The 57,671-nt window shown below is 60.0% G+C and carries 53 protein-coding genes and 1 pseudogene (2 of these 54 cut by a window edge); 28 read left to right on the forward strand and 26 right to left on the reverse strand.

The features are described 5' to 3' along the window. From rsxB to AACY36_RS00850, 3 genes are all read left to right on the forward strand, one after another. Positions 1–393: the final stretch of an electron transport complex subunit RsxB gene (rsxB, locus tag AACY36_RS00840; RefSeq protein WP_339418283.1), read on the forward strand. It extends 627 nt beyond the left edge of the window; the window shows 393 of its 1,020 coding nt (coding positions 628–1,020); its start codon lies beyond the left edge, outside the window; the stop codon is at positions 391–393. Positions 394–459: 66 nt separating this feature from the next. Next, positions 460–1,098: an endonuclease III gene (gene nth, locus AACY36_RS00845; RefSeq protein ID WP_339418284.1), complete on the forward strand. Its 639-nt coding sequence runs from the start codon at positions 460–462 to the stop codon at positions 1,096–1,098. A 107-nt stretch (positions 1,099–1,205) separates the two neighbouring features. Further along, positions 1,206–1,388 carry a PA3496 family putative envelope integrity protein gene (locus AACY36_RS00850; RefSeq protein WP_049709748.1) on the forward strand — a complete coding sequence of 61 codons (183 nt, stop codon included), beginning with the start codon at positions 1,206–1,208 and terminating at the stop codon, positions 1,386–1,388. A gap of 84 nt (positions 1,389–1,472) precedes the next feature. Here the strand turns inward: AACY36_RS00850 and AACY36_RS00855 are convergent, their stop codons facing one another. From AACY36_RS00855 to AACY36_RS00865, 3 genes are all read right to left on the reverse strand, one after another. Then, complete coding sequence (locus AACY36_RS00855) at positions 1,473–2,105, reverse strand: response regulator transcription factor (RefSeq protein ID WP_010212736.1); 633 nt, start codon at positions 2,103–2,105, stop codon at positions 1,473–1,475. 625 nt (positions 2,106–2,730) lie between these two features. Next, a complete protein-coding gene (locus tag AACY36_RS00860) occupies positions 2,731–3,948 on the reverse strand; it encodes an argininosuccinate synthase (RefSeq protein WP_339418288.1) in 1,218 nt (405 codons plus the stop codon). 142 nt (positions 3,949–4,090) lie between these two features. Continuing rightward, positions 4,091–4,999: a flagellar protein MotY gene (locus tag AACY36_RS00865; RefSeq protein WP_339496679.1), complete on the reverse strand. Its 909-nt coding sequence runs from the start codon at positions 4,997–4,999 to the stop codon at positions 4,091–4,093. 156 nt (positions 5,000–5,155) lie between these two features. Here AACY36_RS00865 and pyrC point away from each other — a divergent pair, with 156 nt between their 5' ends. Beyond that, a complete protein-coding gene (pyrC, locus tag AACY36_RS00870) occupies positions 5,156–6,202 on the forward strand; it encodes a dihydroorotase (RefSeq protein ID WP_339418290.1) in 1,047 nt (348 codons plus the stop codon). Then, positions 6,199–6,870 (forward strand): ribonuclease T, encoded by a 672-nt coding sequence (gene rnt, locus AACY36_RS00875; protein WP_339418291.1) that lies wholly within the window; start codon positions 6,199–6,201, stop codon positions 6,868–6,870. Before pyrC ends, rnt begins: the two co-directional genes overlap by 4 nt. 75 nt (positions 6,871–6,945) lie before the next feature. Here rnt and AACY36_RS00880 read toward each other — a convergent pair whose 3' ends face one another. Further along, complete coding sequence (locus tag AACY36_RS00880; RefSeq protein ID WP_003172097.1) at positions 6,946–7,548, reverse strand: peroxiredoxin; 603 nt, start codon at positions 7,546–7,548, stop codon at positions 6,946–6,948. 243 nt (positions 7,549–7,791) lie between these two features. Here AACY36_RS00880 and AACY36_RS00885 point away from each other — a divergent pair, with 243 nt between their 5' ends. Further along, positions 7,792–8,010, forward strand: coding sequence for a bacterioferritin-associated ferredoxin (locus AACY36_RS00885; RefSeq protein ID WP_339418292.1), 219 nt, complete (start codon positions 7,792–7,794; stop codon positions 8,008–8,010). 201 nt (positions 8,011–8,211) lie between these two features. Beyond that, a complete protein-coding gene (gene bfr / locus AACY36_RS00890) occupies positions 8,212–8,682 on the forward strand; it encodes a bacterioferritin (RefSeq protein ID WP_065872518.1) in 471 nt (156 codons plus the stop codon). Positions 8,683–8,836: 154 nt separating this feature from the next. Here the strand turns inward: bfr and grxD are convergent, their stop codons facing one another. Continuing rightward, entirely contained in the window at positions 8,837–9,175 is a 339-nt protein-coding gene (gene grxD / locus AACY36_RS00895) for a Grx4 family monothiol glutaredoxin (protein WP_339417852.1), read from the reverse strand. A 77-nt stretch (positions 9,176–9,252) separates the two neighbouring features. Then, positions 9,253–11,361, reverse strand: coding sequence for a molybdopterin oxidoreductase family protein (locus AACY36_RS00900; RefSeq protein WP_339417851.1), 2,109 nt, complete (start codon positions 11,359–11,361; stop codon positions 9,253–9,255). Positions 11,362–11,795: 434 nt separating this feature from the next. On the opposite strand from AACY36_RS00900, the gene argF reads away from it, so the two are divergent. Continuing rightward, on the forward strand, positions 11,796–12,716 hold the full coding sequence (gene argF / locus AACY36_RS00905; protein ID WP_339496680.1) for an ornithine carbamoyltransferase: 921 nt from the start codon (positions 11,796–11,798) through the stop codon (positions 12,714–12,716). Next, complete coding sequence (locus AACY36_RS00910; protein ID WP_339496682.1) at positions 12,713–13,822, forward strand: ABC transporter ATP-binding protein; 1,110 nt, start codon at positions 12,713–12,715, stop codon at positions 13,820–13,822. The genes argF and AACY36_RS00910 overlap by 4 nt, the downstream gene beginning before the upstream one ends. 44 nt (positions 13,823–13,866) lie before the next feature. On the opposite strand, the gene ybaK is transcribed toward AACY36_RS00910, so the two are convergent. Beyond that, positions 13,867–14,337: a Cys-tRNA(Pro) deacylase gene (ybaK, locus tag AACY36_RS00915; protein ID WP_049709756.1), complete on the reverse strand. Its 471-nt coding sequence runs from the start codon at positions 14,335–14,337 to the stop codon at positions 13,867–13,869. A gap of 327 nt (positions 14,338–14,664) precedes the next feature. Between ybaK and AACY36_RS00920 the strand changes: the two genes are divergently transcribed. The 11 genes from AACY36_RS00920 to AACY36_RS00970 all read left to right on the forward strand — a co-directional run bounded on the left by AACY36_RS00920 (position 14,665) and on the right by AACY36_RS00970 (position 26,944). Next, positions 14,665–15,522 carry an MIP/aquaporin family protein gene (locus tag AACY36_RS00920; protein ID WP_049709757.1) on the forward strand — a complete coding sequence of 286 codons (858 nt, stop codon included), beginning with the start codon at positions 14,665–14,667 and terminating at the stop codon, positions 15,520–15,522. A 76-nt stretch (positions 15,523–15,598) separates the two neighbouring features. Beyond that, on the forward strand, positions 15,599–17,104 hold the full coding sequence (glpK, locus tag AACY36_RS00925) for a glycerol kinase GlpK (RefSeq protein WP_339417846.1): 1,506 nt from the start codon (positions 15,599–15,601) through the stop codon (positions 17,102–17,104). A 95-nt stretch (positions 17,105–17,199) separates the two neighbouring features. Then, complete coding sequence (locus tag AACY36_RS00930) at positions 17,200–17,955, forward strand: DeoR/GlpR family transcriptional regulator (protein ID WP_339417845.1); 756 nt, start codon at positions 17,200–17,202, stop codon at positions 17,953–17,955. 184 nt (positions 17,956–18,139) lie between these two features. Further along, positions 18,140–19,678 carry a glycerol-3-phosphate dehydrogenase gene (gene glpD, locus AACY36_RS00935; RefSeq protein WP_339427112.1) on the forward strand — a complete coding sequence of 513 codons (1,539 nt, stop codon included), beginning with the start codon at positions 18,140–18,142 and terminating at the stop codon, positions 19,676–19,678. Between the two features lie 304 nt (positions 19,679–19,982). After that, positions 19,983–20,909, forward strand: coding sequence for a glutamate/aspartate ABC transporter substrate-binding protein (locus AACY36_RS00940; RefSeq protein ID WP_339417842.1), 927 nt, complete (start codon positions 19,983–19,985; stop codon positions 20,907–20,909). A gap of 193 nt (positions 20,910–21,102) precedes the next feature. Then, on the forward strand, positions 21,103–21,849 hold the full coding sequence (locus tag AACY36_RS00945; RefSeq protein WP_065872525.1) for an amino acid ABC transporter permease: 747 nt from the start codon (positions 21,103–21,105) through the stop codon (positions 21,847–21,849). Further along, positions 21,849–22,520 (forward strand): amino acid ABC transporter permease, encoded by a 672-nt coding sequence (locus tag AACY36_RS00950; RefSeq protein WP_339417840.1) that lies wholly within the window; start codon positions 21,849–21,851, stop codon positions 22,518–22,520. The genes AACY36_RS00945 and AACY36_RS00950 overlap by 1 nt, the downstream gene beginning before the upstream one ends. Then, on the forward strand, positions 22,517–23,251 hold the full coding sequence (locus AACY36_RS00955; RefSeq protein ID WP_339417839.1) for an amino acid ABC transporter ATP-binding protein: 735 nt from the start codon (positions 22,517–22,519) through the stop codon (positions 23,249–23,251). The genes AACY36_RS00950 and AACY36_RS00955 overlap by 4 nt, the downstream gene beginning before the upstream one ends. A gap of 107 nt (positions 23,252–23,358) precedes the next feature. Beyond that, complete coding sequence (locus tag AACY36_RS00960; protein ID WP_339417838.1) at positions 23,359–25,260, forward strand: sensor histidine kinase; 1,902 nt, start codon at positions 23,359–23,361, stop codon at positions 25,258–25,260. Next, positions 25,257–26,606, forward strand: coding sequence for a sigma-54-dependent transcriptional regulator (locus tag AACY36_RS00965; protein ID WP_339417837.1), 1,350 nt, complete (start codon positions 25,257–25,259; stop codon positions 26,604–26,606). Before AACY36_RS00960 ends, AACY36_RS00965 begins: the two co-directional genes overlap by 4 nt. Continuing rightward, positions 26,606–26,944, forward strand: a complete 339-nt coding sequence (locus AACY36_RS00970; protein WP_339417835.1) for a GlpM family protein — start codon at positions 26,606–26,608, stop codon at positions 26,942–26,944. The genes AACY36_RS00965 and AACY36_RS00970 overlap by 1 nt, the downstream gene beginning before the upstream one ends. Positions 26,945–26,976: 32 nt before the next feature. Here the strand turns inward: AACY36_RS00970 and AACY36_RS00975 are convergent, their stop codons facing one another. From AACY36_RS00975 to AACY36_RS01000, 6 genes are all read right to left on the reverse strand, one after another. Further along, positions 26,977–28,374, reverse strand: coding sequence for a sigma-54-dependent transcriptional regulator (locus AACY36_RS00975; protein WP_339417834.1), 1,398 nt, complete (start codon positions 28,372–28,374; stop codon positions 26,977–26,979). Beyond that, on the reverse strand, positions 28,364–30,133 hold the full coding sequence (locus tag AACY36_RS00980) for a sensor histidine kinase (RefSeq protein ID WP_339437934.1): 1,770 nt from the start codon (positions 30,131–30,133) through the stop codon (positions 28,364–28,366). Before AACY36_RS00980 ends, AACY36_RS00975 begins: the two co-directional genes overlap by 11 nt. Further along, positions 30,133–31,257: a GNAT family N-acetyltransferase gene (locus AACY36_RS00985; protein ID WP_339427114.1), complete on the reverse strand. Its 1,125-nt coding sequence runs from the start codon at positions 31,255–31,257 to the stop codon at positions 30,133–30,135. Before AACY36_RS00985 ends, AACY36_RS00980 begins: the two co-directional genes overlap by 1 nt. An 85-nt stretch (positions 31,258–31,342) precedes the next feature. After that, the gene (locus AACY36_RS00990) at positions 31,343–32,251 is read right to left on the reverse strand and encodes an alpha/beta hydrolase (RefSeq protein WP_339427115.1); all 909 of its coding nucleotides are present in this window, start codon (positions 32,249–32,251) and stop codon (positions 31,343–31,345) included. Beyond that, the gene (locus AACY36_RS00995; RefSeq protein WP_049709772.1) at positions 32,248–33,642 is read right to left on the reverse strand and encodes an aspartate aminotransferase family protein; all 1,395 of its coding nucleotides are present in this window, start codon (positions 33,640–33,642) and stop codon (positions 32,248–32,250) included. Before AACY36_RS00995 ends, AACY36_RS00990 begins: the two co-directional genes overlap by 4 nt. Beyond that, positions 33,635–34,339, reverse strand: coding sequence for an MtnX-like HAD-IB family phosphatase (locus tag AACY36_RS01000; protein WP_339417825.1), 705 nt, complete (start codon positions 34,337–34,339; stop codon positions 33,635–33,637). The genes AACY36_RS00995 and AACY36_RS01000 overlap by 8 nt, the downstream gene beginning before the upstream one ends. Before the next feature lie 228 nt (positions 34,340–34,567). Here AACY36_RS01000 and AACY36_RS01005 point away from each other — a divergent pair, with 228 nt between their 5' ends. Next, a complete protein-coding gene (locus tag AACY36_RS01005; RefSeq protein WP_339417823.1) occupies positions 34,568–35,338 on the forward strand; it encodes a MipA/OmpV family protein in 771 nt (256 codons plus the stop codon). A 25-nt stretch (positions 35,339–35,363) separates the two neighbouring features. Here AACY36_RS01005 and AACY36_RS01010 read toward each other — a convergent pair whose 3' ends face one another. The 5 genes from AACY36_RS01010 to AACY36_RS01030 form a co-directional block, all read right to left on the reverse strand. Continuing rightward, on the reverse strand, positions 35,364–35,768 hold the full coding sequence (locus tag AACY36_RS01010; RefSeq protein WP_339417821.1) for an EamA family transporter: 405 nt from the start codon (positions 35,766–35,768) through the stop codon (positions 35,364–35,366). Next, the gene (locus AACY36_RS01015) at positions 35,765–36,145 is read right to left on the reverse strand and encodes a transporter (protein ID WP_339417819.1); all 381 of its coding nucleotides are present in this window, start codon (positions 36,143–36,145) and stop codon (positions 35,765–35,767) included. Before AACY36_RS01015 ends, AACY36_RS01010 begins: the two co-directional genes overlap by 4 nt. Further along, on the reverse strand, positions 36,142–37,062 hold the full coding sequence (locus tag AACY36_RS01020; RefSeq protein ID WP_339427117.1) for an arginase: 921 nt from the start codon (positions 37,060–37,062) through the stop codon (positions 36,142–36,144). The genes AACY36_RS01015 and AACY36_RS01020 overlap by 4 nt, the downstream gene beginning before the upstream one ends. Positions 37,063–37,187: 125 nt before the next feature. Next, complete coding sequence (locus AACY36_RS01025) at positions 37,188–37,841, reverse strand: DsbA family oxidoreductase (protein ID WP_339417816.1); 654 nt, start codon at positions 37,839–37,841, stop codon at positions 37,188–37,190. A gap of 55 nt (positions 37,842–37,896) precedes the next feature. Beyond that, positions 37,897–38,916 carry an alpha/beta fold hydrolase gene (locus AACY36_RS01030; protein WP_339417814.1) on the reverse strand — a complete coding sequence of 340 codons (1,020 nt, stop codon included), beginning with the start codon at positions 38,914–38,916 and terminating at the stop codon, positions 37,897–37,899. 182 nt (positions 38,917–39,098) lie between these two features. Here AACY36_RS01030 and metR point away from each other — a divergent pair, with 182 nt between their 5' ends. Continuing rightward, on the forward strand, positions 39,099–40,016 hold the full coding sequence (gene metR / locus AACY36_RS01035) for a transcriptional regulator MetR (RefSeq protein WP_049709781.1): 918 nt from the start codon (positions 39,099–39,101) through the stop codon (positions 40,014–40,016). Positions 40,017–40,072: 56 nt separating this feature from the next. Here the strand turns inward: metR and AACY36_RS01040 are convergent, their stop codons facing one another. The 6 genes from AACY36_RS01040 to AACY36_RS01065 form a co-directional block, all read right to left on the reverse strand. Beyond that, a complete protein-coding gene (locus tag AACY36_RS01040) occupies positions 40,073–40,579 on the reverse strand; it encodes a GNAT family N-acetyltransferase (protein ID WP_339417813.1) in 507 nt (168 codons plus the stop codon). Then, entirely contained in the window at positions 40,576–40,983 is a 408-nt protein-coding gene (locus AACY36_RS01045; protein ID WP_339417811.1) for an NUDIX hydrolase, read from the reverse strand. Before AACY36_RS01045 ends, AACY36_RS01040 begins: the two co-directional genes overlap by 4 nt. Before the next feature lie 128 nt (positions 40,984–41,111). Beyond that, on the reverse strand, positions 41,112–42,452 hold the full coding sequence (locus AACY36_RS01050) for an HD domain-containing phosphohydrolase (protein WP_339417809.1): 1,341 nt from the start codon (positions 42,450–42,452) through the stop codon (positions 41,112–41,114). Positions 42,453–42,618: 166 nt separating this feature from the next. Then, positions 42,619–42,891, reverse strand: coding sequence for a type B 50S ribosomal protein L31 (locus AACY36_RS01055; RefSeq protein WP_339417808.1), 273 nt, complete (start codon positions 42,889–42,891; stop codon positions 42,619–42,621). 100 nt (positions 42,892–42,991) lie between these two features. Beyond that, on the reverse strand, positions 42,992–44,317 hold the full coding sequence (locus AACY36_RS01060) for an APC family permease (RefSeq protein ID WP_339417807.1): 1,326 nt from the start codon (positions 44,315–44,317) through the stop codon (positions 42,992–42,994). A 92-nt stretch (positions 44,318–44,409) separates the two neighbouring features. Continuing rightward, positions 44,410–45,225, reverse strand: a complete 816-nt coding sequence (locus AACY36_RS01065) for a carbon-nitrogen hydrolase family protein (RefSeq protein WP_339417806.1) — start codon at positions 45,223–45,225, stop codon at positions 44,410–44,412. A 93-nt stretch (positions 45,226–45,318) separates the two neighbouring features. On the opposite strand from AACY36_RS01065, the gene AACY36_RS01070 reads away from it, so the two are divergent. The 3 genes from AACY36_RS01070 to AACY36_RS01080 all read left to right on the forward strand — a co-directional run bounded on the left by AACY36_RS01070 (position 45,319) and on the right by AACY36_RS01080 (position 49,036). Continuing rightward, positions 45,319–46,083, forward strand: a complete 765-nt coding sequence (locus AACY36_RS01070; RefSeq protein WP_339435860.1) for a helix-turn-helix transcriptional regulator — start codon at positions 45,319–45,321, stop codon at positions 46,081–46,083. Positions 46,084–46,111: 28 nt separating this feature from the next. Beyond that, positions 46,112–47,731, forward strand: coding sequence for an FMN-binding glutamate synthase family protein (locus AACY36_RS01075; protein ID WP_339496684.1), 1,620 nt, complete (start codon positions 46,112–46,114; stop codon positions 47,729–47,731). A gap of 174 nt (positions 47,732–47,905) precedes the next feature. Then, on the forward strand, positions 47,906–49,036 hold the full coding sequence (locus AACY36_RS01080) for an OpgC family protein (RefSeq protein ID WP_339417800.1): 1,131 nt from the start codon (positions 47,906–47,908) through the stop codon (positions 49,034–49,036). Between the two features lie 39 nt (positions 49,037–49,075). Here AACY36_RS01080 and AACY36_RS01085 read toward each other — a convergent pair whose 3' ends face one another. Continuing rightward, positions 49,076–50,494 carry an amino acid permease gene (locus AACY36_RS01085; protein ID WP_339417799.1) on the reverse strand — a complete coding sequence of 473 codons (1,419 nt, stop codon included), beginning with the start codon at positions 50,492–50,494 and terminating at the stop codon, positions 49,076–49,078. A gap of 179 nt (positions 50,495–50,673) precedes the next feature. Between AACY36_RS01085 and AACY36_RS01090 the strand changes: the two are divergent. Both AACY36_RS01090 and AACY36_RS01095 read left to right on the forward strand, forming a co-directional pair. Next, positions 50,674–51,290, forward strand: a pseudogene (locus AACY36_RS01090) (transglycosylase domain-containing protein); the annotation flags it as partial. A gap of 8 nt (positions 51,291–51,298) precedes the next feature. Beyond that, complete coding sequence (locus AACY36_RS01095) at positions 51,299–51,433, forward strand: hypothetical protein (protein WP_339417861.1); 135 nt, start codon at positions 51,299–51,301, stop codon at positions 51,431–51,433. A 96-nt stretch (positions 51,434–51,529) separates the two neighbouring features. On the opposite strand, the gene AACY36_RS01100 is transcribed toward AACY36_RS01095, so the two are convergent. After that, positions 51,530–56,113 carry a hypothetical protein gene (locus tag AACY36_RS01100; protein WP_339417797.1) on the reverse strand — a complete coding sequence of 1,528 codons (4,584 nt, stop codon included), beginning with the start codon at positions 56,111–56,113 and terminating at the stop codon, positions 51,530–51,532. Positions 56,114–56,330: 217 nt separating this feature from the next. Between AACY36_RS01100 and AACY36_RS01105 the strand changes: the two genes are divergently transcribed. After that, positions 56,331–57,671: the beginning of an NEL-type E3 ubiquitin ligase domain-containing protein gene (locus AACY36_RS01105; RefSeq protein WP_339496685.1), read on the forward strand. The gene runs 3,519 nt beyond the window's last position; only the first 1,341 of its 4,860 coding nucleotides appear in the window; it begins with the start codon at positions 56,331–56,333; the stop codon falls past the right edge of the window.

Below are 57,671 nucleotides of genomic sequence, written 5' to 3' on the forward strand. Positions count from 1 at the left end.
CCGGCTTTACCTGTAGAGGTCGGTACCGCGCAGGATGCGGCGATCAAAAAAGCTAAAATCACGGTCGCAATGAGTCGCGCCCAACTGCATAAATCCTTGAAGGCTTTCGGTCACCCGCCAACCTATGAACAACAGTCGCAGTTGATCGTCCTGCAGCAGCAGTACGAAGCGGCAGAACAAGCGCTGGCGACCCTGGAACCGGGCACCGCATCGAAGGCCGTCGGTACGACCATGAATATCGCCGACCTGAAACGCGCCAAAATCCAGCTGGCGATGCGCCGTGCGGCATTGAAGAAAGCCCAGGACCTGAACGCCGACTCGCAGCAAATGGCCGAGGCACAACACAACCTCGATGAGGCGCAGCGCCAAGTGGATGCCCATGGCAAGATCTGATCCGCAAAAACCTGCTGTGTGTATTGCTACAATCCCGCCGACCGACTCCTAGGAACGCCCCACCCCATGAACGCCGCAAAACGCCTGGAAATTTTCCGCAGGCTTCACGAAGACAATCCGGAACCCAAGACCGAACTGGCTTACACCACGCCGTTCGAGTTGCTGATTGCGGTGATCCTGTCGGCACAATCCACCGACGTCGGCGTCAACAAGGCCACGGCGAAGCTGTATCCCGTGGCGAACACGCCGGAAGCGATGTATGCCCTGGGTGTGGACGGGTTATCGGAGTACATCAAGACCATTGGCCTGTACAACAGCAAAGCCAAGAACGTTATCGAGACATGCCGCCTGCTGGTCGAGCGGCATGGCAGCCAAGTGCCGCAAACCCGTGAGGAACTGGAAGACCTGCCGGGCGTTGGCCGTAAGACCGCTAACGTGGTGCTCAACACCGCATTCCGGCAACTGGCCATGGCCGTGGACACCCACATATTCCGGGTCAGCAACCGCACCGGTATAGCCCGCGGGAAGAACGTGGTGGAGGTGGAAAAGCAGCTGATGAAGTTCGTGCCCAAGCCCTATCTGCTGGACTCCCACCACTGGCTGATCCTTCACGGGCGCTATGTTTGTCAGGCTCGCAAGCCACGCTGCGGCAGCTGTCGCATCGAAGACTTGTGCGAATACAAGGAAAAGACGTCCGACGATTGAGGGATCATTGCTTTTCTCAATCAGTCGATTGAAAAAATCTTTTTTACCGGATCATGGATTATCGTTATAAGGGGCGCCAACGGCAGTCTTAGCCCGGAGTGAACCTTATGAGCACTGGCAAAGAACAACTGGAAGTGGAAGACGACCTCGTTGAATCGGATGACGATGTGGTCGAGGCACCAGTGGCAGAGGTCGCCAAGACCAATTTGAGCAAACGCCGCACCATCGACAACCTTCTGGAAGAACGACGCTTGCAAAAACAGCTGGCCGATTACGACTTCGATCTCTAATCGAGCGGTCGACGGCCGGAAGCCTCCCTCACGGAGGCTTTTTTCTGCCGTTTATCCAAGCAATACGTGGTGCACTGCCCTCTTCTATACCAAGCCGTTGCGCTGGGCCAGTTCAATCAGGTCTACGAGGGAGCGTGCGTTCAGCTTGAGCAGCAAACGTGTCTTGTAGGTGCTGACGGTCTTGTTGCTGAGGAACATACCGTCGGCGATCTCCTTGTTGGTTCGACCCCTGGCCAACTGCTGCAATACCATCATTTCCCGTCCCGACAGGCGCTCGACCATATCAGCCTCACTGGCATTACCCATGGTGGAGCGTACCGAGTTGAGCGCCTGATTCGGGAAGTAGCTGTAGCCCGACAAGACCGCCTTGATCGCACTCAGCAGCTCGGTCAGGTCCTGTTGCTTGCACACGTAGCCGGCAGCCCCCGCCTGCATGCAGCGCATGGAGAAATGGCCAGGGGCCTGGGACGTAAGCACCAACACCTTGAACGGCGCGGGTTGTTTGGTAGAGGAAAGCCGGCAAATAACTTCCAGGCCATCAAGTTTGGGGATCCCAATATCCAGTATGACAATGTCCGGCATATGCTCTCGCGCAAGTTGCAACGCATCGACACCGTTATCGGTCTCGGCAACGACCTCATAACCATGACGTTCCATTAGCATACGCACAGCAAGACGAATGACGGGATGATCATCCACGATCAGCACTTTATTCATGAGAAAGTCCAATTTCGCTGTTCGAATTATTTAGAGCAAGCACAATAGCCTAGTCGTTTACTAGTTGGCATAGCATTCCCCCCCAAGCATTAGCAAGCAGAGACCCAACCCACAGCGATAAAGGAATTGCCCTACAAAAAAACGCCGTCTCAGATGTATCCAGTTTTATGGATCCTTTCAGAACTTTCCGGGGACTTACATACTTTGAGCGAAATATCCATGGCGTATGGGGGACAGGGTAAACGCGCCACACGCAACTCTCAGGAAATGCCCCTTGCCTCTGGCCCGCCGCCGAGGAAACCGGCAAGAAAAAACGGGTCGATTTAGTTCCATTCAACATATCCACTTACTTCCATATTTCCTACAGACCATTCTGCGTTTTATATATTCACGGCACTTACATGAGTGAATTTTCTGTAAGACCAGTTCCTACGCAGATGTAAAAAATTCATTCCCCCTACAAACTTTCAACGACAGTTCATTCAAGACCATCACTTGTGAGAGACCTCGGCAAAAAAACATCAACACATGTTTAAGCGCTATAAACACTCCAAGAGCCGACAAAACCCTAGGCAAAAAAAATGGCCCCTTGTACAAGGGGCCATTCTTCACAGCGCACGCAAACTTAGAACAACGAGCGACCTTTGTTGGCCGCAATGCGCATGCGCAATGCATTCAACTTGATAAAGCCTGCTGCGTCCGCCTGGTTGTAGGCGCCGCCGTCTTCTTCGAAAGTGGCGATGTTGGCGTCGAACAGCGAGTCATCGGACTTGCGACCGGTCACAATCACATTGCCCTTGTACAGCTTCAGGCGCACAACGCCGTTCACATGGGCCTGGGAAGCGTCGATCATTTGTTGCAGCAGCAGACGCTCAGGGCTCCACCAGTAGCCGGTGTAGATCAGGCTGGCGTACTTGGGCATCAACTCGTCTTTGAGGTGAGCCACTTCGCGGTCCAGGGTGATGGACTCGATGGCGCGGTGGGCACGCAGCATGATGGTGCCACCCGGGGTTTCGTAGCAGCCACGGGACTTCATGCCCACGTAGCGGTTCTCGACGATGTCGAGACGGCCGATGCCGTGTTCGCCACCGATACGGTTCAGGGTCGCCAGTACGGTGGCCGGGGTCATTTCGACGCCGTCCAGCGCGACGATGTCGCCGTTGCGGTAGGTCAGTTCCAGGTATTGGGCTTTGTCAGGAGCGTTCTCTGGGGAGACGGTCCATTTCCACATGTCTTCTTCGTGTTCGGTCCAAGTGTCTTCCAGCACGCCGCCTTCATAGGAGATGTGCAGCAAGTTGGCGTCCATCGAGTACGGGGACTTCTTCTTGCCATGACGCTCGATCGGGATCGCGTGCTTTTCAGCGTAATCCATCAGCTTTTCACGGGACAGCAGGTCCCATTCACGCCAAGGAGCAATCACTTTCACGCCAGGCTTGAGCGCATAGGCGCCCAGTTCGAAACGCACCTGGTCGTTGCCCTTGCCGGTAGCACCATGGGAAATGGCGTCGGCGCCGGTTTCGTTGGCGATTTCGATCAGGCGCTTGGCGATCAGCGGACGTGCGATGGAAGTACCCAGCAGGTACTCGCCTTCGTAGACAGTGTTGGCGCGAAACATCGGGAAAACGAAATCGCGGACGAATTCTTCGCGCAGGTCATCAATGTAGATCTCTTTCACGCCCATGGCTTGCGCCTTGGCACGTGCAGGTTCGACCTCTTCGCCCTGACCCAGGTCAGCGGTGAAGGTCACCACTTCACAGTTATAAGTATCCTGCAGCCACTTGAGGATCACCGAAGTGTCCAGGCCGCCGGAATACGCGAGAACGACCTTGTTTACGTCGGCCATGCCATCACTCCACGGGGTTGTACGGAAAGGCATCGATTCTACCGATCAAAACCGTGAATTTACAGGGGCGCGACAGCAAATGAAGATAAAGCGACAGATTATGTCGAGCGAGCGACCGATGGTCGCACCTTATGCCGCCACTTCATGACGTGTGCGCAGGGTTGCTCGGGCCGGCTGCCTGGGGCGCCGGTTTCTCGGGGGCTGCCACGCGCTCCAGCTGGATATTGACCCGACGGTTGCGCGCCCGGTTAGCCGCATTGGTATTGGGCGCCAGCGGGTAGCTTTCGCCATGAAAGCGCAGGGTGACCTGGGATTCCTGGATGCCATTGGCCTTGAAGTAGTCCATCACCGCCAAGGCGCGGCGGCGCGAGACATCACGGTTGGTCAGGCGGTTGCCACTATTGTCCGAATGGCCATTGAGCTCTATGTGGTTGACGGTGGGGTCGGCTTTCAGGAACGCGAGAATCACGTCGAGTTTCTTCTTGGCCGCCGCGTCCAGCTCAATGCCGCCACCTGGGAATCCGACTTCGGTCTGTTTGACCTGATCGTAATTCATCGGCAACAGCTTGGTAGTACACACCTGGTAGTCGTTGTAAGCCTTGTTGAATTTGACCGGCAACAGGCGGATTTCCGAGTAGCCGCCTTCACGTCCGTAATGGCGAACGGTCGGGCTACGCCCTTCCAGCAAGCCATTGAACAAGCGCCCAGCCTGGGCCTGGGAGCTGTTGAACAACACGTCGCCACTGCCGGCACGCACGGCGCCGAGGTTGATATCACCTCGCCCCGGCTGCCAAGGGGCGGCGGCGGCCAGCAACGTGGCCGAGCCCCCACCCAGCGAGCCGTTATAGGCTTTGAGACGAAACGTCGCCTGCTCGCCAGCCCGGCGCACGAACTCACCCGAACCGAAGTCGGTGATCGGCTGGGTCAGGCGGCACTCGAACTGGTCCCCTTCTACCTTCCACTCAATATTCTCCAGACGTGTCTGGAACGTGAGGGCCACCGCAGGCAGGCTGGCGAACACACTGAGCAGGGCTAGATAATGCTGGCGCACGGGAGGCTCCACTGGTTTCTACAACACTTCAAAGCGTCATACATCGATAAGGCATACGAAAGGCTATCGGTTGCCTCCTGCAAAACTTGATAGCGAGTGCCTGCAAGAGTCTTTTCCGGTAGCATTCCCACCAGATTGACCCGCCTGGAATCCCCAATGTCCGACCGCCTGACCCTGCTGCGTCCCGACGACTGGCATATTCATCTTCGCGATGGTGCTGCGTTACCCCACACCGTGGCCGATGTAGCGCGTACCTTTGGCCGCGCCATCATCATGCCTAACCTGGTACCTCCGGTGCGTAACGCCGAGCAAGCCGATGCCTATCGACAGCGAATCCTCGCTGCACGGCCGGCCGGCAGCCGCTTCGAACCGTTGATGGTGCTTTATCTCACCGACCGCACCCAGCCCGAAGAAATTCGCGAGGCCAAGGCCAGCGGTTTCGTGCACGCCGCCAAGCTGTACCCGGCGGGCGCGACCACCAACTCCGACTCCGGCGTGACCAGTATCGACAAGATCCTGCCAGCCATCGAAGCCATGGCCGAAGTCGGCATGCCGCTGTTGATCCACGGTGAAGTCACCCGTGGCGACGTGGACGTGTTCGACCGCGAGAAGATCTTCATCGACGAACACATGCGCCGTGTGGTCGAGCTGTTCCCGACCCTGAAGGTCGTGTTCGAGCACATCACCACCGCCGATGCTGTGCAGTTCGTCACCGAGGCCTCGGGCAACGTCGGCGCGACCATCACTGCGCATCACCTGCTGTACAACCGCAACCACATGTTGGTGGGCGGGATTCGGCCGCACTTCTATTGCCTGCCGATCCTCAAGCGCAACACCCACCAGGTGGCCTTGCTGGATGCTGCGACCAGCGGCAACCCGAAGTTCTTCCTCGGCACCGATTCCGCCCCACACGCCCAGCACGCCAAAGAAGCGGCGTGCGGCTGTGCCGGTTGCTACACCGCATACGCTGCCATCGAGCTTTACGCCGAGGCGTTCGAACAGCGCAACGCGCTGGACAAGCTCGAAGCGTTCGCCAGCCTCAACGGCCCGCGCTTCTACGGCCTGCCGGTAAATACCGACCGCATTACCCTGGTTCGTGAAGACTGGACCGTCCCTGCCAGCCTGCCGTTTGGCGAGCTGACTGTTATCCCGCTGCGCGCCGGTGAAACACTGCGCTGGCGCCTGCTGGAGGAAAGCAAGTGAGTGAAGACCATTACGACGACGAACATGAGCACAGTGGTGGCGGTTCCCGTCACCCGATGGCCGAGCGGTTTCGCGGTTATCTGCCAGTAGTCATCGACGTAGAAACCGGTGGTTTCAATTGCGCCACCGACGCGCTGCTGGAAATCGCCGCGACCACCATCGGCATGGATGAACAGGGTTTTGTGTTCGCGGAACACACCCACTTCTTCCGTGTCGAGCCGTTCGAAGGTGCCAACATCGAAGCGGCCGCCCTGGAGTTCACCGGGATCAAGCTCGATCACCCACTGCGCATGGCGGTGAGTGAAGAAGCGGCGCTGACCGATATCTTCCGCGGCGTGCGCAAGGCGTTGAAGGCCAATGGCTGCAAGCGCGCGATTCTGGTCGGCCATAACAGTAGCTTCGACCTGGGCTTCCTGAACGCCGCCGTGACGCGGTTGGACATGAAGCGCAACCCGTTCCACCCGTTCTCCAGCTTTGACACCGCGACCCTCGCCGGCCTGGCTTATGGCCAGACGGTGTTGGCAAAAGCCTGCCAGGCAGCCGGTATCGACTTTGACGGGCGTGAGGCCCATTCGGCCCGCTACGACACCGAGAAAACCGCCGAACTGTTCTGCGGCATCGTCAACCGCTGGAAGCAGATGGGCGGCTGGGAAGACTTCAACGACTGAAATCTCACTACAGCCGTTTCCCGCGTATAAAAAAACCGGCCTTCTCAGGCCGGTTTTTTTCACCGTGAAACTGGCTTACAGCTTGCCAGCGTTCTCGGTCAGGTAAGCCGCAACGCCTTCTGGCGAAGCATTCATGCCTTTGTCGCCTTTTTTCCAGTTGGCAGGGCAGACTTCGCCATGCTCTTCGTGGAATTGCAGTGCGTCGACCAGGCGGATCAGCTCTTCCATGTTACGGCCCAGTGGCAGGTCGTTGATGATCTGGGAACGAACAACGCCCTTGTCATCGATCAGGAATGCGCCACGGAACGCTACGCCGCCTTCGGACTCAACGTCGTAGGCCTTGGCGATGTCGTGCTTCATGTCGGCAGCCATGGTGTATTTGACTTTGCCGATGCCGCCATCGTTGATGGCGGTGTTGCGCCAGGCGTTGTGGGTGAAATGGGAGTCGATGGAAACGGCTACCACTTCAACGTTGCGCGCCTTGAAGTCGTCCATGCGGTGGTCCAGAGCAATCAGCTCCGAAGGGCAGACGAAGGTGAAGTCCAGCGGGTAGAAGAATACCAGGCCATATTTGCCTTTGATGGCTTCAGACAGTTTGAAGCTGTCAACGATTTCGCCATTGCCGAGAACGGCTGGAACGTCGAAATCCGGGGCTTGTTTGCCGACGAGTACGCTCATTGGGTATCTCCTGATGTAAGGGTGACGATTGAAGTAAAAGGACCGGCCCTGAGTCTGCCGTTTATAAGCGACAGCCCTGTGACGCAGTCACGCTTCGTGAAGACCGGCCATCATACACTGAAAAAACCGTTCGTCAGTGCGGGCGCGATGCCAGCAAATAACCGACGAATCTACTTTGACAATCATTCTCGTTAACATTAAGATCCATCGCACTTAAGCCTTAACCCGCGATGGTTCTCCCTTATGTATGTGTGCCTCTGTACTGGCGTCACCGACGGAAAAATCCGCGAAGCAATCTACGAAGGTTGCTGCAGCTACAAGGAAGTACGTGAAACCACCGGTGTGGCCAGCCAGTGTGGCAAATGTGCTTGCCTCGCCAAGCAAGTGGTACGGGAAACCCTGACGCAGCTGCAGACAGCCCAGGCCGCGCTCCCCTATTCAGCAGAATTTACACACGCCTGATTTGGCGTGTTTTAAAGAACCGGACTTAGTGTTCGGTTTTTTTATGCCCGGAATTCAATTAGTTAGCGCCAAGACGCGGAACACAAACATTCTTATTCCGATTAATTTTCATTTATTATTCAATAACTTAGGTTTGACACTAGGGATTGCGCCGCTCAAACTCCGCTCTATATACAGCTATTACAGGGCAGGACCCCAGTCATGAAAGGCGACATCTCAGTCATCCAGCAACTCAACAAAATCCTTGCCAATGAACTGGTCGCGATCAATCAGTATTTTCTGCATGCGCGTATGTACGACGATTGGGGCCTGGAAAAGCTGGGCAAGCGTGAATACAAAGAATCGATCAAGGCCATGAAGGACGCTGACGCGCTGATCAAACGCATCCTGTTCCTGGAAGGCCTGCCGAACGTGCAGGACCTGGGCAAGCTGAACATCGGCGAACACACCCAGGAAATGATCAGCAGCGACCTTGGTTTTGAGCGCAAGAGCCACAGCGACCTCAAGGCCGCCATTGCTCACTGCGAACTGACCGGCGACTACGGTAGCCGTGAACTGCTGGAAGATATCCTAGAAGACCAGGAAGAACATATCGACTGGCTGGAAACCCAACTGGGCCTGATCGACAAAGTCAGCCTGGAAAACTACCTGCAATCGCAGATGGGTGAATAACCCTCAGGTAACAGGTACAAAAAAGCCCCGCTCTCTTACGAGAAGCGGGGCTTTTTATTGAACGGCAGATTGCAGGAGCTGCTTGCCAGCGATAGCGTCCGAAAGTACGACGCCAGGCTGTGGGGCCAATCGCCGGCAAGCCGGCTCCTGCAGATCAGGCGTCAGCCTTGGCCGCGGCGTTCACCGCTGCCTCTTTGATCAGCGCCTGCAACGAACCGTCTGCGGCCATTTCAGTGATGATATCGCTACCGCCGACCAGCTCACCGGCGACCCACAGTTGTGGGAACGTAGGCCAGTTGGCGTACTTCGGCAGGTTGGCGCGGATTTCAGGGTTTTGCAGGATATCCACGTAAGCGAATTTCTCGCCACACGCCATGATGGCCTGCGACGCCTTCGCGGAGAAACCGCACTGAGGAGCGTTTGGCGCGCCCTTCATGTAAAGCAGAATGGTGTTGGCAGCAATCTGCTCTTTGATCGTTTCGATGATATCCATGGAACACCTCGGCTGGAACTTTGCGACTCACAGGTCGGCACGGTGGCGCATTGTAACGCAAAATTCCAGCGCGGTGCTCAGGCGGCTGCTACCTGGACCGGAACGCCATTGAGAGCGGCATTGCCCGACAACTCGTCCAATTGCCGTTCGTCGGTCAGGTCATTCGCGCTCGCTCCGGGTTGCGCGCTGGCGATGCCCATCTGGACGCCCGGGCGACCATGGCCCCAGCCGTGGGGCAGGCTGACGACACCAGGCATCATGTCCAGGCTGGAGACAACTTCCACCTCGATCATGCCAATCCTAGAACTCACCCGCACCCGCTGGCCATCCAGTAAACGCCGGCTGGCCAGGTCGTCAGGATGCATCAGCAATTGATGACGCGGCTTGCCCTTCACCAGCCGGTGATAGTTATGCATCCAGGAATTATTGCTGCGCACATGGCGACGGCCGATCAGCAACAGTTCGTCGACCACAGGCCCCGGCTGCGCGGCAAACCGCACCAGGTCGGCGAGGATAACTGCCGGCGCCGCCTGCACCTTGCCATCAACGGTTTTCAGACGCGCGGCAAGGTTGGGCTGAAGCGGCCCAAGGTCCACGCCATGGGGATGGTCGGCCAGCATCGCCACCGATAATTTGTGGCTGGAGCCATCACCGTACGCGCCCGCGCGCAGCCCGAAATCGATCATCTGCGCCGGCGGCATCGTCGGCTTGAGTGTGGCACCGGTCTGAGCCGCAAAGGCCTTGGCCAGCCCGACGAAGATTTCCCAGTCATGCAGCGCACCCTCGGGTTTGGGCAAGATCGCCGGGTTGAAACGGGTGACGTTACGCACCGCAAACATATTGAAGGTCGTGTCGTAGTGATCGTTTTCCAACGCTGACGTGGACGGCAGAATCAAATCGGCATACCGCGTGGTCTCGTTGATATAGAGGTCGACGCTGACCATGAACTCCAAGCCTTCCAAGGCTTGCTCCAATTGCCGCCCATTAGGGGTCGACAACACCGGATTACCGGCCACTGTCACTAACGCGCGGATTTGTCCTTCGCCTTCAGTGAGCATTTCTTCCGCCAGGGCCGACACCGGCAACTCGCCACCGTACTCCGGACGCCCGGAAACCCGGCTCTGCCAGCGATTGAAATGCCCGCCACCGGTCGACGCCACCAGATCCACTGCGGGCGTCGTGCACAAGGCGCCACCCACACGGTCGAGATTGCCAGTCACCAGGTTGATCAGTTGCACCAGCCAGTGGCACAGCGTGCCGAACGCCTGGGTTGATACGCCCATGCGCCCGTAGCACACCGCTTTATCCGCTGCGGCAAAGTCCCGTGCCAGTTGGCGGATCTGCTCGGCAGGCACCGCACACTGACGACTCATGGCCTCGGCGGTAAACCCGGCGATCACGCGGCGTACATCCTCCAGGCCTTCAACCGGCAAATGGCTGTCGCGGGTCAGGTTCTCGGTAAACAAGGTGTTGAGCACCCCGAACAACAGCGCCGCATCACCGCCTGGGCGCACAAACAGATGCTGATCAGCCATCGCCGCCGTCTCGCTGCGCCGTGGGTCGACCACCACCACTTTACCGCCCCGCGCCTGGATCGCCTTGAGGCGCTTTTCCACGTCGGGCACCGTCATGATGCTGCCATTGGACGCCAGTGGGTTGCCGCCCAGGATCAGCATGAAGTCGGTGTGATCAATGTCCGGGATCGGCAGCAACAGGCCGTGGCCGTACATGAGATAGCTGGTGAGGTGATGGGGCAGTTGGTCGACCGAGGTCGCGGAAAACCGATTACGCGTCTTCAACAGGCCGAGGAAGTAGTTGCTGTGGGTCATCAGCCCATAGTTGTGCACGCTGGGGTTGCCCTGATACACCGCCACCGCATTCTGCCCGTGACGCGCCTGAATGCCCGCCAGCCGTTCGGCTACGAGCGCGAAAGCCTCGTCCCACGCGATCGGCTGCCATTCGCTACCTACCCGCAACATGGGCTGGTGCAGGCGGTCAGGATCATTCTGGATATCCTGCAGCGCTACGGCCTTGGGGCAGATATGCCCACGACTGAAACTGTCCTGGGCATCGCCCTTGATCGAGGTGATCACCAAGTTGCCGTCGTCGGCTCGGGTGGTTTCCAGCGTCAGGCCGCAGATGGCTTCACACAGATGGCAGGCACGGTGGTGGAGAGTCTTGGTCATCGCCAGTCTCTTATAAGGGCTTTGGTCCAACTATGGGGCGCGACCGGCAAGCGCGCCACCAACGTTCGCCTCGTGAATCGACAAGCATCAGGCCAGGCCATGGCTAAGCATGAGCAAATGTTTCAGAAACCTCACACGCTCGCCCTGAAACCGACACAGCCTGGCCTGCAGCCGCCCCCGCGCATTGCAAAAGGTTGCTACGCCAGTGTACAAATGGCCCGCTGCTGTCTGGAATTCATCTTCAAAAGCGCCTTGGCGCCCTGCTTGAACGCCCTTTAAAACCGTAGCCCTATTGGTAAGACGCGACATTTAATTATAAGATCGCGCCTTCCCCTATTTCGTCGCCCCGTGCGGCTTTCGCCGCAGGTCTCGCCCGTTGTCACAATAAACAAGGCTTTGAGTATCTGCGGTCTGTTGCAAAAAGGTAGTTAATGATGAGCGCAAGGCACTTTCTCTCCCTGATGGATTGCACGCCCGAAGAGCTGGTCAGCGTGATCCGTCGAGGCATTGAGCTTAAAGACCTGCGTAACCGCGGCGTACTGTTCGAGCCTTTGAAAAACCGCGTGCTCGGGATGATTTTCGAGAAGTCATCAACCCGCACCCGCGTGTCTTTCGAAGCCGGCATGATTCAACTGGGTGGCCAGGCCATCTTCTTGTCCTCGCGCGACACCCAATTAGGGCGTGGCGAGCCGGTCGCCGACAGCGCGAAGGTGATGTCGAGCATGCTCGACGCCGTGATGATCCGTACCTTTGCCCACAGTACCGTGACCGAATTTTCCGCCAACTCCCGCGTACCGGTGATCAACGGCCTGTCCGATGACCTGCACCCGTGCCAGTTGCTGGCCGACATGCAAACCTTTCTCGAACACCGTGGCTCGATTCAGGGCAAGACCGTGGCGTGGATCGGCGACGGCAACAACATGTGCAACAGTTATATAGAAGCGGCGATCCAATTCGACTTCCAATTGCGCGTTGCCTGCCCGGAAGGCTATGAACCTGATGCGCGCTTCCTGGCGCAGGCCGGTGACCGCGTGACCCTGGTTCGCGACCCGCGTGACGCGGCGATCGGCGCGCACCTGGTGAGCACCGACGTCTGGACCTCCATGGGCCAGGAAGACGAAACCACCAAGCGCCTGGCCCAGTTCGCCCCGTATCAAGTGAACCGCGCCCTGCTCGACCTGGCCGCGCCCGACGTGTTGTTCATGCACTGCCTGCCGGCGCACCGTGGCGAAGAAATCAGCCTTGACCTGCTTGACGATCCGCGCTCGGTCGCCTGGGACCAGGCCGAGAACCGCCTGCATGCGCAAAAAGCCCTGCTCGAGTTCCTCGTCCCGCCGTCGTACCACCACGCATGAGCCAGCCATTACTGCTGAACCTACGCAATCTGGCATGCGGCTATCAAGATCAACGGGTGGTGCAGAACCTCAACCTGCACCTGAATGCCGGCGATATCGGTTGCCTGTTAGGCTCTTCGGGCTGCGGCAAGACCACAACGTTGCGCGCCATTGCCGGGTTTGAGCCGGTGCACGAGGGTGAAATCAGCCTGGCGGGCGAAGTGATCTCCAGTGCCGGGTTCACTCTGGCGCCGGAGAAACGCCGCATCGGCATGGTGTTCCAGGACTACGCACTGTTTCCTCACCTCAGCGTGGCTGACAACATCGCCTTCGGCATTCGCAAGCACCCGCAACAAGACCGCGTGGTCGCTGAGTTGCTGGAACTGGTGAACCTGAAAAACCTGGGCAAGCGCTTTCCTCATGAGCTTTCCGGCGGCCAGCAACAACGCGTCGCTCTCGCCCGTGCTTTGGCGCCGGAGCCGGCATTGTTATTGCTGGACGAACCCTTCTCCAACCTGGATGGCGAGTTGCGACGCAAGCTCAGCCACGAGGTGCGGGATATCCTCAAGGCACGCGGCACCAGTGCGATTCTGGTGACCCATGATCAGGAAGAAGCCTTCGCGGTCAGCGACCAGGTCGGTGTTTTCAAGGAGGGCCGCCTTGAGCAGTGGGACACGCCCTACAACCTCTATCACGAACCGCAGACACCATATGTCGCCAGCTTTATCGGCCAGGGTTACTTCATTCGTGGCCAGTTAAGTTCGCCGGAATCCGTGAGCACCGAACTCGGCGAGCTACGCGGCAACCGCGCCTACACCTGGCCTACCGGTGGTGCGGTGGATGTGCTGCTGCGCCCGGATGACATCGTCTACGCGCCAGACAGCGCGCTGAAAGCGCAGATCGTCGGCAAGACGTTCCTGGGGGCGTCTATCTTGTACCGCCTGCAACTTCCGACGGGCGCGCAATTGGAGTCGATTTTCCCCAGCCACGCCGACCATCAGGTGGGAGCGGATGTGGGGATTCGGGTTGCGGCTGAGCATCTGGTGTTATTTCAGGCGTCAGGGAGTACGGCGGCGCAAATCCCTAAAGTCGAATCCGGCGTACGCCGCTACAGCCCTGCGCACTGAATAACTGACGAAACCGGCTTGACTTCAGGCGCTGCAAAATAGATTCAGGCTCGGCCAATCGGCGCGAATTTAGCCTGGGTATGCTCAGCCAGCACCGCCGCTGGCAATTCCACTTCCAGCCCCCTTCTACCCGCGCTCACAAAAATGGTCGCGAACGGCTGCGCCGTCACATCGATAAACGTGCGCAACCGCTTCTTCTGCCCCAGCGGGCTGATGCCGCCTAACAAGTAACCCGTAGAGCGCTGCGCCGCTGCCGGGTCGGCCATTTCGACTTTTTTCACCCCGGCAGCGTGCGCCAGCCCTTTCAGGTCGAGACTTCCGACGACCGGCACCACCGCCACCAACAATTCGCCTTTCTCACTGCTCGCCAGCAAGGTCTTGAACACCTGCGCCGGGTCGAGGCCCAACTTCTCCGCGGCCTCCAGCCCATACGAAGCCGCCTTGGGGTCATGTTCGTAACTGTGGATACGATGTTCGGCGCGAACTTTTTTCAACAAATCCAATGCAGGCGTCATGGTGTCTCCGGGCATTGCAAACAGATGGCCGATTCTAGGCCAAGCCCACGCAAAAGGCTCTAGTACGCCCACTTTTAAGGTACACACGCAAGATGACAAGCGTGATCATTCACCAGACCAATAGTTTGAAAGTGACTGACCGTTCACTTTCGACCTTTGACAGCGGTCATTCTTGTCTATATTTTTTCGTTTCCGAATACTGTAGGAATAGCTCCGCAGTATTCAAGCAGTAAGCCGTGTCCGGGATGGGGATCCTTGCCACGGTGAAAATCGCGCAATAACCCGTTGAGGTTGTGCGCCAGACAAGAACAACAACTGAGGTTTTCCATGACAACTGCTCTTCAACAGCCTTCACTTTCGAGCCAATGTATGGCCGAGTTCCTGGGGACTGCGCTTCTTATCTTCTTCGGTACGGGATGTGTCGCTGCGCTCAAGGTCGCGGGTGCCAGCTTTGGCTTGTGGGAGATCAGTATCATCTGGGGGGTGGGCGTCAGTATGGCGATCTACCTGAGCGCCGGCATTTCCGGGGCGCACCTGAACCCCGCCGTCAGTATTGCCCTGTGCATTTTCGCCGACTTCGACAAACGTAAACTGCCCTTCTATATCCTCGCCCAGATCGCCGGCGCCTTCTGCTCGGCCGCCTTGGTGTACACCCTCTACAGCAACCTGTTTTTCGATTACGAACAAACCCACCATATGGTCCGTGGCACGCAAGCCAGCCTGGAACTGGCGTCGGTGTTTTCCACCTACCCCCATGCGCTACTGAGCACCGCCCAGGCCTTCCTGGTGGAAATGGTCATCACCGCGATCCTGATGGGCGTGATCATGGCCCTCACCGATGACAACAACGGCCTGCCACGCGGCCCGCTGGCCCCGCTGCTGATCGGCCTGCTGATCGCCGTGATCGGCAGTGCCATGGGCCCGCTGACCGGCTTCGCGATGAACCCGGCGCGGGATTTCGGGCCCAAGCTGATGACCTTTTTCGCCGGCTGGGGTGAAATGGCCTTTACCGGTGGCCGCGATATTCCTTACTTCCTGGTACCGATTTTCGCGCCGATTGTTGGCGCATGCCTAGGTGCTGCAGCGTATCGCGGGCTGATTGCCCGTCACCTGCCAAGCGCCGCACCTGCTATAGCTGAAGAAACACCTGACACGGCTGTCAACGGCAAAACCCGTATTTCCTGATCACGCCAGCCTGGCCGCTCCTGCTCTTTTGCAGCCAGGCTGACTACCGACTTTCTTATTTCCCAAGGCATTCGACATGACCGATATTCAGAATAAGAACTACATCATCGCCCTTGACCAGGGCACCACCAGCTCCCGCGCGATCATCTTTGATCGTGACGCCAACGTGGTCTGCACCGCCCAGCGTGAGTTCACTCAGCACTACCCACAGCCGGGCTGGGTCGAGCATGACCCGATGGAAATCTTCGCCACCCAGAGCGCGGTGATGGTCGAGGCCCTGGCCCAGGCCGGCCTGCACCATGATCAGGTCGCCGCCATCGGCATCACCAACCAGCGTGAAACCACCGTGGTGTGGGACAAAGTCACCGGTCGCCCAATCTACAACGCCATCGTCTGGCAATGCCGCCGCAGCACCGAGATTTGCCAGCAACTCAAGCGCGACGGCCATGAGCAATACATTAATGACGCCACCGGCCTGGTCACCGACCCGTACTTCTCCGGCACCAAGCTCAAGTGGATCCTCGACAATGTCGAAGGCAGCCGCGAGCGTGCGCGCAACGGCGAGCTGCTGTTCGGTACCATCGACAGCTGGCTGATCTGGAAATTTACCGGCGGCAAAACCCACGTCACCGACTACACCAACGCCTCGCGCACCATGCTTTTCAACATCCACACCCTTGAGTGGGATGCGAAGATGCTGGAGATCCTCGACGTGCCGCGCGAAATGCTGCCGGAAGTGAAGTCGTCGTCGGAAATCTACGGCCGCACCAAAAGCGGCATCGCTATCGGCGGTATCGCCGGCGACCAGCAGGCTGCACTGTTCGGTCAGATGTGCGTTGAAGCAGGCCAGGCCAAGAACACCTACGGCACTGGCTGCTTCCTGCTGATGAACACCGGCGACAAAGCGGTGAAATCCCAGCACGGCATGCTTACCACCATCGCCTGCGGCCCGCGTGGCGAAGTGGCCTACGCCCTGGAAGGCGCCGTGTTCAACGGCGGCTCCACCGTGCAATGGCTGCGTGACGAGCTGAAGATTATTGCCGATGCCACCGACACCGAATACTTCGCCAGCAAGGTCAAGGACAGCAACGGCGTGTACCTGGTCCCGGCGTTCACCGGCCTGGGCGCGCCGTACTGGGACCCGTATGCCCGCGGCGCCCTGTTTGGCCTGACCCGCGGCGTACGCGTGGATCACATCATTCGTGCGGCCCTGGAGTCGATTGCCTACCAGACCCGCGACGTACTTGACGCCATGCAACAAGACTCGGGCGAACGCCTCAAAGCCTTGCGTGTGGACGGCGGCGCGGTCGCCAACAACTTCCTGATGCAGTTCCAGGCCGATATCCTCGGCACCCAGGTCGAGCGCCCGCAAATGCGCGAGACCACCGCATTGGGCGCCGCGTACCTGGCAGGCCTGGCCTGCGGCTTCTGGGGCAGCCTGGATGAATTGCGCGGCAAGGCGGTGATCGAACGCGAATTCGAACCCCAGTTGGACGAAGTCGCCAAGGAGAAGCTCTACGCCGGCTGGCAAAAAGCGGTAAGCCGTACCCGCGACTGGGAACCGCACGAAGGCGCTGAATAAGCCAAGCGCCGGATCCATATAGGGTTGTAACTGGCAGGGAGCGGATTCCTGCGTCATCATGGGCCACTTTTGTATGGCAGCCCAAAGGACGCCCCATGAATCTGCCTCCCCGCCAACAACAAATCCTCGAACTGGTCCGCGAACGCGGCTATGTCAGCATCGAGGAAATGGCGCAGCTATTCGTTGTCACCCCGCAAACCATCCGCCGCGATATCAACCAACTGGCGGACGCCAATCTGCTGCGCCGCTACCACGGCGGCGCGGCCTACGATTCCAGTGTCGAAAACACCGCGTACGCCATGCGTGCCGACCAGATGCGCGACGAGAAACAGCGCATCGGCGAAGCCATCGCGGCGCAAATCCCCGATCACGCCTCGCTGTTCATCAATATCGGCACCACTACCGAATCCATCGCCCGTGCGCTGCTCAACCACAACCACCTGAAAATCATCACCAACAACCTCAACGTCGCCACCATGCTCAGCGCCAAGGACGACTTCGACGTGCTGTTGACGGGCGGTAATGTGCGCCGTGACGGCGGCGTGGTGGGCCAGGCGAGTGTCGACTTCATCAACCAGTTCAAGGTCGACTTTGCCTTGGTGGGTATCAGCGGTATCGATGAAGATGGCAGCTTGCTCGACTTTGACTACCAGGAAGTGCGGGTTTCCCAGGCAATTATCGCCAATGCGCGCAAGGTCATCCTGGCGGCCGACTCCAGCAAATTCGGGCGCAACGCCATGATTCGCCTGGGGCCGATCAGTCTGGTGGATTGTCTGGTGACCGATCAGCAGCCGGTGCCGGCGCTGGTGCAGTTGTTGAATGAGCATAAGGTTCAGTTGGAAGTCGTCTAGGTTCTCGTTCCCACGCTCCGCGTGGGAACTATCAGCGGTTATGTTCACAAATTTTCCTTTACCCGCCCTTCGATGAGTTTTTTCAATCGAAGTCAGGTGGCTGCGCGCGCGTTTATCCGCTACTATTTTCGCAAATGAACATTAATGTTCGAATTCCAATACGAAAAGATCGCGAGGCCAGCCGATGAACCCTTCTACCTTGCCTGCTCCACCGCTTGCCGAAGTCTATGACGTTGCCGTTATAGGCGGCGGAATCAATGGCGTCGGCATTGCAGCAGACGCAGCCGGTCGCGGTTTGTCGGTTTTCCTTTGTGAAAAGGATGATCTGGCCAGCCACACCTCTTCCGCTAGCAGCAAGCTGATCCACGGTGGCCTGCGCTACCTTGAACATTACGAGTTCCGCCTGGTGCGCGAAGCGTTGGCCGAACGCGAAGTGCTGCTGGCCAAGGCCCCGCACATCGTCAAGCAGATGCGTTTCGTGTTGCCGCACCGCCCGCACCTGCGTCCGGCATGGATGATCCGCGCCGGCCTGTTCCTGTACGACAATCTCGGCAAGCGCGAAAAGCTCGCCGGCTCGAAAAGCCTCAAGTTCGGCCCGGACAGCCCACTGAAAAGCGAAATTACCAAAGGCTTCGAGTACTCCGATTGCTGGGTCGATGACGCCCGCCTTGTCGTCCTAAACGCCATGGCCGCCCGCGAAAAAGGCGCGCACATCCATACCCAGACCCGGTGCGTCAGCGCCCATCGCAGCAAGGGCCTGTGGGAAATGAACATGGAACGCGCCGATGGCAGCCTGTTCTCGATCCGTGCCCGCGCACTGGTCAACGCCGCTGGCCCATGGGTGGCCAAGTTCATCAAGGATGACTTGAAACTGGATTCGCCCTACGGCATCCGTTTGATCCAGGGCAGCCACCTGATCGTGCCGAAACTCTACGAAGGTGCCCACGCGCACATCCTGCAGAACGAAGACCAGCGCATCGTTTTCACCATTCCGTACCTGAACCACCTGACCATCATCGGCACCACCGACCGCGAATACACGGGCGACCCGGCTGCAGTTGCGATCACCGAAGGTGAAACCGACTACATGCTCCAGGTGGTCAACGCACACTTCAAGAAGCAACTGAGCCGCGACGACATCCTCCATACTTACTCTGGCGTTCGCCCACTGTGCAACGACGAGTCGGACAACCCGTCGGCCATTACCCGCGACTACACGCTGGCGCTGTCCGGCGGCACGGGCGAGGCACCGATCCTGTCGGTGTTTGGCGGTAAGCTGACCACCTATCGCAAGCTCGCCGAATCGGCGATGGCGCAACTGGCGCCGTATTTCACCCAGATGCGCCCAAGCTGGACCGCCAAGGCCAGCCTGCCTGGCGGCGAGGACATGACCACGCCAGAAGCCTTGGCCGAAGCCATTCGCAGCAAATTCGACTGGGTGCCGAGTGAAATCGCCCGCCGTTGGTCCACTACTTATGGCAGCCGCACATGGCGCTTGCTGGAAGGCGTGCAATCGATGGCTGACCTGGGCGAGCACCTGGGTGGCGGCCTGTATACCCGAGAAGTCGATTACCTGTGTGCTGAAGAATGGGTGACCCAGGCTCAAGACATACTGTGGCGTCGTACCAAGCTGGGCCTGTTCACCACTGCGCAAGAACAGGAGAACGTGCAGCGTTATCTGTCCAAGGTCGAGCAGAACCGCAGCAAGATTGAAGCGGCCTGACTGCCAATAACGAACAAAGCCCCTGCACCGTGAGGTCCAGGGGCTTTGTTTTGCATTCGGTTTTCCGAACGCGACAGCCAACCCTATTCGGTTTGCCGGATCCAGAACTAAGATTTTTTCCGACACATAAAGTTAATTTTCATAAAAATCAAAGCTTTAAGCTTTTAACGCTGGTCTGGCACGACTCATGCTCTACACTCTTGGACGATTGCCTGAGACGCCTCAGGAGCCGTCACGGGCATTCGCTGTACAAGAGAGCCGTTTAGCCGGCTTCATAAAAAAAACAAATGTCGAGGAAGTATTGATGCGCATCGTTCCCCATATTCTGGGCGCAGCTATCGCTGCTGCTCTGATCAGCACTCCAGTTTTCGCCGCCGAACTCACCGGCACGCTGAAAAAGATCAACGACTCCGGCACCATCACTCTCGCTCACCGCGACAGCTCCATTCCGTTTTCCTACATCGCGGATGGTTCGGGCAAACCAGTGGGCTACTCCCACGACATTCAGTTGGCCGTCGTAGAGCAACTGAAAAAAGACCTGAACAAACCCGACCTGAAGGCCAAGTACAACCTGGTCACTTCGCAAACCCGTATTCCGCTGATCCAGAACGGCACCGCGGACCTCGAGTGCGGCTCCACCACCAACAATGCCGAACGCGCCCAACAAGTTGATTTCACCGTCAACATTTTCGAAATCGGCACCCGTCTGCTCGTCAAGAAAGACAAGGATGGCAAGCCGAGCTACGCCGACTTTGCTGACCTGAAAGGCAAGAACGTCGTGACCACCGCTGGCACCACGTCCGAGCGCATCATCAAATCGATGAACGCTGACAAGCAAATGGGCATGAACATCATCTCCGCCAAAGACCACGGCGAATCCTTCCAGATGCTGGAAAGCGGCCGTGCCGTTGCCTTCATGATGGACGACGCCCTGCTGGCCGGTGAAGAAGCCAAGGCCAAGAAGCCGGACGACTGGGTCATCACCGGTACTCCACAGTCCTTTGAAGCCTATGCCTGCATGGTGCGTAAAGACGACCCGGCCTTCAAAAAGGCTGTCGATGACGCCATCGTCGCCCTGTACAAATCCGGCGAGATCAACAAGATCTACAGCAAGTGGTTCGAGAGCCCGATCCCACCAAAAGGCCTGAACCTGAACTTCCCGATGAGCGACAAGGTTAAGGAGCTGATCGCTAACCCAAGCGACAAGCCAGCGCCTGACGTAAAAATCTAATACCTGACTAAGCTTATGTCCTGAGGGAGCCAACCCTCCCTCAGGCGTCTGTTACTACCTGCTGGCAATAAATTGGAACACTCGACCTGGCGGTTTTCGAGCAGATCGTGTGTGCCTGGCGTTCACCGTCAGGCGGGAAAGGATCTTCCCCAAGCGGGTGCTTGTACATCGATCGATTTCGGGGGAGACCCTAATGAATTACAACTGGGACTGGAGCGTGTTCTTCAAGTCCACCGGCGTGGGCAGCGAGACTTATCTCGACTGGTACATCGCCGGCTTGGGCTGGACCATCGCCATCGCTGTCGTGGCATGGATTATCGCCTTACTGCTGGGGTCCATTCTGGGCGTCATGCGCACCGTGCCGAACCGTCTCGTAGCGGGCATTGCGACCTGCTATGTGGAACTGTTCCGTAACGTGCCGCTGCTGGTTCAGCTATTCATCTGGTATTTCCTGATACCCGACCTGCTGCCGCAGAACCTGCAAGACTGGTACAAACAAGACCTCAACCCGACCACTTCGGCTTACCTGAGCGTCGTCGTATGCCTGGGCCTGTTCACCGCCGCCCGAGTGTGTGAGCAAGTACGTACCGGTATTCAGGCACTTCCGCGTGGCCAGGAATCAGCTGCACGTGCCATGGGTTTCAAGCTGCCGCAGATCTACTGGAACGTGCTGCTGCCCCAAGCCTACCGGATCATCATTCCGCCGCTCACCTCGGAATTCCTCAACGTCTTCAAGAACTCCTCCGTGGCGTCCTTGATCGGCCTGATGGAACTGCTGGCACAAACCAAGCAGACCGCCGAGTTCTCGGCCAACCTGTTTGAGGCCTTCACCCTGGCCACGCTGATCTACTTCACCCTAAACATGAGCCTGATGCTGCTGATGCGCATGGTCGAGAAGAAAGTCGCGGTGCCCGGCCTGATCTCCGTGGGGGGTAAATAATGGACTTCGATTTCAGCGGCATCATCCCCGCCATCCCGGGCCTGTGGAACGGCATGGTCATGACCTTGCAGTTGATGGTCATGGGCGTGGTCGGCGGTATCGCACTGGGTACGGTCCTGGCGCTGATGCGCCTGTCGTCCAGCAAACTGCTGTCGCGCCTCGCCGGCGCTTATGTGAACTACTTCCGCTCGATCCCGCTGCTGCTGGTGATCACCTGGTTCTACCTGGCGGTGCCGTTCGTGCTGCGCTGGATCACCGGCGAAGACACCCCAATCGGCGCGTTCGCCTCCTGCGTCGTGGCCTTCATGATGTTCGAAGCCGCGTACTTCTGCGAAATCGTGCGAGCCGGCGTGCAGTCGATCCCCAAGGGCCAGATGGCGGCGGCACAGGCAATGGGCATGAGCTATGGCCAGACCATGCGCCTGATCATCCTGCCCCAGGCGTTCCGCAAGATGACCCCGTTGCTGCTGCAACAGTCGATCATCCTGTTCCAGGACACCTCGCTGGTCTACACCGTGGGCCTGGTGGACTTCCTCAACTCCGCCCGCTCTAACGGCGACATCATCGGCCGCTCCAATGAGTTCCTGATCTTTGCCGGTGTCGTCTACTTCATCATCAGCTTTTCCGCCTCGCTGCTGGTCAAGCGTCTGCAAAAAAGGTTTGCCGTATGATCTCTATCAAGAACATCAACAAGTGGTATGGCGACTTCCAGGTGCTGACCGATTGCAGCACTGATGTCAAAAAAGGCGAAGTGATCGTGGTGTGCGGGCCGTCCGGCTCGGGCAAGTCCACCCTCATCAAGTGCGTCAACGCGCTGGAACCGTTCCAGAAGGGCGACATCGTGGTCGACGGCACCTCCATCGCCGACCCGAAAACCAACCTGCCAAAACTGCGTTCACGCGTGGGCATGGTGTTCCAGCACTTCGAACTGTTCCCGCACCTGACCATCACCGAGAACCTGACCATCGCGCAGATCAAGGTGCTGGGTCGCAGCAAGGAAGAAGCCACCAAGAAGGGCCTGCAATTGCTTGAGCGTGTAGGCCTGTCGGCGCACGCCCACAAGCACCCGGGTCAGCTTTCCGGCGGCCAGCAACAACGTGTGGCTATTGCCCGCGCCTTGGCCATGGACCCGATCGTGATGCTGTTCGACGAACCCACCTCAGCCCTCGACCCGGAAATGGTCAACGAAGTACTGGACGTGATGGTGCAACTGGCCCACGAAGGCATGACCATGATGTGCGTGACCCACGAAATGGGCTTCGCCCGCAAAGTGGCCGACCGCGTAATCTTCATGGACGCCGGCAAGATCATCGAAGACTGCCCGAAAGAAGAATTCTTCGGCGACATCAGCGCCCGCTCCGAACGCGCGCAGCAATTCCTTGAGAAAATCCTGCAGCACTAAGCATTACAGCGCTTTCACTGTAGAAACCGGATCCATTATGGGAGCAAGCCCGCTCCCACAATGGACCGTACAGGCAGGCAAGCGCTGGTTGACCCAAGGCATCTGTGATGAAATGCGACCCCAACCAATTTCGCGCCGCACCGCCATCACTTGCCGTGAAACCACGCCTGATACGCCAACTGTTCCTGCCGCCGTTGATCATCGCCCTGATGATCAGCCTGGGTTATATCGGCTTCTGGATCAGTGAGTACTACGGCATCCGCACCCTCAGCGATACCGGCGAACGCCAACTGGAGTTGCATGCCCGCACCGTCGAAAGCGAACTAAGCAAATACACCTACCTGCCCAGCCTTCTGGAACTGGAGTCCAGCGTCTCCAAACTGCTGGCCGACCCAACCCAGGAAACCCGCAAGACCGTCAACGACTACCTCGAAGGCCTGAACCGACGCAGTCGCAGTCGGGCCATCTACGTGATGGACACCACCGGCCGCGTGCTGGCCACCAGTAACTGGCGCGATGCCGACAGTTACCAGGGTGAAGACCTGTCCTTTCGTGCCTACTTCCAGAACGCCGTGCGTGGTCAGCCCGGGCGGTTCTATGGCATCGGCAGCACCAACGGCGAACCTGGCTACTACCTGGCCCACGGCCTGGAAGAACACGGCAAAATCATCGGCGTCGCCGTGGTCAAAGTGCGCCTCGAAGCCCTGGAGGAACGCTGGCAACGCGCGCGCCTCGAGGCCTTCGTCAGCGATGAGAACGGCATCATCATCCTTTCCAGCGACCCGGCCCGCCGCCTCAAGGCCGTGCGCCCGCTGAGCGATGACACCAAGGATCGCCTGGCCCACAGCCTGCAGTATTACTGGGCGACATTGAACGAGCTGGAACCCCTGGCCCGCGAGCGCCTCAATGAAGCCACCGAGAAACTGACGTTCCCAGCCAACAACGAAGTGGTGAACGACCAGCGCGAAGTCAGCTACCTGGCGCAAACCCGTCCGCTTAATGACACACCCTGGAATTTCACCCTGCTTACCCCGCTCAACGACCTGCGTCGCGCCGCCATCAACCAGGGCATCCTGGTGGCGGTCGCGTTTGGCCTGGTGGCGTTTTTGCTGATTGCCTGGAATGAGCGGCGCAAAGTCATCGCCACCCGCCTCGCCGCGCGGGAAGCCCTGCAGGAAGCCAACAGCCAGCTGGAGCGTCGGATTGCCGAACGCACCGCCGACCTGCGCGCCAGCAACGAACGGCTCAAGGGCCAGATCCGCGAACGCCGCCAGGCCGAAGAAACCCTGCGCCGCGCCCAGGATGAACTGGTGCAGGCCGGCAAACTGGCGGCTATCGGCCAGATGTCCACCAGCATCGCCCACGAACTGAACCAGCCCCTGGCCGCCTTGCGCACCTTGTCCGGCAACACGGTGCGTTTCCTCGAGCGCGGCGCCCTCGACACCGCCAGCGCCAACCTCAAGACCATTAATGAACTGATCGACCGCATGGGCCGCATCACCGCCAGCCTGCGCTCCTTCGCCCGGCGCGGCGATGACCAGGGCGAAGCCAACCTCGCCAAAGCCGTGGACGCCGCGTTCCAGGTACTGGGCGCGCGCCTGGACGACCTGTCGCTGAGCGTGCACCGTGACTTTGTCCCCGCCCAACTGCAAATCGACCAGACGCGCCTGGAGCAGATCCTGGTCAACCTGATCGGCAATGCCCTCGACGCCATGCAGGCCCAACCTGCCCCCGAGCTGTGGCTGGACGGCAGCAGCAGCGAGGGCAAATATCGCCTGCACGTACGCGACAACGGCCACGGCATCGACGCCGAGGCGCGCAAACATTTGTTCGAACCGTTCTTCACCACCAAACCCGGCGAGCAAGGCCTGGGCTTGGGCCTGACGCTTTCCGCCAGCCTCGCGGCGGCCACTGGCGGCAACCTTGCCGTGGAGCATCCGGCCAGTGGTGGAACGACCTTTGTCCTGAGCCTGCCGCTGGCGGGTGCTCAAAAAGCTGAGTCGACATGAATACAGACGCTACAGTCCCTAAAGACGACCTCACCGTGCTGATCGTCGAAGACGACCCCCATGTACTGCTCGGCTGCCAGCAAGCCCTGGCACTGGAAGACATCCACAGCGTCGGCGTGGGCAGTGCCGAAGAAGCCTTGAAGCGCATCGGCGAGAACTTCGCGGGCATTGTGATCAGTGACATCCGCTTGCCGGGCATTGATGGCCTGGAGCTGCTCACCCGCCTCAAGGCCCTGGATAAAAGCCTGCCGGTGGTGCTGATTACCGGGCATGGCGATATCTCCATGGCGGTCGGCGCGATGCGCAACGGCGCCTACGATTTCATGGAGAAACCCTTCTCCCCCGAACGCCTGGTGGACGTCGCCCGTCGCGCCCTGGAGCAGCGCGGGCTGGCGCGGGAAGTCTGGTCGTTGCGCCGTCAGCTGGCCGAGCGCGACGCCCTCGAGGGCCGCATCATTGGCCGCTCGCCCGCCATGCAGAACCTGCGCGAGCTGATCGCCAACGTCGCCGACACCTCGGCCAACGTGCTGATCGAAGGCGAGACCGGCACCGGCAAGGAACTGGTCGCGCGCTGCCTGCACGATTTCAGCCGGCGCCATTCGCACCAGTTCGTCGCGTTGAACTGCGGCGGCTTGCCGGAGAACCTCTTCGAAAGCGAGATTTTCGGCCACGAAGCCAACGCCTTTACCGGCGCCGGCAAGCGCCGCATCGGCAAGATCGAGCACGCCCACGAAGGCACGTTGTTCCTTGATGAAGTGGAAAGCATGCCGATCAACCTGCAGATCAAACTGCTACGGGTGCTGCAGGAACGCACCCTGGAACGCTTGGGTTCGAACCAGAGCGTGGCAGTGGATTGCCGGGTGATAGCCGCCACCAAGTCCGACCTCGACGAATTGAGCCGTGCCAGTCAGTTCCGCAGCGACCTGTACTACCGCCTCAACGTGGTGACCCTTGAACTGCCGCCGCTGCGCGAACGCCGCGAAGACATCCTGCAGCTGTTCGAACATTTCCTGCAGCAATCATCCTTGCGCTTCGACCGGGCCGTGCCGGAATTGGACAACCAGACCCTGTCGAACCTGATGAGCCACGACTGGCCCGGCAACGTGCGCGAACTGCGCAACGTCGCCGAACGCTTCGCCCTGGGCCTGCCCGCCTTCAAGAAAAGCGGCGCCAGCGGCGGCAACCATGGCCTGGCCTTTACCGAGGCGGTGGAGGCCTTCGAACGCAACCTGCTCAACGATGCCTTGCAACGCAGTGGCGGCAACCTGACCCAGGCCAGCCAGGAATTGGGGATGGCCAAGACCACCTTGTTCGATAAAGTTAAAAAGTACGGGTTGAGCCACTGATGGATCTATTCTTGAAAGCCGCCCTGGGCGCGGCGGTGGTGCTGATCCTGGCGGCGCTGGCCAAGACCAAGAACTATTACATCGCAGGGTTGGTACCGCTGTTTCCGACCTTTGCGTTGATCGCGCATTACATCGTCGGCAAGGGCCGCTCGGTGGACGATTTGAAGACCACCATCCTGTTCGGAATGTGGTCGATCATTCCGTATTTTGTGTATTTGGCGACGTTGTATGTGGTGGTGGATCGGATGCGGTTGGAGGCCTCTTTAGCCGTAGCGGCGGTAGCGTGGTTGATGGCCGCAACCGTCCTGGTCAGCATCTGGGTACGCGTCCATTCCTGACAAAACACGGTCGAAATGTAGCTAACAGGGGATCAGCGTACGATCTTGTCGACTTGAATCCCCAGCTTCTTCAAGCGATACCAAAAGCTCCTCTCCGAAATCCCGATCTTCGCCGCCGCCGCAGCCTGCACGCCGTTGCTCTCCTGCAACGCTGCCAGAATGTAGGCCTTCTCCACCTCCGCCAGCGCCGCATCCAGGTCCTGGGGAATCCCCGGCCCCTCGCTGAGGATCGCCGCTAAGCCGCCCTCGCTCGGCTTCGAGGCAAACAAATAACCCGGTAGGTCGATATCTTCGATCACGGGAGAGGCGGCCACGATGGTCGCGCGCTCCACGCAGTTCTGCAGCTCACGAATATTGCCCGGCCAGTGATACGCCGCCATGGCCTGCAACGCTTCGGCGCTGAAACCGGTAATGCGCTTGCCGGCCGTGGCGCTGAGGGTGTGGGCGAAGTGGCGAGCCAGGGGCGCGATGTCCTCCACACGCTCGCGCAAGGCCGGCAAAGGAATCGGGAACACGTTGAGGCGGTAATAAAGGTCTTCACGAAACTCTTTGTTAGCCACCGCCTCCAGCAGGTTCTTATTGGTAGCGGCGATCACCCGCACATCCACCTTGCGCTCGCGGGGGTCGCCCACCGGCTCGATCACCCGCTCCTGCAAGGCGCGCAGGATCTTGGCCTGTAACGCCAGGGGCATATCGCCCACTTCATCCAGGAACAATGTGCCTTTGTCGGCCTGCTGGAAGCGCCCTACCCGATCAGCCACGGCGCCGGTAAACGCGCCCTTGCGATGGCCGAACATTTCGCTTTCCAGCAAGCCTTCCGGGATCGCCGCGCAATTGACCGCCACGAACGGTTTGTCAGCCCGGCAGCCGTGTTTGTGGATGGCGCGGGCGACCATTTCCTTGCCGGTGCCGCTTTCACCCGTCAGCAGGATGGTGGCGCTGCTGTCACGCACCGAGTCCACCGCTTGCAGCACCTTGCGAAACGCCGGGCTGTCGCCCACCAGGCTGTCGAACTGCGCGTGCTCATCCAGCTCGGCACGCAGGCGTGCGTTGTCGCGCATGATGTCGCGAAATTGCAGGGCCTTGGCCACGGTGATGTCGAGCTCGTCGATATCGAACGGCTTGGCGATGTAGTCGTAGGCGCCGTTGCGCATCGACTGCACGGCGTTTTTCACCGTGCTGTAGGCGGTCATCACAATCACCGGCACGTGCGGGTAGCGCACCTTGATCTCGGCCAGCAGCGCCGGCCCGTCCATGCCGGGCATGCGCCAATCGCTGATCACCAGGTCGATGTCTTCCTGCTCCAGCACCTTGAGCGCGTGCAGGCCGTTGCCGGCGACAAACACCTGCACCTCGTTCTGGCCCAGGGCCGAGGCAAGCAGGTCGCAGAGCTTGGGTTCGTCGTCGACTACCAGAATGTTATGCGTCATGACTGTCCTCGTCGTCTTCGCCCATTGCCGGAATGTACAGGCTGAACGTGGCGCCGGCATCTTTCTCGCTGGCACATTCGATGCTGCCGTCGTGACTTTCCATAATCGAATAGACTTTAGCCAGGCCCAGGCCGGTGCCGGAAGCCTTGGTGGTGACGAATGGCGTGAAGATACGCTCGACCATTTCCGCCGGAATACCCTGGCCGGTGTCGGCGATGCTGATCACCGTATTTTCGCCCACGGCGCGAATGCCCAGAGTTAGGCGTCCACCTTCGGGCATTGCGTCGATGGCGTTGAGAATCAGGTTGAGGCACGCCTGCTTGAGCTGCTTGGCATCCGCGTAGATCGTCGCCCCCGGCGCCTGGTCGTCGATGTGTGCATCGATGTTATGGGTGGCCAATTCCGGGCCGCAGAAGCCGAGGATTTCCTCCACCAAGGGTCGCGTTGGCTGCAGCACGCGCAACGGTGGGTTGGGCTTGGCAAAGTCGAGAAACTCGGTGATCAGGTCGTTGATGCGGCTGACTTCACTGATCACGTATTCCAGGTGACGCTTGTCGGTTTCCGCCAGGTCAGCGCGACGGTGCAGCAGTTGCGTCGCCGTCTTGATGATCCCCAGCGGGTTGCGGATCTCGTGAGCCAGGCCCATGGCGACTTCACCCAAGGCATGCAGGCGATCACGCCGACGCAACTGGGCTTCAAGGTGATGCAACTCGCCCAGACGCTCGCTCATGTGGTTGAAGGTGCTGCTCAACTGCGCCAGCTCGTCGCCGCCGCTGACCTCCACGCGGTGCGCGTAGTCGCCGGAAATCACCGCGTTAACACCTTGGGACAGGTCGCGCAAAGGCTTGGTCAGGCGTCGCGACACCAACACCCCGGCCGCCAACGACAGCGCCGAACTGAGCAGGAAGATCAGCACGAACAGATTACTCTGGTTCACCAGCCCGACCAGGCTGGTGTGGCGCAGCAGGCCGCTGAAAATCACGCCTTGCAAGTCACCGGCATCATTGAAGATCGGCCAGTACAAACCGCTGTAGTTATTGGTGAACTGCTCGCTGGGCTGCCGGGTGGCGCGCATCGCGGTTTCAACGCTCTTGGGGATGCGCGAAGGGTGATCCTCAAACCGTTGGGTCGAGAAAATCTCGGAGAAACCGTCCGGGTTGGCCAGGTACAGGCGCAGGTCGAGGGAATGCACATCGGCCACGCTGGTGAGGAAACTGCTGTCCAGGTAAGTCCCGACCAGCAGCTCGTAATCAACGCCGTCCTGGGAGGTATCGAACGTCGAGACCACGATGCCGGTGGACACGCCCCCCACCTGCACAGTCTGCAACACCGTATTTTTGGCCAGGCTGATCTGCTTGACGATGTCGGATGCGGCGGTACTGAACACGACTTTTTGGTCACTGGTGCGAATCAACGCTACCACGTCGATATCAGTGGCATCGGCAATGTCGGCGGTCAGCCGGTCGTGTTTGGCGGCTTGCTTGTTCTCAGGCGGGCTGGTGTAGCGCAGGAACAATTTGGCCATGCGCGCGTTGTCATGAAGGATATCGCCGATCTCGTCCTTGACGATCTTGGTGGATTCCTGCAGCCAGATGCGCACGTTGCTGTCGAAGATCTGCGACAACGTAGTGGCGGCCAACTCCGCCGCGATCATGGTCGGGATCACACTGACCAACCAGAACGCCAGCACCAGCTTGCGCTGGACGCTCCAGCGCGAAATGGCAAAGGGGCGGGCTTTCTGGCGGGTCTTGGTGATCATCAGGTTTCGCTTATCGCAGCAGCCATGGCGGGGTCGGAACGGTCCGGTCGAATAAACACTTTTACAAGCTTGAGCAGGCCATTGACCAGCCGGTTGCGGTGGCGGAAAAACACACGGTTACCCTGGAACTCACAGCCCAGGCGCAGCTTACTGGCATACCCGGCCTGCCCACACTCATACAACGCAATATTATTCTGAATACAGTAGTCGACGTTAGTCAGCCAACTACGGAAGTACAGGTTGTAGTCGCGGGTGAACTCGACGTCATGCCCGAAAAACTTGTCCACCAGCCGTTGTTCGTCCACCAGCATCAGGTTGAACGCCACCAGTCGCTCGTCTACCCAGTAAAGAACACAGACCGCGCGCTGATCAAGCCGTTCGAGCACGCCGGTGAAGTAGCCGGCAGGCAGCCGTTCGAACTGCAACTCGGCGCGTGTCAGCGTGGCTTCGTACAGGCGCATGACGTCGGGCAGCACGTCGTCGATATTGCGCCGCCACTCCACCCGCGGCCCCGGCGCGCGCAGTTTGCGGCGCAGGTCCTTGCGGGTGGATTTGCCCAGCGAGCCGAGGTAAGCATCTACCGATCCATAAGGCAGCGGCAACACGCCGGTGGGCAGGCTCGGCATGCTTTGAAAGCCTGCCGCCCGGCAAGTCTCAAGCCAATAGGGGTCTCTGCTCGGCGCGTCCTTGACCGCCACCAGGCCGATACCAACGTCATCGGCATCCCGGCGCGCGGCTTCCAGCAGGTGCTTGAGCATCATCGGGCGGCGCGCATCCGCCACGCCACTGGCGAAACCCACGTCGCAACGTTCGGCCACCGGAGAGCCGAGGGCATACAACCCCAACTGCAAAAACCCGGGCCACAGCCGTTCTACACGCTCGGTCAGGCGCTTGCCGGCGCCCGATACCGTGGTGTCGAGGCGATAATGAGTAATGAACGCGGCGGCCACTGCCACCAGCGTGCCATTTTCGTAGACCGCCAGGTAACGCCACTGAAAATCATCGATAGCGGCGTTTTCCACGGCGACGTAATAGTCCCAGTCTTCCAGGGCTCCCGGGAAACAGTCGTTCCAGGCACTGCGCTGGATGGCCCGGATGGTTGGAAAGGCTTGGGTGGTAATCACGTATTCCCCTTATTTCTTTGGCGAACGCCGATCCAATGTGGGAGCTGTCGAGCTTAAGCGAGGCTGCGATAGCATCACCTCGGTTTCACTGATAGACCGAGGCGCCTGCATCGCTGCCTCGCTTAAGCTCGACAGCTCCCACAACGACCCGATTTGGCAGAACATAATGCGTGTGCTGTTCGATGAACTCGGCACTCAACTCGATCACCCGGCGGTATTGCAGGTCGACGGTGATCATGTGGTAGCAGTTGTCCAACAGAATCTTGGTCACCGGCCCGCCCAAGTGGCGCTCCACGTAATCGGCGTTCCAGCGGCTGGTGATGTCGTCCTCAATGGAATGCAACACCAGCGCGGGTACGTTGATCGATGGCATGCGCTTTTTGACCACGGCGTTCATCCAGTGCAATTCACGCACGGTCACGCCCTCCATCGTCAACAAACCCGCTTCGCTGCTTTCGCCCTCTTTCATCTGCCGTTCAACGATGGCCCGCAGGCGTTCGTTCTTGATGCCGTAGGGCGGTTTCTCGGTAAAGCGGAACAGGCGCACGCCGAATGGAATACGGATCAGCAACGGCGTGATGAACGCCATTTTGCTGATGCTCCAGCCGTCGTACTTGAGTGTGGTGGAGTACATCAGCAAGCCGGCGACCTGGCCTGGATGCTCCGACGCCAGGTACATCGACATCACCGCGCCCATCGACAAACCACCGACAAACACCTGCTCGTGCCGCTGTTTCACACCGACGAAGGTCTTGCGCACCCCTTCGTACCAGTCGCGCCAGCCAGTGGCTTGCAGGTCGCTGTTGTCACCGCAATGCCCGGCCAGGGTGGGCACATACACCGTGCAATTGCCCGCCTTGGCGAGGCCCTTGGCGACCTGGCGCAACTCCGTCGGGGTGCCGGTCAGGCCGTGGATCAACAGGACCCCGACCGGACCTTCACCGAGAACGAAACCGGCAGAACCTTCACCGAGGTCGATCTCTGCCTGGCTCACCGGTTGGTCGCCCGCACCAGCAGTTGTTCAAGCAACTTCAGGCCCAGTTCGATTTCCGGGTAGCTGATTTCCAGGGACGGTGCCAGGGTGATCACGTTTTTGTAGTAACCGCCCACGTCGAGGATCAGGCCGAGTTTCTGGCCATCTACGACCATGTCGCCTTTCATGCCTTCTTCGACCATGTAGTCCAGGGTCGCCTTGTCTGGCGTGAAACCGTCCGGGCCGCAGATTTCGCAGCGCAGGGCCAAGCCCAGGCCGTCGACGTCGCCGATGATCGGGAAACGTTTCTGCAGGTCTTGCAGGCCTTCGAGGAAAAACTTGCCCTTGGCCATGACCATCGCGCCGTAGTCGACTTCGTTGGTCATCTTGAACATTTCCAGACCTACCGCCGTGCCCAACGGGTTGGAGGCAAAGGTGGAGTGGGTCGAGCCTGGTGGGAAGATCTTCGGGTTGATCAATTCTTCACGGGCCCAGATGCCACCCAGCGGGTTGAGGCCGTTGGTCAGCGCCTTGCCAAAGACGATCACGTCCGGCTGCACGTCGAAGTGCTCGATCGACCACAGTTTGCCGGTGCGATAGAAACCCATCTGGATTTCGTCGGAGACCATCAAAATGCCGTGCTGATCCAGCACGTGCTTGAGTTCGCGGTAAAAGTTCATCGGCGGGATCACGTAGCCGCCGGTGCCCTGGATCGGCTCGACGTAGAACGCTGCGTATTCACACTGATTGGTTTTTGGGTCCCAGACGCCGTTGTATTCGGTCTCGAACAAGCGCGCGAATTGCTGCACGCATTGGCTGCCGTATTCTTCCTTGGTCATGCCTTTAGGGCCGCGGAAGTGGTACGGGAACGGAATGAAGTTGGCGCGTTCACCAAAGTGGCCGTAGCGGCGACGGTAGCGGAAGCTCGAGGTAATCGACGACGCGCCGAGCGTACGGCCGTGGTAGCCGCCTTCGAAGGCGAACATCAGGCTCTTGCCGTTGGACGCGTTACGCACCACCTTCAGGGAGTCTTCGATGGACTGCGAACCGCCCACGTTGAAGTGCACGCGACCGTCGAGGCCGAACTTCTTCTTGGCGTCCACCGCGATCATTTCCGACAGCTCGATCTTGCCCTTGTGCAGGTACTGGCTGGCGATTTGCGGCAGGGTGTCGATCTGCTGTTTCAGCGCATTGTTCAGGCGCGGGTTGGCATAACCGAAGTTGACCGCCGAGTACCACATTTGCAGGTCGAGGTAGGCCTGGTCTTCGGTGTCCCACACGTAGGAGCCTTCGCAACGGCTGAAAATACGCGGCGGCTCGATGTAGTGAACGGTGTCGCCGTAGGAGCAGTATTTGGCTTCTTTATCCAGAAGGATCTGGTCTTCGGCGGTAGCAATACGGATATCAGACATGGTGGAAGAGTTCCTGATTGTCGGAAGAGGTGTTGAAGGTGGTGGCGTTGGCGGCGATGCCTTGTGGCAGCAGCGCCAGCAATGCAGGCACTTCGGCAAAGCTGTCGAAGCGCGCGTGAGGGATGTTGTTGGCCCCGCAGTAGTCGGCGAGGCTGCCCTTGGCGAAGACAAAGTCGGCGGTGGAGGCCACGCACATGTCGGACTTGCCGTCGCCGATCACCAGCACGCGCTTGTGGCGTGGGGTGGATTTGCACTTGCAGTTGCCGGACGCGGCACGGCAGGCGTCGCTGGCGTACGGAAAGTCGATGCGCCAGCTGTTCTGGTCGACCTGGCGCAGGCGGTTGGCGAGGATCGGCAGCAAGCTCACGTAGTTGCGCGAGAGGATCCGCGCGATGCCCTGCTCGATGCCGTCGCTGACCACTTCGATGGACGCGCCCAGGCCGATCACGTGATCGACGAAGTCCGGGAAGTCCGGGTCAATCTCCACGCTGTCGAAATACGCCAGCAGTTCGGAGGGCGTCGCCTTGATCAGCGCCAGTTGGCGGCTCAGGCATTCGCGTGAACCGATGTGCCCATCCAGCCATTCCTGTTCGATGGTTTCCCACTCGGGGCCGGCGAAGCGTTGGAGGACGTTGTCGATGACATCGGTGGGAGTAATGGTCCCGTCGAAGTCACACACGATATGCCAGTGGATCATCTACGTTTACCTTGTAAGGGCGCGCTCAGTGCGCTTGCACAAGGGGTAGAGCAGAGAGTGTGCCAACTGGCCGGCGCCCAGCAGGGCCGGGGCTTTGCCTGATGTTCCAAAGCAATATGTGTCGTGCAAACTACAATTTTTGTAGCTTGCTACAAACAAGATGAGTGCTTGCGTACAGGTGGCCCTTCGCGCGTTCATGCGTGCCTGTCCAGACGAGGAAACGGCTCCATGCTCAAGGCTACTTCTGCTGTATTCGCCGGTTTACTGGGGCTGTGTGGCTTCTCCAGCACGGTCCTGGCCGATGCAATCACCGGCGAAGTGGGCGCGGGCTTCAGCTACCAGCCCCACGACCCCACCGGCAGCCGCTATGAAACACGGCCCGTGCCGTACCTGGATCTGGACTGGGGCAGTGTCAGCCTGAGCACCGATGACGGCTTGACCTGGAGCGCGCTGAACACCAACGGTCTCACTGCCGGCCCCTATATCAATTACCTGCAAGGACGCACCTCCAATGGCTCGCTGCAAGGTTTGCGCAATGTATCGGACATGGCTGAGGTAGGCGGCTTCATCCAGTACGCGCCCGCCGACTTCTGGCGCATTTATGCGCGGCTGGGCCAGGCCGTGGGCGGCGGGCATTCGCAAAGCGGCGCGCTGGGCAAGCTCGGTGGCGAACTCGGGTACCCACTGGGCGGCGGGATTATCGGCAGCACCGGCCTGGCGGCGAACTTCGCCGACGCGCGCCAGACCCAGACGTATTTCGGGGTAGATGCCAATGAATCCGCGGCCTCCGGGATTCGCCCGTACAACGCCAGTGGTGGTTTCCAGAACGTCACGCTGACCCAGAGTTTCGAGTTCCCGCTGGACGCAAAATGGTCGCTGCTGACCAGTGCCAGTTGGGTGCATTTGGTGGGCTCAGCGGCGGACAGCAGCATCGTCAAGCAAACCGGCGACGTGAACCAGGGCCAGGTGCAGACGGCGATCAGTTACAAGTTCGATTAATTCCTACGAGAGAGTGAGAGAAACCTCAGTTCTCTTCGCCTTCGGCCAACAGCGCAATCCCGCCAATAATCACCGCCACCCCCACCCAGTGCAGCGGGCTGATATGTTCCCCCAGCCCCAGCCACGAACCGAGCAACACCACCACAAACACCAGTGAACTCAGCGGGAACGCCAGGGACAGACTGCTGCGCCGCAGGATCAGCATCCACACGAAGAACGCGCCGATGTAGCAGGCTATGGCCGCCAGAATGCCTGGGTTGCGGGCCACCTCACCCAGCCACTGCCAGTTGAAATCCATCTGCCCCAATTGATTACCGGCCACTTTGGTAAACAACTGGCCAGCGCTTTCGGTACAGATCAGCAAGGCCCACAACACCACGGTGCCGAAGCGCCCGTGCAGCCATCCGGTATTCATCGTTTGCGTACTCATGCCTGACTCCCTGCAATGGCCACCAACATCACACCCAGCGTAATCACCAGCGTGCCCATCCAACGGCGGCGGCTGACGGTTTCGCCCAGCACTACCTTGCCCGCCAGTACCACCCCGCAATACGCCAGCGCCGCCGCTGGAAACAACAGGCTCAAAGGCGCACGCGACAGGGCTTCAAGCCAGACGAAAAACTCGACGACATAGGCGCCGATCCCAGCCCAAAGCAACGGCGCATTAAACACCTGGCCCCAGAACGCGTTCAGGCGGAAACCGCCGTCCAGCTCCGGTAAACGGTCCAGGCCGAGCTTGAAAAACAGTTGGCCGACCACATCGAGCACGATGGAAAACGCCACCAGCAACACCACAGTCAACGTCACGCAAACAGCTCCTCAAACAGGTCGATCAGGGCTTCATTGGTCGCCGCATTGCGCTGCAGATCCTCTGCGCTCCAGCGCTCGGGCGGTGGCTGGTCGGACTTGGCCTCCCAGCGCTTGAACGCATTGCTGAACACCGGTGTGGCGAACTCGCCGCACACGTCGATACCGATGATGCGTTTGCGCGCCGCCAACGCCCGCAGGGCTTGCAGCAGGTGGGTCAAGCGCATGCCGCCCTGGTCCCAGTTGGTGGCCGCGTCTTCGCTGGCCAGCACATCCTTGTCGAGGGTGATCCAGATCGCTTCGGTGGGCAGGCTGCTGATCATCTGATCGAGGAAAGCGGCCCAGTCCAGCTCAGCCAGGTTGCGCCAATGCAGGTGGTCTTCGCGCTGCTGATGGCCGGCGCCATCCCCCACCCGGCCCCAGACTTTCGACGGCGGATGCTGCCAGGGAAACAGCTGCAAGTGCCCGCGCTTGAGCGCCCCGAGGTTGCCGCCACGCAGTTGTGGGTTATGCAGGTCATCGCTGCACGGGCCGAGGGTGACGATGCGTTTGATCGCCGGCATTTTCAGCGCACGGTTGACCCATGAGCCACAGTGACGCTTGGGCGCAAAGCGTACCCAGTCGGGGTGGTTGTCGAAGTGGATCAGGCTGATGGGTTCTTTCAAGTCGGCGAGAAACGCCGGCGTCAGGTGGTGATAATCGCCGGAGCCGACAAACAGGATTTCCGGCCGCGCATCCTTAGGCCGAGGCCGCAGGGCCAGGCGTTCAGCGAAGCGCTTCCAGGTTTTTTCGGTAGACCACAGGCGCAGCTTGGGGCCCAGGTCCAGCAGGTCGATACGCGTGGCACGGCCGCTGGCCAAACGCCGGGCAATCGGCGCCTGGCCGGTGAGGCTGTGGTCGAGGTCAAGAATGTTCAAGGCAGTGTTCCCCTAAGGCTTTAGGGGGTCAATGCAAGGGACGGGCCAGCGTTTGTCTTGAGGACAGCGAGTAACCCATGTGGGAGCGGGCTTGCTCGCTCCCACAGTTTGATCTGTGCCTGGCTTTAGGATTTGGCTTCGCTGATGATCTGCCGAATCGCGCCCACAAATGCCTCGGCTGGCTGGCCACCGCTGACGGCGTACTGATCGTTGAACACAATGGTCGGCACCGAGGTCACGCCACGGGAGATCCACAGCTGTTCCTGTTCGCGGACGTCGGCGGCGTATTCATCGGAGGCGAGAATCTCGGCCGCACGTTTGATATCCAGGCCAACGCTTTCGGCGATGATCGCCAGCGTCGCATGATCGGACGGGTCCTGGCCGTCAGTGAAATACGCCTTGAACAGCGCTTCCTTGAGGTTGTACTGCAAGCCTTCCAGCCCGGCCCAATGCAGCAGGCGGTGGGCGTCGAAGGTGTTGTAGATACGGCTCTGACCATCAGTGCGAAAAGCAAAGCCCAACGCAGCCCCCATGTCGCGGATTCGCGCACGGTTTGCCTGGGATTCTTCGGCGGTGGAGCCGTATTTTTCGGTGATGTGCTCGACGATGTTCTGGCCCTCGGCGGGCATGTTCGGGTTCAGCTCGAACGGCTGGAAATGGATCTCGGCCTGTACTTCGGCGCCAAGCTGGTCGAGGGCTTCGGTCAGCCCGCGCAGGCCGATGATGCACCAGGGGCAGGACACGTCGCTGACGAAATCGATTTTCAGGGGAGTACTCATGGCAGGCAACCTCGCTGGCTTGAATGGGCCGCAAAGGTTGCACGATACACCAATGTCACAGCAGCTTCGAAGGCGCGACCGGGTCAATCTGCGCCCAGTGCGCGGCATCTTCACGATGCGCTTGCAGGTACGGCAACACCGCCGCCAGCAATGGCGCCTTGAACGCCTCTTGAAAACGATGGGCCAAGCCAGGAATCAGCTTCAACTGGCTGCCCTGGATATGCGCCGCCAAGTGCACGCCGTGCATCACCGGTAACAGCGGGTCGGCCGTGCCATGCACGACCAGGGTTGGCACGCGCAACTGGTTGAGCAATGGCACCCGGCTCGGTTCGGCAAGGATCGCCATGATCTGGCGCTTCACGCCTTCTGGGTTGAACGCTCTGTCGTAGGACAGCGCCGCCTGATGCAGCAACGCCTGGCGATCATCCTTCACATTCGGGCTGCCCAGCGCCGCCAACAGGTCCGCCTGCTGCTCCAGCGCCACTTCTCGATTGGGCGCACTGCGCCGTGATAACAATTGCACCAGCGCCGCATTCGGCGCTGGCAGGCCTTCGGCGCCAGAACTGGTCATGATCAACGTGAGGCTCTCGACCCGTTGCGGCGCCATGGCCGCCAGGTGCTGGGCGATCATGCCGCCCATGCTCGCACCCAGCACATGGAATTGCTGGACCTGCAAAGCGTTCATCAAGCCCAAGGCGTCGTCGGCCATGTCGGTCAGCGTATACGGCGCCGCCACCGGCAAGCCGAGCTTGTATCGCAGTACCTCAAAGGTCAGGTTGGCGCCCGCCGGCGCCTGGCGCCAGGTCGACAGGCCGACGTCACGGTTGTCGTAGCGGATCACCCGGAACCCCTGTTGGCACAGGGCGACCACCACTTCGTCCGGCCAGTGGATCAACTGCCCGCCCAGGCCCATCACCAGCAACAAGGCAGGGTCGGACGCACGACCGATGCTCTGGTAAGCGATGCTCACCTGAGCCAGGTCGACCGTTTGGGTCGGGACATTGACGTCACATCGAGAAGCCGCAAAAGACGGCAGGCCGAACAGTAAAACGGCCAGTAAAAACAACACGCGCATGAAAAACACCGAAACGCAGAACCCCAGTAGAACGCGAGTCTGATGAAGTTTGTTCAAGCGCGCTGCCACACTTCCATGACAGTTTGATGAAGAGTGCCCGGCGGTCATGGTCGACACGCGTTTCAACATGAGACAAACTCACGCTATCCGCCTTCGTTACAATTTTTCCTCATGGAGAGCCCGTGCTCGAAATCCGCCATCTCAAGACCCTGCACGCCCTGCGCGAGGCTGACAGCCTGGTCGAAGCCGCAGAACGCCTGCACCTGACGCAATCGGCGCTTTCCCACCAGTTCAAAGAGCTGGAAGAGCGCCTGGGCATGCAATTGTTCGTGCGCAAGACCAAGCCGCTGCGTTTCACCAGCGCCGGCTTGCGCCTGTTGCAACTGGCCGACGCAACCCTGCCCTTGCTGCGCGGCGCCGAGCGGGACATCGCGCGCTTGGCCGGCGGCACTGCGGGGCGTTTGCACATGGCGATTGAATGCCACAGCTGCTTCCAGTGGCTGATGCCGACCATTGACCAGTTCCGCGATGCCTGGCCGGAAGTCGAGCTGGACCTGGCGTCCGGTTTTGCCTTCGCGCCGCTACCGGCCCTGGCGCGCGGCGACCTCGACCTGGTGGTGACCTCCGACCCGCTGGAACTGCCGGGCATCACTTATGTGCCGCTGTTCACCTACGAAGCCATGCTAGCAGTGGCCAACCAGCACGCGCTGGCGAACAAGGCGTACATCGTGCCGGAAGACCTGCTGACCGAAACGCTGATCACCTACCCGGTGGAACGCGACCGGCTGGACATCTTCACCCGCTTCCTGGAACCGGCCGACGTGGAACCCGCTCAAGTGCGCACCTCGGAACTGACAGTGATGATGATGCAACTGGTCGCCAGCGGACGTGGCGTGTGCGGCATGCCGCATTGGGCGCTGCATGAATACAGCTCGCGCGGCTACGTGAAGGCCAAGCGCCTGGGCGAGAAAGGCTTGTTTGCGACGCTGTACGCGGGGATTCGCGCGGACATGCTGGACGCGCCGTATATGCGCGATTTTTTGCTGACGGCCAAGGACACGTCGTTTTCAACGTTGGATGGGGTGAGTGCGGTTCGCTGACTTAAGAACACTGCGATCCCGTGTGGGAGCAGGCAAGCCAGCTCCCACATTGAACATCAGTGATCTTCCAGTTCGCGCCACATGTGGATCTTGTCGAAGTATTCGATGCCGACGCGCACCGCCAATGGCTCCAGGCCGTATTGGATAAAACCGCAGCGTTGGTACAAGGCAAACGCCGCGTCATTACCGGCCGTGACGGTCAGCTGGATCACCTTGAGGCGCGGCTGTTTGCGCGCTTCTTCCAATGCCGCCTCGACCAACTGACGGCCCAGCCCTTTTTGCTGGTGGGCCGCGTTCACATACATGCCGAACAGCGTCACCTTGTGCCGCGCTTTCTCTCGCGCTTCAAACGCCAGGCCGACAATGCCGGCCAGTTCATCCCCTTCGAAAGCACCGAGCAGCCGGTCCAGCGGACTGCTCAAGCGTTTTTCCCACCCGCTCAACGGCATCGCGGCACGCTCCGCCACGCTGGAGGTGAACGCCTGGGGATAGGCGCCATAGGCCTCAAGCATCAATGCACGATAGGCCTCGGCGTCATGCGTCCCCAGCGTGCGAACCATCATGCGTTCAGGGACGAGCGGTAAAATGGCAGGATCAAATCGCGCGTCAAGGGCGCCAACTGCAGGCCTCCGTCGCCGGCAGGGTCAATCCAGCGTACCTCTTCGATTTCGGCGGCGGGGGTTACCACAACGTCGATCTGCACCTGGAACAACTCGGCTTCCACGGTGAACCCCGGCTCGTTGGCGGCCGGCGCCGTGAACGTCCCGAGGTACACGGCTTCGCTCGGCTCGATACGCAGGTTCAGCTCTTCGTGCAACTCACGAGCCAAGGCCTCGGCGGGTTGCTCGCCAGCGTCGATCTTGCCGCCGGGTTGCATGAAGGCCTGGGTGCCGCGCTTGCGCACCAGCAGGGTCTGGCCGTCAGCGCCGATCAGGAGGGCAGCGGCGATGCGGATCGTGGAGGTCATGAAAAGTCGTCCTTGGCGGTAAAGGCCGTAAGGATCACATGCGCCCGGGCACACCGCAATCAATGTGAGCGCTGGCTTGCCTGCGATAGCGGTTTGACTGAAGCCAGCTCCCACATCCTTTAACGCGCTCAGCCGGGGGGCGCAGTTTGCTCCTTGATAAACAAGCTGTAGCGCGCGCCTTCCATGGCCTCGAACGCAATCAACTTGTCCACCAACGGCAGGTTCAACACCTTGCCGGCGTTAAGCAACAGCATGCCGTTGTCAGCATTGAGGTTGCGCGCCAGTACCATTCCCTCCTCCAACTCGCGGGTGCCAAGGACTTTGACGCTGGGGTCGCCCAAGGTCACGTCTTTGAGGTAGATGGCGCAGACCATTACAAAATCTTCGACCATCACCGGGTCATACAGCCGCCCAGCGTATTTTCGGATGTACAGCAGCGCCTCGTCGCTGTTCATCTGCCGCTCCAGGATCAGACCTTTTTGCAGCTCAATAAAATCCACCGCAAGTTTCAGCAGACGCGAGCCGGCGGGAATCGCTTCACCCTTGAGGTGGTCAGGGAAGCCGCTGCCGTCCCAGCGTTCCTGGTGATGGCGGATCAGCCGCGCGGCATCCTTCATCGGGTCCAGGGTCATCAGCAGTGATTCACTCTGGGTGGCGTAGGCGCGATAGCGTTCACGGTCGCTGCCGTGCAGCAGGTCCGAGGGTGAAGCCATCATGCTGTCGCTCCAGCTCAGCTTGCCGATGTTGTAAAGCGCGGCGGCCATGGTCAGGTCACGGTTGCTGGCCTCGTCCACACCATGGGCCACACACCAGGTGCGTACCAGTTCGATGATTTGCCGATTGGTCTGCTTGGCGCGGGGCAGGCGCAGGTTGGCCAACAGCGAGAACACCTCCGTGCCGGTGGCGTAGCTGTGCTTGAGTTCTTCGTAGGCCAGGTCGAGCATGTCGGCGGTCTGTTGCAGCTCGCTGGTACGCGAGGCCACACGTTTTTCCAGGGTGGCGTTGAGCTGCTTGAGTTCATCGTTCTGCTGCTGGATCAGTTGTTCGAGGCGCAGGCGTTCAAGCTCGGAATGCTGGTGGGCCAGGGATTGGCGCAGCGCCAGCAGTAACTCCTCATCTTTCCAGGGTTTGCTCAGGTAGCGGTAGATCTCGCCTTCATTGATGGCTTTGACGATCAGCGTCAGGTCGGTCTCGCCTGTCAGCAGAATGCGCACGGTGTGGGGATAGCGCTGGTGGACATGAGCCAGCAGCGAAGCACCGTCCATGTCCGGCAGGCGCGCGGCGCTCATCACCAGGTCGACGGGTTGGCTGGCCAGGATGACCAAAGCTTCGGCAGCGCAAGTGGCGCTGTGCAGGTCGAAAGGTTCCAGACGCAACAGGTGCGTGAGGCTGTGGAGAACCTCCGGATGCGCATCAATCAACAGCACCACGGCGCGGTCGGTATCGGTGAACGTAACTGACTCTCCCATGAGACACCTCGGATCGTCGGTGTGCGGTCCTTAGGTTGGGGTGTGCCTTCCTGGCCATTACTGAGTAGTTTAGTAGGTTTGGTAAAAGGTGATAGCTTTCCGACATCAACGCATAAAAAAGCCGCTCCGGAAACCAGAGCAGCCTTCGAGGGGAAACCAACATGCCTCACGCTTCAGCGTTTTTCGGGCTCGAACCAAACGAAGCAAAACGCTTGTTGAACCCGGCAATCCGGCCTTCGACCTGGGTCTTGCGCTGTTGGCCGGTGTAGATCGGGTGCGAGGCGCTGGATACGTCCAGCGGGATGTAGGGGTAAGAGTTGCCGTCGCTATGGGTGTGGGTGCGGTCGCTGTCGGCGGTGGAGCCGATCAGGAAGAACACGTCGGCGGCGGTGTCGTGGAACAGCACGGTGCGGTAGTCGGGATGGATACCAGCTTTCATAAGGCCTCCGGGGCATCTGGGTGCTTTTGATGCGTTATACAGTAACATAAATCATGCACCCAAACGAGAACCGATTGCAATAAGGATAGGCCTGTAGCTTCTATGCGGCTTCCTTGAAGTCCATTTCCGGTGGCTGTCGAGAGAAACCGCGGGTGAGGAAGCCCAGGTAAACCACCCCGATCGCCAACCACGCCAAGCCCAGGTAAATCGCCAGGTGATCGAGGCTGACCATCAGCCATAAATCCGCCAGCAGGCCGATGGCCGGGAATACCAGGAACAGGATCAGCTCACGCACACCCCGTTGCTTGGCGCCGATCCAGTAATGGAAGATCACCGACAGGTTCACCAGACTGAACGCCAGGAAGGCGCCGAAGTTGATAAACGATGTGGACGTGGTCACGTCCAGCTTCAACGCCAGCAGCGCCACCACCGCGCACAACAGGATGCTGTTGACCGGTGTGCCAAAGCGCGCATGCAGGGAGCCAAAGAACGACTTGGGCAACACGCCGTCGCGGCCCATCGCAAACAACAAGCGCGAACCACTGGCCTGGGCCGACAGCCCCGAGGCGAACTGGCCAACGATCAGGCCGATCAGGAAGATCGACACAAACAAGTCGCCACCGATGTTGCGCGCGATTTCATACGCCGCCGAATCCACATTGGTGAATTCGAAAGACGGGTGCGCGATCTGCACAAAGTAGGACACCGCCACGAAAATCAGCCCGCCAATCAGGGTGATCAACATGATCGCTCGTGGGATGGTGCGGCGCGGGTCGCGGGTTTCTTCGGTGAGGGTGCTGACCGCGTCAAAGCCCAGGAATGAATAGCAAGCGATGGCCGCGCCGCTCATGATCAGCGGAAGTTGCATCTGGCCGTTGAAGAACGGAGCGGTCGTCCATAGAGGCTTGCTAGCATCACCACCGATGTAGTGGATGCACAGCGCCACAAACGCAATCAACACCAGAAACTGCACCAGCATCAGCAAGGCATTGATGCCGTTCGCCAGCTTGAGGCCGACGATATTGATGGCGCTGGTGATGCCGATAAACGCCAACACCCAGATCCACTGCGCCAGCGCTGGGAACGCTGAGTTGAGGTACGCCGCACCGATCAGCCATATCGCCATGGGCAGGAACAGGTAGTCGAGCAGCACTGCCCAGCCGGCGATAAACCCCAGTTTCGGGCTGATGGCTTTGCGCACGTAGCTGTAGGCGGAACCGGCGACCGGAAACGCCGAGGCCATGCGCCCGTAACTCATGGCGGTGAAGAACATCGCCACAAGCGCTGCCAGATAAGCGGCGGGGACCATACCCGCAGTGGATTGCGCCAGGATACCGAAGGTGCCGAGCACAATGATCGGCGTCATATAGGCGATGCCGAACAGCACCACCGACCCTAATGACAGGGTGCGTTGCAAATGAGCCATGAGCGATTCTCCGCGAAATTATTAGATTTATGGCAGAACTTAAGTCGATGAAGCCGTTGTCGTTTTTCTTATGTCGATCGTAGTGAGCGGGCTTAAGGAATCAGCAGTTCGCGCGTGCCGTCAGTGTGCTCGATCACCTCACCCGGCAACTTCAAGCGCTGGTCATCCAGGTAGCGGTAGTCCTTTCGCGCCGCTGCCAATTGGTCGAGATCCAGCTCGACCGTGAATTGCCCTTCGTCGCGCCCGGCTTCAAACAGCAAGGTACCAAACGGGTCCACCAGCGCACTGCCACCGGCAAACAACAATCCGCCATCCCCCTCTTCCACTCGGTTGACCATCAGCGCAAACGCCTGGTTTTCCTGGGCGCGCGCCATGATCGCGGTGCGGTGCGTGGGGCCGTACGGGTCCATGTTGCCGTTGGTGACGATCAGCAATTCGGCGCCCAGTTGCGCATTGGCTCGGGCGGTTTCCGGGAACTCAATGTCGTAGCAGATCAACAGACCGACGCGCACACCGTTCCAGAGGCAAGTGGCGTAGCGATCGCCTGGGGCGAATACACCGCGATCCGAGGCCCACAGATGGGTCTTGCGATAACGCAGGGCGATGCCTTCGGGGGTGATCAGCAAGGTGGTGTTATAGAATTGGCCGTCGTCGCTTTCGGCCATGCCGATCACCACGGCGATATGGCGCGCGCGGGCGGCCTGGATCACAGCCTGCACGGTAGGCCCGTCCAGCGGTTCAGCGATGTCAGCGACGGTCTCGGCGCTGGGGAAGCCCATCAGGTGGGTTTCCGGGAAGACGATCAGTTGCGTGTCCGCAGCCGCTGCAGCGATCGCCGCCAAGGCCCGCTCAAGGTTGTAAGCTGTACCGTTATCACGGCCCGCCAACTGGGCAAATTCGACCTTCATGGGTATTCCTCGTTCTGTGTACGTGCCGCAGTATGCGCAGGCGCAACCGGCCAGGGAATCACGCGGCGGGGGTAACCCGATAGGGGTAGAACAATGACCATGTCATTGCAAGACATCGCCTGGCACCGTTCGGTGGGGCAAATGATAGACGCCCTGGACCAGCCCAATTTCTGGACCCAGCTTGTCCGCCTGCTGGACCAATACGTGCCGTTCGACAGTTGGGTGGTATTGCTGTTCAGCAGCGAACACCGCCCGCTGGTATTCGCCGAATGCCCAGGCGTCGATGGCACACCGGATCATTTGTTCCAGGACTACCTCAACGGCCTGTACCTGCTCGACCCCTTCTACATCGCCAGCCGTGAACACTCGCGCACCGGGCTGTTGCGCCTGGCCGAAGTGGCGCCGGAGCACTTCGAACTCACCGAGTACTATCAGCGCTACTTCCGCCTGAACGTGGTGGCTGATGAAATCCAATTTAATTGCCAGCAGCCGGATGGGCGTACCCTGTGCCTGTCACTGGGCTCCAGGCAGCGCTTTGACCCGGCGCAGATTGCCCTGCTGTCGTTGATCCAGCCCTGGGTGCTGGGCCTGCTGCGCCAGCGCCTGCCCTTTGAACTGCACCAGGTCAGCGCCCCGCAGCCGCCGGTCCAGAATGATGAGTGGGGCGCGCAACTCACCGCCCGCGAGCTGGATGTGGGCCGTTTGATGCTCAGCGGTTGCTCCAGCAAAGAAATCGCTCGTAAGCTGGAAATCTCTGTTGAAACCGTGAAAGTCCATAAGAAACACATGTACAGCAAGCTAGGGATCAAATCCCAGTCAGAGCTGTTCTCGATCTTTCTACAGGCGCAAAACGCCTAGCCGATGAGTCCGAATTCAGGAAACCCGTATGAGCCTGTCGCTACTGAGTCGTTACGCTTTCTTTGCCGTGTGCGTCATTTTCACCCTCGCCAGCCTCCCCTTTATCGAACATGAATGGCTGTGGCCGATCACGGTGGTCACCGGGGTGTTGAGCCTGATCGGGATTTTCGACCTGCTGCAAAGCCCCCACGCCGTACGCCGCAACTACCCGATCCTGGGCAATATCCGTTACCTGGTAGAAGCCATCCGCCCGGAAATCCGCCAGTACCTGCTGGAGTCCGACAGCGACGCCCTGCCCTTCTCCCGGGCCCAGCGTTCATTGGTGTATTCGCGCGCCAAGAATGAATCTGCCGACAAACCCTTCGGCACCTTGATCGACGTGTACCAGTCAGGTTTCGAATTCATCGGCCACTCCATGCGCCCCGCGCCGCTCAGCGACCCCAGCGCGTTTCGCGTGATGGTTGGCGGCCCACAGTGCACGCAACCGTACTCGGCGTCGGTGTTCAATATCTCGGCAATGAGCTTTGGTTCGTTGAGCGCCAACGCAATTCGCGCGTTGAACCAAGGTGCCAAACTGGGCAACTTCGCCCATGACACCGGCGAAGGCAGTATCAGCTCCTACCACCGTGAGAACGGCGGCGACCTGACCTGGGAATTGGGCAGCGGCTATTTCGGCTGCCGCACCAGTGACGGCCGTTTCGACCCGGAACGTTTCGCCGTGCAGGCGCAGAATCCACAAGTGCGCATGATCGAAATCAAGTTAAGCCAGGGCGCCAAACCCGGCCATGGCGGGATCCTGCCCAAGCACAAAGTCACCCAGGAAATTGCCGATACCCGCGGCATCATGATGGGCGAAGACTGCATCTCGCCGTCGCGCCACAGCGCGTTTTCCACCCCTATCGAACTGATGCAGTTCATCGCCCAACTGCGCGAACTGTCCGGCGGCAAACCGGTAGGCTTCAAGTTCTGCCTGGGTCACCCGTGGGAATTCATGGGCATCGCCAAGGCCATGCTCGAAACCGGCATCCTGCCGGACTTTATCGTAGTGGATGGCAAGGAAGGCGGCACCGGCGCCGCGCCCGTGGAGTTCACCGACCATATCGGCGTACCGCTGCGCGAAGGCCTGCTGTTTGTGCACAACACCCTGGTGGGCCTGAACCTGCGCGACAAGATCAAGCTCGGCGCCAGCGGCAAGATCGTCAGCGCGTTCGATATCGCCAGCGTCCTGGCCATCGGCGCCGATTGGGCCAACTCGGCGCGCGGCTTTATGTTCGCGATCGGTTGCATTCAATCGCAGAGCTGCCACACCAACAAATGCCCGACCGGCGTTGCTACCCAAGATCCATTGCGTCAACGTGCGCTGGTGGTCCCGGACAAGGCCCAGCGCGTATTCAACTTCCATCGCAACACGCTCAAAGCGCTGGCGGAAATGCTCGCCGCCGCCGGCCTCGATCACCCCTCGCAACTGTCGGCCAAACACCTGGTACGACGTATGTCGGCGACTGAGATCAAGTTGTTCTCGCAGTTGCATGTGTTCCTCAAGCCCGGTGAATTACTGACCGGTGAAGTGAACGGTGAGTTTTACTCGCGCATGTGGCAGATGGCGCGGGCGGACAGTTTTGAGGCGCAGGAAGTCGTCGCTGCCTGATAACCCTCCTTCTTGAGCCTGCCCGTGCCGGGCAGGCCGTCGAGACATTCAGTAATACCCAACCTTTGCAATTGCTTACAAATACCGCCAACCTGCGCCCGCCCGACGGGTGGCGTGCGCCAACGCCCACGCCTGCCTGTCTTTAATAAACATTTCGTACAAGAGCCCGCTGCCATGTTGAACGGACGCGACCCGCGCATCGATTTTTTTCGGGGCCTGGCGTTGATCTTCATTTTCTGGGATCACGTCCCCCACAACCCGCTCGGCCAGATCACGCTGCGCAACTTCGGCTTCAGCGATGCGGCTGAGGTGTTTGTATTTCTCGCCGGCTACGCGGCGGTATTGGCCTACGGCAAGATCCTGCAACGCGATGGCTATTGGATTGCCTCGCTGAAAATCCTGCGGCGTGCCTGGGTGTTATATGTGGTGCATATCTTCCTGCTGGCGATGCTGATGGGCATCGTGTTCTTCGCCAACAGCCACGTGGAAACCCGCGACCTTGTCGAAGAGATGGGCCTGACGCACTTCGTCACCCAACCGCAGCAAGCGCTGACCGATGAGCTGCTGCTGCGTTTCAAACCCAACCTGATGGACCCGTTGCCGCTCTACATTGTGCTGCTGGCAGGGCTGCCGCTGGTGTTGCCGTTGATGCTGCGCAATACCTGGGCAGTGGTGGCCGTGTCTACGACGCTCTACTTGCTGGCGCCGTGGATGGGCTGGAACCTGCGGGCGATTGCCGATGGTGTCTGGTACTTCAACCCCGTCACTTGGCAACTGCTGTTCATACTGGGAGGTGCGGCGGCGCTCTACAGCCGACAAGAACGGCCGGTGGACACCCGGCCACTGCGCCGCCAGCCGATGTTTGTCGCGGCAACGATTTATGTGTTGATGGCCGGCGTGCTCACGCTGTCCTGGCGCTGGCCGCAGATCCACGATGCGCTGATGCCGTCGATGATCAGCGACCTCATCTACCCCATCAGCAAGACCGACTTATCACCGCTGCGCCTGCTGCACTTCCTTGCCCTGGCTTATGTCACCGCCAAGCTGCTGCCGGGCCGTGGCTGGACCGAAAACTGGCTGGCGCAACATACCTGTCGCATGGGGCGTTATTCGCTGGAGGTGTTTTGCCTGGGCGTCGTGCTCGCGCCGTTGGCGGACATGATCAATGCCATGGCCGGGGATGCCTTGGCGATTCAATTGCTGACCGCTGTGGCCGGTGCTGCACTGATGGGGTTGCTAGCGCTGTGGCTGGCGTTCAACAAGCGCCTGGATCAGTCGCTCAAGGCAAGCGTGCACGCGGGATAGACTGGATGACCCGCTGCACGCAGCGGGCCATTTGTGGCGTCAGGCCGAACGCACCGGCGCCGCAGTCGCGTTGTTCGGTTGCAGCTTGAACACGTAGAACAGCACCGTCAGCAGCACCAGGAAGGCCGGCCCCACATACAACGCCACGCGAGTATCCGGGAAGTACGCCATCAGGCCCACCACCAGCACCAGGAACGCCAGCGCCAGGTAGGAACTGACCGGGTAAAGCCACATGCGGTACTTGAGACCGGCCTGCTCAGCGGGACTCAGGCTTTTGCGGAATTTGAGCTGGGCCAGCAGGATCATCAGCCAGGTCCAGATCGCGCCAAAGGTAGCGATGGACGTTACCCAGACGAATACTTGGTCCGGCACCAGGTAGTTGAGCAGCACGCCCAGCAACAAAGCAAAGATCGACAACAACAGCGCCTTGCGCGGCACGCCATTGCTCGAGGTGGTGCCAAAGGTGGCCGGTGCCTGCCCGTTCTGCGCCAGGCTGTAGAGCATGCGCCCCGTGCTGAAAATACCGCCGTTGCACGACGACAGCGCCGCCGTGATCACCACGAAGTTGATGATGCCCGCAGCGGTCTTGATGCCCAAGCGCTCGAACGTCATCACGAACGGGCTGCCCTGAGTGCCGATTTCATTCCACGGGTAGATCGACAGAATCACAAACAACGCACCGACGTAGAACAGCAGGATGCGCCAGAACACCGAGCCGATAGCGCTTGGAATCGTCTTCTGCGGGTTGCGTGCTTCACCGGCGGTGAGGCCGATCATCTCGACGCCCAGGTAGGCAAACATCACCATCTGCAGCGACATCAACACGCCTTGCACGCCGTTGGGCATGAAACCGCCATGGGCCCACAGGTTGGAAATACCCAGCGCCACGCCGTTGTTGCCAAAGCCGAACGCGATGATGCCGACGCCGCCGATGACCATCGCAATGATGGTGACGATCTTGATCAACGCGAACCAGAATTCGAATTCACCGAAGGCTTTTACTGCGATGAGGTTGATCGTACCCATGCTGATCAGTGCCGCCAGGGCCCAGGTCCAGCGCGGCGTGTCTGGGAACCACACGCCCATGTACACAGCCACGGCGGTGATCTCTGCAACGCACGTTACCAGCCACAGGAACCAGTAGTTCCAGCCGGTGAGAAAGCCCGCCAACGGGCCGAGGTAATCCTGGGCATAACGGCTGAACGAACCGGCGACGGGGTTGTGCACCGCCATCTCACCGAGCGCACGCATGATCACCAGGATCGCCAGGCCACCGATGATGTACGACAGCATGATTGCCGGGCCGGCCATTTCAATGGCCTTGGCCGAACCGAGGAACAGGCCGACACCAATGCAGGCGCCTAGGGCCATCAGGCGAATGTGCCGCTCGCCAAGTTCGCGTTTGAGCGGACCGCCTTGAGCGGTCTCGCCGTGGGGCAGTGGGTTGCCGACTGGCATAAAGGTACAACCTCATTTTGTTATTGGAGTGTCCGCCGTGGAGCAAGCTTGGCGGGCGTGCAGTATAAAAAGCGGGGCTTAGAGTGATTCACTATAAAACACGAAAAATTCAGTGAAACAAACCGCAGAAATGCCATTTGGCAGGGGCATTATACCTGCCTTGAGCGTAAAAATGCCTCAGCGACGCCATCGTCTACCCGGGCGCCGGCCCGTTTGATCGGCCGGCTGCTCAAGCGTGGTTATGTGATCGAGGCCCAGACGCAGTTCTCTGCCGAACTGTTGGAGTACGCCCACAAAGGCCTGTTCGTGCCCTACGCCGAAAAGAGCCACGCCGAGTTGTCGATCACCGATTGCCGTGCCGTGCCGCTGTATCAATACGTGTATCCACAGCAACTCTACGAGCGTTTCACCGCGATTCCGCCGCTGGTGGTCAACCGTTTGCTGTTTATCGAAAACCGCGACCTGCTCGACCCCGCGCCCCCCCAGGCCAACCCTGCCGTGGACTGGCCACGCTTTGCCAGGGCTGCGTGGTCTCAGGTGGCCAAGCGGCTGCACCTGCCGGGGCAAAGCGCCGGCGGCAGTACCCTGGCCACGCAGTTGGAAACTGCGTATGTTCGCGCAGAATGCTCTGATTGATGCGCCGTTGTTGCAGGCCGCCTTGAGCGCGCCGTTGGCCTACCGCGACTGGCAATTACAACCCACCGTCCAGCCGATCAATACCAACAAGGGCATCAGCGTCGCCCGCAGCCGTCTGGCCGCCTTGCTTCAACGTCCGCTCTACGACTTGGACCGCGTATCCGCACCATGCTGGAGATCGAGGCCTTTCTCGACATCCATCAGCGCTGGCAGGCGCTCGGCTATCCGTTCGATCACTTGCTACCCTCACTGGCCACCGCGATTGGCAGTTCCGGCGACCGGGCAGTCACAGCCAGTGCATGAGCCCGGGCTGAGCCCACGCGGGATCGCCTCAATGCGATTCAGTCAGAGAACGTTCAGGCCCACGCCTGTCCGCTGGCGAGCGCGCTTGCCACGGGATCAGTCGAGGCTGAAAAACAGACGACGTGCCATGGCCAATCCAACAGGCGAGCGATAAATCTCCAGCGTCTGTTGCGCCCGGCCGCCCTGCCCGAGGCGCATGCGCGCAAAGGCCTGGGCTTCGAACTCAGCCTGGGCCAGGCGACCCAGGCGGTTCTGTTCGGGGCTTTTGATGTGGCCGAAGGTGTAGTGATCGTCAGGCCCGTGACGACTGGCGTAGTGAAAATGCGCAAAACACAGCGCGCGGCCGGTGTGGATGTCGTTCACCGCGTACACTTGCAAAAAATCATTGCGGCGCCCACGCAGCGGCACCCGTTGTCCCTGCCGGATGATCTTCACTTCACCCTGCTGTTGCAAAAACGCCACGTCATTGACGCTGCGTAGGTTATTGCGGCTGGCGCGGATGCGCGCGTCCAGCCCGGCCGCGTCCAGCCGCGCCGCGGCCAGGCGCAACTTCGCCTCGGTATCCTGCGCTTTGCTGCGCTGGACGTTCTCGAGTCGCACGATCGTCCGACCGCTCAGTTTGTGCCTGATAGCCTCGGCCGCCAACGTACGGCTACGCCCCTGAGCCTCCAGCAGTTCCTGAAGCGACGCCGCATCGTTGGCCCGAGCCATCATCGCCTCGACATTGGCGATGGCCCTGTCCTCATCACGCAGCAGAACGTCCGCTTTTTTCAACAAGGCCCCCAGTTCTGGATCAGGACGCACGGGGGGTGGTGCTTTCAACTGATCCCAAACGCCATCGTCGGCCTGGGTGAACGAACCGATCACACCGCCCGCAGCGTCATGCAACTGGGCTGTCTCGACGCTCATGGGTTCCGGGCTCAGCCGGGCCACATAAAGGTCGCGATTGCGGGTAAGAATGATTTTCCCACTTGACTGGCCAGCCGCCTCAGGACGGGGTTTGATCACGCGGCGCGGCGCAGGTTGCAGCAACTGCGCCAAGTCCTGTTGCGCCTGGTGATGCAGGGATGCCAACAGTTCCTGGAGTTTTTGCAGATACGGCAGGTCGAATTTATCCGGCTCCATGGCGCGCCAGAATTCGATGCGATCATCGGTTTGTGCGTAGACCCGATCAATGCTCTCGAGCAGTTCGATGCGTTGTTCATGGCTGCACTGCAAGTGCTGCAAATCGACCTGGGAGCGACTGGCCAAACGGGCGCGGTCGAACGTTTCATTCATGTCATCGATAAAATCATCCTTGAGCAGCGAACCACGCACATCAAAGGCGGCACTCCAAAGCGTGGTCAATTGCAACGTTTGCAGGTCGAGGATCGACGGACGTTGCGGCATACGCAGGGTTAACACGCGCGCCTTGTCACGTCCCAGTCGCGGGACCTGGCGCAGTTCTTCAAGGTAGCGCTCTTCTATCGTGCGCCAGTGAATCGCGCTGCCATGCAGGGTCGCCAGCTCACGCATGATCTGTCTCAGCTCGTCATGAAACTGTGCTTGCCTCGTCTCCTCCAACTGCTTCAACACGGCGGGCAATTTATTCGTGACCCGCTGAATGTGTTCACGGCTGACGACGTCGGACAATTGTGCGGCGAGGACAATCGACTCCACTATCTGACTCAGTTCTTCTTCGTATCGCGGGCGTGGCGCCAGTTCCCGCAGGCGCCTGAGCAACCTCAGTTCCTGCAGCAAATACGCCACCTTGCCGTTGAGCTCCTTGATGTAGCGGTCGCGGAATGCGTTGAGCATTTTTTCGTCGGCGCCGCTGTTGGGGTTTTTGAGCAGGTCGTACGCAACTTCCGCTGCCTGTTGCGCGCGCGTGCGATTCTTGATCGCATGCTGGTACTGAGCTTCCAGGACACTGCGGTCCACGACAGGCTCGCTCGGCTCCTGGTCCGCGCCCCCGCTGAGGCGCAACTGCAGATCAATATCCCACAGGCCGGCACCGATGAGTTTCAACCAGGGCCCGAGCCGGCTCCCGTCAGAGCTGATCACACGGGCCCGCCCCCGTTGCAGGCGCACGGCGAACACTTGGCCGCGCACCAACGCCTTCCACTGCGTGGGCGCGCGCGCGGTGTCATGCCACAACCCCTGCCAGGGTCCGCTTTGCTCGGTAAAGCCCTGGGGCCAGGGCTTGCCAACGGTGTTCAGGCTAAACCCTTGCAAACGCGCCTGCAGCGGCGGCGTCAGAACGTCACGCGCATTGGCCCAAGCGGCCGGTACGCTGAAGTTCACCGGCGGAACGTGATAGGTGGGCGGCAGCGGGCTCGGCTCCTGGGCGGCCAGAGGGGCGAACACCGGGTGTTCCAGCAGCAGATGCTGGCGCGCGTCGTGGGGCGAGGCCTGGTGCGCGAGGATTGCCATCAGGTTGGCAAGCACGTCCATGACGGCGGCGTTACGTGTCTGGTCGTCATCGCTTTGCAGGCTAGGCATATCCTGCCGGGCACTGTCGAGCACCTGCACCAGCCAGCCCGCCAACATCACCGGGCCGCCGAGCAGCGGTTGCAAAATACCGAACAACAGCCAGCCAACCTGCTTTACGCTGGCCCAGCGCTGTTCAGCGTTCGACACGCTTTGCCGATCCGCTTGGGCAACCATAGCCTGGGCAGTGGCGGCGAACACTTGGTGCGCGGGGTCGTCCACATTGATCCGCTTGCTCAATTGCGCAGGCCCAGGCGCCTCGAACGCAGTGAACTCATCGCCCGACAAAAAACGCCGCACATGAGGTTCGCGAAAACCGCCGTGGGCATACACCGCCTGGCGCGACGGGTCGAGCCAGTTCAGGACGCTGGCCTGCAAATCGCCAGGCGCCTGTACGGCCGCGAACAGGGCATCGAGGCTGGGGTATTCGAGCAGCAGCGGAACGCACAAGGGCCGGTACAACAGATGCGCACCTTGCTGGCCTTGCTCCGGGCCGATGATAAACATATTCGCCACCTCGTCCGGCGCGGCGTCGCGTGTTGCCTTGAACGCCAGTGGCCACATCGCCACGGCTTGCCCGTCCACCAGGCGTTGCGCCCGCGTGTCTTGCAGCGCCGCCAGCAGCCGGCGAAACCCCTGGAAGGTCAGGCCGTGCAGGCCGCTCACCTGCCACTCCAGCGCCTGCATGGGCAGTTGGATGCGCAGTTGCTGACTGAATAAGCGCCGGCGGCGCGTCGCTTGCACCGGGTCGTCGACCAGGGTTTTCTTCAACAGCGCAGGGTACGTCTGGCCCACATCGGCGTTAGTCACACACGTCTTGAGCAGGTTGTAGGTCAACCACGCGGGCGCCGGTTCCCCCTTGAGGCGGATGCTTTTCGCGGTATAGGGAAACCCGGCAAGGTTTTCCAGGGCAAGCTGCGCCAAGGTGACGGTAATTGACTGCACTTGCCCGGCAATGAAACCGCCCGGCACCGGCACGGCGGCGGCGATGACTTTGTCAAAGCTCACACTGATCGCAGAGGGTTCGAGTGTGGCGGTTTTCGGGTCGTTCTTGAGACACGCCTGCAACTGCTGTTCGGCGTATTCCGGGAGTGCGGGAATATCATCCAGAAAATGCTCTGTTCCGTTTTCCTGCCGGGCCAGCACCTGGGCCTGGAGCAGACGCGCGTAGGCGCTGCAGGTTTGTCCGTCGACGTGCAGCAGCCACAGCGGCAACTGATCGCGCAGCTGTTGCTGACGGGGGCTCAAGCGCGGAATGAACCAGCGCTGCACATCGGTAATGGTCCTCAGCAGCGCCTGATAATCCTCGACGGCACGTGGCACCGCGAGATCCAGGCTGGCGATTTCCCGCAATTGGCGCTGCAGGTAACTCGCCGCCAATTCATCGAACGGGTCGCTCACGACCTCGACAGCGAACCAATCCCCGGCAGCGCCCGGCAATAACGGGCTGGCATAAGCCGGCAACAAGGCCTGCACCGCTTGCAGGTTATCGAGCACCTGCACGCCGCTGGCCGGGCTGAACAACACCACAGGCCCCTGCCCTGCGGGGCTGAGCACCAGCAACGGCAGCATCTGCACGGGCTCGTTCCTGCCACGCCGCAGATGCAGGGTCTGTACCCGCAGCGCAGGGCCAAGAGCGCTCCAGTGGCGATTGGGTCGCTGCCGATGCAGGCCCGACTTGGGCAACACCTGGGCATACCGTGCCTCGCTCATGCCGGGCGGGCGCGGGGAATCGTAGAGCAACCCCAGTAATTCGTCGGACAGATACCCCCAGCGCGTCCTGTTCACCGGCAGCGATTCATTCCACCAGGCTTGCAAGCGCTGGGCGAAGCGGGTGAGCAATAGGGCGCCGCATTGATTGATCAGCCGCTCCACGGTCGCCAGGCTCGGACCTGCGACGGTGTAGGTTTCACGGGTGCGCTGCGCGACCACGTGGTAATCCGCGGCCAATAACGTCGGTTGCGCCGCCGCCAGACGCTCCAGCAACAGTTGCGGCAGGCTTTTGTAGCGATAAGTGGTCGGGGCGGTTTCGATCTCCGGAAACCCCAGATAAATCAGCCCGGCAGCGTTACGGTGTTGCTCAGCATAGGTGTCCAGCCAGGCCTGGGCGCAATCCTGGGCCACGACGAACAGCGTGGGCGGATCGGCGAATAGGGTCAAGACCTGCTCGATATGAGCCTGGCGTAGCGACAGTGGAGCATCGACAGTCATGGTGCGTTCTCAGTCAGGGATTGAGCGCAACCCTAGGCGGGAGCGGCGGCGCGCGGGCACTAAACAATTACCCCTGGCCTGTTCACCGCGGTACCGGCGGGCTGCCCGTATGCCGCCGTCTGTGAAGCCCAGGGCGAAACGCGCTAACTATGTAACCCCAAGGCCCGCACCGGGTCCTTAGGCTGATGACCTTGAATAGCACTCGAGGTCATCCGCCATGCCTGTCACACCTGACGCTGTGATCACACTCAACCTTCCCGACTGGCTGCGCAGCACCGCCTGGCCGCGCGCCCAGCGTCTGCAAGGCGCGTCGATGGCGGCACTGACGACCTTCCATCGGCTGGCCGGCACGCCTCAAGCACCGCTCAAACGTGCCAACGCGCACGCCTGGCGTGCGCAGAACAGCGTCGATAAACGTCTGGACGCAGTGCTCGACCTGCACGCCTTCGCCGAACCCTTGCTCACCCATGCACTGAAGCAACGCTACGCGCTGCACCTCGACGTCAAGGCCATCTACCTGTTCTTGCACAGCGAAAAAGGCACCTGGCTCAAGGGCACGACCAGCCGCAGCGTGTCCCTGCTGGACGCCGCGCTGCACAACTTCGCCAGGAGCGAGGTGTTCAGTACCGATTCCAGCTACATCACCCGGCCTGATGCGCGCGGGCACTTCATGATCACGCCGATGAAAGACCGCATGAGCATCGCGCAGTTCGTGACGCTGTGCCGCGAGCTGGACCTGGGCGCGCAGTACCAGCGGCATCTGCAGCGTTACCTGCAGCCGCCTGCAAAGGCAGACAAGGACGCCTTGCAAACTGAGGTCATCGCCAGCCAGAAAGCCGCCTTGAACGCGGCGGCGCACCTGGCGCTGCATACCGGTGAGCTCGACGCGGCGACCTTTCACCTGGTGCAGCGCGCCGTAGCCGGCGAGCGCGGCGTGATGCAGTTTTATCAACTGCGCATACAGGACACGCAACTGACCGGCATCCTGCTGATTGCGCCTGATCTGCTTGCAGCCACGACCCTCGTCCCCATCGTGATGTACATCCCCCACGAGCTGAAAACCCCGATAAAGCAGTACGTCAGCACCGTCGCGCTGATGGATGACTTGCAAGCGAGGCTGAAGGATACGGGCTACCCAGCGTTCTTCAGCCAGTTCGTCGATCAGCAGCAGCGCGGGCGTTTTTTCAGTGCGCTGCAACAGCGCCCGCGTTTTGAGGCAACCCTCATCAATGGCGATTTGTGGCAGCACCGCTACCAATCGATGTTGAATAAAATACTCAACGACGGCCGCGAACTGGCGGTGGCTACCGCCTACGCCGACAGCCGTGCTCGTTGGAGTTGGTGGGACAATTTCAGTCAATTGCTCGAAGAAGTATTCAATGCGGCGCTGCTGGTGATCACGCCGTTCGTGCCGTTGCTGGGCGAGCTGACACTGGCCTATACCGCCTATCAATTGCTCGATGAAGTGGTCGAAGGTGTGGTGGACCTCACCGAGGGCCAGGCCCGCGAAGCCGCCGGCCATCTGATCGGCGTGGTCAGCCAGGTGGTGCAACTGGGT

It is taken from the genome of Pseudomonas sp. EA_15y_Pfl1_P101, assembly GCF_963970835.1.
Lineage (GTDB): Bacteria > Pseudomonadota > Gammaproteobacteria > Pseudomonadales > Pseudomonadaceae > Aquipseudomonas > Aquipseudomonas tritici.

Coding starts and splice junctions, on each gene's coding strand:
- AACY36_RS01025 (WP_339417816.1), bottom strand. CDS start 37,841: ATGAGTACTCCCCTGAAAATCGATTTCGTCAGCGACGTGTCCTGCCCC.
- AACY36_RS00880 (WP_003172097.1), bottom strand. CDS start 7,548: ATGAGCGTACTCGTCGGCAAACAAGCCCCGGATTTCGACGTTCCAGCC.
- AACY36_RS01080 (WP_339417800.1), top strand. CDS start 47,906: ATGTTGAACGGACGCGACCCGCGCATCGATTTTTTTCGGGGCCTGGCG.
- AACY36_RS01100 (WP_339417797.1), bottom strand. CDS start 56,113: ATGACTGTCGATGCTCCACTGTCGCTACGCCAGGCTCATATCGAGCAG.
- AACY36_RS00955 (WP_339417839.1), top strand. CDS start 22,517: ATGATCTCTATCAAGAACATCAACAAGTGGTATGGCGACTTCCAGGTG.
- grxD (WP_339417852.1), bottom strand. CDS start 9,175: ATGGATATCATCGAAACGATCAAAGAGCAGATTGCTGCCAACACCATT.
- AACY36_RS00930 (WP_339417845.1), top strand. CDS start 17,200: ATGAATCTGCCTCCCCGCCAACAACAAATCCTCGAACTGGTCCGCGAA.
- AACY36_RS01000 (WP_339417825.1), bottom strand. CDS start 34,339: ATGATCCACTGGCATATCGTGTGTGACTTCGACGGGACCATTACTCCC.
- pyrC (WP_339418290.1), top strand. CDS start 5,156: ATGTCCGACCGCCTGACCCTGCTGCGTCCCGACGACTGGCATATTCAT.
- AACY36_RS01095 (WP_339417861.1), top strand. CDS start 51,299: ATGCTGGAGATCGAGGCCTTTCTCGACATCCATCAGCGCTGGCAGGCG.
- glpK (WP_339417846.1), top strand. CDS start 15,599: ATGACCGATATTCAGAATAAGAACTACATCATCGCCCTTGACCAGGGC.
- AACY36_RS00980 (WP_339437934.1), bottom strand. CDS start 30,133: ATGATCACCAAGACCCGCCAGAAAGCCCGCCCCTTTGCCATTTCGCGC.
- AACY36_RS01050 (WP_339417809.1), bottom strand. CDS start 42,452: ATGGGAGAGTCAGTTACGTTCACCGATACCGACCGCGCCGTGGTGCTG.
- AACY36_RS00860 (WP_339418288.1), bottom strand. CDS start 3,948: ATGGCCGACGTAAACAAGGTCGTTCTCGCGTATTCCGGCGGCCTGGAC.
- AACY36_RS01030 (WP_339417814.1), bottom strand. CDS start 38,916: ATGCGCGTGTTGTTTTTACTGGCCGTTTTACTGTTCGGCCTGCCGTCT.
- AACY36_RS01070 (WP_339435860.1), top strand. CDS start 45,319: ATGACCATGTCATTGCAAGACATCGCCTGGCACCGTTCGGTGGGGCAA.
- AACY36_RS00975 (WP_339417834.1), bottom strand. CDS start 28,374: ATGACGCATAACATTCTGGTAGTCGACGACGAACCCAAGCTCTGCGAC.
- AACY36_RS01045 (WP_339417811.1), bottom strand. CDS start 40,983: ATGACCTCCACGATCCGCATCGCCGCTGCCCTCCTGATCGGCGCTGAC.
- AACY36_RS01010 (WP_339417821.1), bottom strand. CDS start 35,768: ATGAGTACGCAAACGATGAATACCGGATGGCTGCACGGGCGCTTCGGC.
- AACY36_RS01055 (WP_339417808.1), bottom strand. CDS start 42,891: ATGAAAGCTGGTATCCATCCCGACTACCGCACCGTGCTGTTCCACGAC.
- ybaK (WP_049709756.1), bottom strand. CDS start 14,337: ATGACGCCTGCATTGGATTTGTTGAAAAAAGTTCGCGCCGAACATCGT.
- argF (WP_339496680.1), top strand. CDS start 11,796: ATGAGCGCAAGGCACTTTCTCTCCCTGATGGATTGCACGCCCGAAGAG.
- AACY36_RS00965 (WP_339417837.1), top strand. CDS start 25,257: ATGAATACAGACGCTACAGTCCCTAAAGACGACCTCACCGTGCTGATC.
- AACY36_RS01060 (WP_339417807.1), bottom strand. CDS start 44,317: ATGGCTCATTTGCAACGCACCCTGTCATTAGGGTCGGTGGTGCTGTTC.
- AACY36_RS00920 (WP_049709757.1), top strand. CDS start 14,665: ATGACAACTGCTCTTCAACAGCCTTCACTTTCGAGCCAATGTATGGCC.
- AACY36_RS00850 (WP_049709748.1), top strand. CDS start 1,206: ATGAGCACTGGCAAAGAACAACTGGAAGTGGAAGACGACCTCGTTGAA.
- AACY36_RS00940 (WP_339417842.1), top strand. CDS start 19,983: ATGCGCATCGTTCCCCATATTCTGGGCGCAGCTATCGCTGCTGCTCTG.
- AACY36_RS01005 (WP_339417823.1), top strand. CDS start 34,568: ATGCTCAAGGCTACTTCTGCTGTATTCGCCGGTTTACTGGGGCTGTGT.
- bfr (WP_065872518.1), top strand. CDS start 8,212: ATGAAAGGCGACATCTCAGTCATCCAGCAACTCAACAAAATCCTTGCC.
- AACY36_RS01085 (WP_339417799.1), bottom strand. CDS start 50,494: ATGCCAGTCGGCAACCCACTGCCCCACGGCGAGACCGCTCAAGGCGGT.
- AACY36_RS00910 (WP_339496682.1), top strand. CDS start 12,713: ATGAGCCAGCCATTACTGCTGAACCTACGCAATCTGGCATGCGGCTAT.
- AACY36_RS00945 (WP_065872525.1), top strand. CDS start 21,103: ATGAATTACAACTGGGACTGGAGCGTGTTCTTCAAGTCCACCGGCGTG.
- AACY36_RS00900 (WP_339417851.1), bottom strand. CDS start 11,361: ATGACCAAGACTCTCCACCACCGTGCCTGCCATCTGTGTGAAGCCATC.
- AACY36_RS00855 (WP_010212736.1), bottom strand. CDS start 2,105: ATGAATAAAGTGCTGATCGTGGATGATCATCCCGTCATTCGTCTTGCT.
- AACY36_RS01065 (WP_339417806.1), bottom strand. CDS start 45,225: ATGAAGGTCGAATTTGCCCAGTTGGCGGGCCGTGATAACGGTACAGCT.
- AACY36_RS00950 (WP_339417840.1), top strand. CDS start 21,849: ATGGACTTCGATTTCAGCGGCATCATCCCCGCCATCCCGGGCCTGTGG.
- AACY36_RS00970 (WP_339417835.1), top strand. CDS start 26,606: ATGGATCTATTCTTGAAAGCCGCCCTGGGCGCGGCGGTGGTGCTGATC.
- AACY36_RS01075 (WP_339496684.1), top strand. CDS start 46,112: ATGAGCCTGTCGCTACTGAGTCGTTACGCTTTCTTTGCCGTGTGCGTC.
- AACY36_RS00885 (WP_339418292.1), top strand. CDS start 7,792: ATGTATGTGTGCCTCTGTACTGGCGTCACCGACGGAAAAATCCGCGAA.
- AACY36_RS00995 (WP_049709772.1), bottom strand. CDS start 33,642: ATGTCTGATATCCGTATTGCTACCGCCGAAGACCAGATCCTTCTGGAT.
- AACY36_RS01040 (WP_339417813.1), bottom strand. CDS start 40,579: ATGATGGTTCGCACGCTGGGGACGCATGACGCCGAGGCCTATCGTGCA.
- nth (WP_339418284.1), top strand. CDS start 460: ATGAACGCCGCAAAACGCCTGGAAATTTTCCGCAGGCTTCACGAAGAC.
- AACY36_RS00960 (WP_339417838.1), top strand. CDS start 23,359: ATGAAATGCGACCCCAACCAATTTCGCGCCGCACCGCCATCACTTGCC.
- glpD (WP_339427112.1), top strand. CDS start 18,140: ATGAACCCTTCTACCTTGCCTGCTCCACCGCTTGCCGAAGTCTATGAC.